Source organism: Mycobacteriales bacterium (genome assembly GCA_035995165.1).
GTDB lineage: Bacteria > Actinomycetota > Actinomycetes > Mycobacteriales > CADCTP01 > CADCTP01.
This window is the reverse complement of the sequence record DASYKU010000008.1, coordinates 55,722-109,895: the sequence shown is the minus strand read 5'-3', so window position 1 is coordinate 109,895 and position 54,174 is coordinate 55,722. Positions and strand designations below refer to the sequence as shown.

Here is a 54,174-nt window from a genome sequence, read left to right as displayed (position 1 = left end):
GGCCGGCGCCGGCGTGGTGGTGCCGGCCGCCGTCGTCCCCGGCGCGTTGGTCCCCGGCGAGATCGTCCCGGGTGCGGTGGTCCCCGGCGCCGTGGTCCCGGGCGCGGTGGTCCCGGGCGCGGTGGTCCCGGGGGCGGTCGTGCCCGGCGCCGTGGTCCCGGGCGCGGTGGTCCCGGGTGCGGTGGTCCCGGGTGCGGTGGTGCCGGGCGCGGTGGTGCCGGGCCCGGTGGTGCCGGGCGCGGACGATCCGGAGTTCGTGGAGCCGGACCCGGAGTTGGTGGAGCCCGGGCCGGAGTTGCCCGACGGCGTCCGGCCGACGTCCGGCGGCGGCGACCCGTCCGGCATCGCGTCGCCGGCCGGGGTGAGCCCGTTGCCGGGCACGCCGGCCGGCACCGCGGGCAGCGCCGCGTCGGCCGGCCCGCTGGCGACCCGGACCGCCCCGGCGAACCCGCTCAGCCAGAGCGGCGTCACCTCGACGAACTCGCCCGGCTGCGGCGCCTGCACGATCTTGCCGTTGCCGAGGTACATCGCGACGTGGTGCACGGTCGAGAGGTCCGCCGGGTTGTACGCCCAGAACAGCAGGTCGCCGGGCAGCAGATTGGCCAGGTCGACGGGCGTCCCGACCCGGGCCTGCTCCCGCGAGGTGCGCGGCAGCGCGACCCCGGCCATCGCGTACGACCGCTGGACCAGGCCCGAGCAGTCGTACGTGTCCGGACCGGTCGCGCCCCACACGTACGGCTTCCCGACCTGCGCCAACGCGTACGTGATCGCGACGCTGACGGCCTGTGGTGCGGACAGCGGCGACGTCCCGCCGAGGACCTGCACCGTGCCGCCGGTCCCGCCGCCGGACGGCGGGAGGGTCGCGGTGCTCGGGGCCGGCACCGCCGACGGACCGGTCGCCTGAGCCTTCTCCCGGGCCTGCAGGATCTCCAGCGACCGGTGCTGCTGGACCGGGTTCTGCAGGGTCCGGCCGGGCTGGAGCAGGCCGGTCCCGACCGGGGCGACCGCCTGCTCGACCGCGGCCGGCGCGGCCAGCCCGAACCGGTTCGGCCCGGCGGCGGCGACCAGCGACCCGGCGATGAGCACGCCGACGGCACCGCGCCGGCAGACCGCGCACCAGCCCGGGAACGAGTAGCTGAGCCGCACTGGTTCCCCTTCCGGTTCGGGTCGTGCCCCCGATCCTGCATGACGTTCGTGGTTATGGCACGGGTTCCATCGGTAACGGGTTCGAAAGAACTACTCCTTACGGTTCCCTCAGCGCGTCCTGAATTTTTGCGGCGAGCGTTCCGTGCCGGGTCAGCATCTCGTCCAAACCGGGATGAACCGGGGTGCCGTCGAGGACCACCGGCCGGCCGGCGACGACCGTGTGCCGGGCCGCGAGCGGACCGCAGCGCAGCCACGCCTCGACCGGGTCGGTGAGCGCGCCGGCGAACGGCACCCCGGTCAGCGGCCACACCACCAGGTCGCCACAGGCGCCGGGGGCCAGCTCGCCGATCTCGCCGGCCCGGCCCAGCACCGCGGCGCCGCCCCGGGTGGCGATCTCCAGCGCGTCCCGGGCCGTCATCGCGGCCGGCCCGTGCCGCAGCTTGCCCAGCAGCATCGCCGTGCGGGCCTCCAGCCAGAGCGAGGCCGAGTCGGCCGAGGCCGAGCCGTCGCAGCCGAGCCCGACCGGCGCACCGGCCGCGCGCAGCTCGGCCACCGGCGCCAGCCCGGCGGAGAGGATCATGTTGCTGCTCGGGCAGTGCGCGACCCCGGTGCCCCAGCGGCCGAGCCGGGCGATCTCCTCCGGGTTCGGCCAGACGCAGTGCGCGACCCAGCTGCGGTCGGTGCCCCAGCCGACCTCCTCGAAGTGGTCGACCGGCCGCCGCCCGAACGTGGCCAGGCAGAACTCGTCCTCGTCCTTGTCCTCGGCCAGGTGGGTGTGCAGCCGGACGTCCAGCTTCTCGGCGAGCTCGGCGGTCGCGGTCATCAGCCGCGGCGTCACCGAGAACGGCGAGCACGGCGCCAGCGCGACCCGCACCATCGCGGTCGGCGACCGGTCGTGGTGGGCCTGCACCAGGCGCTGCGAGTCGGCCAGGATCTCCTCGTCGGTCTGCACGACCGAGTCCGGCGGCAGCCCGCCGTCCTTCTCCGACAGCGACATCGAGCCCCGGGTCGGGTGGAACCGGACCCCGAGCTCGACCGCGGCCGCGATCTCGGCCGAGATGAGGTCGCCGCCGCCGCGCGGGAAGACGTACAGGTGGTCGGTCGAGGTGGTGCAGCCGCCCTGGGCCAGCTCGGTCAGCCCTACGTAGGCCGAGACGTACGCGGCCTCCTCGTCCAGCCGTGTCCACAGTGGATAGAGGGTGGTGAGCCAGTCGAACAGGCTGCCGCGCAGCGCCGGGGCGTACGCGCGGGTGAGGTTTTGGTAGAGGTGGTGGTGGGTGTTGACCAGGCCGGGGGTGACCAGGCAGCCGTCCGCCCGCAGGGTGCGGGCCGCGGCCGGGGCCGGGTCGGCCGGCCCGCCCAGCGCGCTCACCACCCCGCCGGTGACGGCGACCCAGCCGCCGGCGATCTCGCGGCGGTCGGCGTCCATCGTCGCGACCAGGTCCGCGCCGGTCACCAGCAGGTCAGCAGGCTCGTCCATGCCCGCATTCTGGTGCAGCCGCCCCGGCACCATGTCACGGCTCGGGGTCGGGTGGGTCCCCGGCGCAGCCGACGCAGGTACGTTGGGAGGTCATCTGTCCGCCGGGGAGGAGGTCGGGACCGCGTGTTGCTCGCCGCCCCGCGTTTCGCGCTGCCGGAGACGGTGGCCGAGGCCGTCGCGGCGCTGGCCGAGCGGCCCGGCGCGGTGCTCGTCGCCGGCGGCACCGAGGTGCTGCCCGACCTGCTCTGGCGGCGCCGGTCCGCGGCCGGCTTCGTCTCGCTCCGCCGCATCCCCGGGCTGCGTACGGTCGTACCCGGTCTCACGCTCGGATCCGGCGTGACTGCCGCACGGTTGCAACGCCCGGACGTCGCGGCCGCCGCCCCCGCGCTGGCCCGCTCGGCCGCCAGCCTGGGGACGCCGCAGGTGCGGGCGGAGGCGACGCTCGGGGGCAACGTGGTCAGCGCGCTGCCGTACCGGAACCTGCTGCCGGTGCTGCTCGCGCTGGACGCCACGCTGGTGCTGGCCTCCGCCGCGGGCGAGCGGGAGGTGCCGTTCGACGGCTTCGTGCTCGCGCCCGGGCAGGCCGCGCTGCGGCCGGGGGAGGTGCTCACCGCGGTCCGGGTACCGGTCCGGACAGGTTTCCAGGACTACGTGAAGGTCGGCCGCCGCAACGCCCAGTACGTCGCGACCGTGAGCGCGGCGGTGGTGGTGGACACCGCTGAGCGCCGGGTCCGGTTCGGCTTCGGCAACGCGGCCGCGACCCCGTTGCGGCTGGACGAGGCCGACCGGGCGGCGACCGCCGCGGTCGACTGGTCGACCGGCGCGGTCACCCTCGACGGTGCGGAGGCCGTGGCCGAGCTGGTCCGGCGCGGGGTCGACCCGCCCGAGGACGACGCGGCCACCGCGGCGTACCGGCGGCACGCGCTCGGCGTGCTGGCCCGGCGGCTGCTGCTGCGCGCGGGTGGTGCCGATGACCGATGACGAGTGGGTCAGCTACGAGCTGACCGTGGACGGCAAGCCGCACCAGGTGACCGCGCGCTGGGACGAGTCCCTGCTGACCGTGCTGCGGGAGCGCCTCGGCGTACGCGGGCCGAAGCTCGGCTGCGCGCACGGCCGGTGCGGCGCCTGCACGGTCACGCTCGCGCTGGACGGCGAGTCGGCGCTGACCTGCTCGTGCCTGCTGCCCGCCGCCGCGGCCGCCGGCGCCGACGTCTCGACCGTCGCGTCGCTCGCGGCCGGCGACGGCGCGCTCTCGGACGTGCAGGACGCGTTCCTCGAGGCCGGCGCGGTCCAATGTGGATACTGCACGGCCGGGATGGTGCAGTCCGCCACCGGCCTGCTGGAGCGCAACCCGGACCCGACCCGGGACGACGTGGTGGCCGCGCTGTACGGCAACCTCTGCCGGTGCACCGGCTACGGCCGGATCGTCGAGGCGGTGCTGGCGACCGCGGCCCGGCGGCGGAACCGATGAGTCCACAGGGGACGGTCGGCGCCGGGGCCCGCCGGCCGGACGGCGCGGCCAAGGTCACCGGCACCTTCGAGTACGCCAACGACCTGGCTCGGCCGGGAATGCTGCACGGCGTCACCCTGCGCTCGCCGCACCCGCACGCGCGGATCCTTCGCATCGACACCACCGCCGCCGCAGCGATGCCGGGCGTGCGCGCGGTCCTCACCGCCGACGACATCCCGGGCGAGGTCCACTTCGGACTGACCCTGCGGGACGAGCCCGCCCTGGCCGACGGCGTGGTCCGGTACGCGGGCGAGCCGGTCGCCGTGGTCGCCGCCGACGATCCCGTGCTGGCCGCCCGGGCTGCGGCCGCGATCGTGGTCGACTACGCGCCGCTGCCCGCGGTCACCGACCCGCAGGAGGCGCTGACCGCGCCGCCGCTGCACCCGGAGGGCAACGTCTACCGGCACGTCGACTACGCCGCCGGCGATCCCGCGATGCCCGGGGCGGTCGTCAGCGTCGAGGGGACGTACCGGCTGGGCATGCAGGACCCGGCGTTCCTCGCCCCCGAGGCCGGGCTGGCCTGGCCGAGCCCGGACGGCGGGGTCGAGCTGGACGTGGCGACCCAGTGGCTGCACTCGGACCGCAACCAGATCGGCTGGGTCACCGGGCTGCCGCCGGAGAAGGTCCGGCTGCGGCTGTCCGGGGTCGGCGGCGCGTTCGGCGGCCGCGAGGACATGACGCTGCAGGCGCACGCCTGCCTGCTGGCCCTGCACACCGGCCGTCCGGTCAAGATCGAGTACTCCCGGGAGGAGTCGTTCCTGGCCCACCGCCAGCGCCACCCCGGCACGATCTGGCTGCGGCACCACGCCACCGCCGACGGCACCCTGGTCGGGCTGGAGGCGCGCGTCCTGCTCGACGGCGGGGCGTACGCGTCGACCTCGCCGGTGGTGGTGACGAACACGGCCACCCTGCTGCAGGGGCCGTACCGGGTGCCGAACGCGGTGATCGACGCCTGGTCGGTGCGGACCAACAACCCGTCCTGCGGGGCGATGCGCGGGTTCGGGGTGCCGCAGGCGGCGTTCGCGCACGAGGCCCAGATGGACGCGCTGGCCGGCGCGCTTGGCCTGGACCGGGTCGAGCTGCGGCTGCGCAACGCGCTGCGGCAGGGCGACGTCACCACGTACGGGCAGGTGCTCGACCAGCCGACGCCGGTGCGCGAGGTGATCGAGGGCTGCCGCGACCTGCCGCTGCCACCGTCCACTGTGGAGGTTCCCGGGGGCGCCGGCCGGGCGTCGGGGCCGCGGCACGTCCGCCGCGGCGTCGGCTGGGGCGTGATCGCCAAGAACCTCGCCTTCTCCGAGGGGTTCGTCGACGAGTCCACCGCGACCTGCGAGCTGCGCGACGGCGTGGTCAGCCTGCAGTGCGCCTGCGCCGAGGTCGGCCAGGGCTTCGTCACGATCGCCGAGCAGATCGCCCGCTCCGTCCTCGGCGCGACCGCGGTGACCGTCGAGCAGGCCGACACCGGGATCGCGTCGGCCGGGTCGACCTCGGCCAGCCGGCAGACGATGGCCTCCGGTACGGCCGTGCACCAGGCCTGCGCGGCCGTCCGGGACCGGCTGCTGGACCGGGTCGCCCGCCGGCGGGGCCTGCCCCGCGCCGCGCTCGCGATCGCCGCGGGCATGGTCACCTGCGCCGGCGAGCCGGTCGTCCCGGTCGCGGCGGCCGCACCGGGCCGGACGATCCGGGCCACCGAGCACTTCGTGCACCCCGCGACCGTCGCCCTGGGCGAGCCCGGGCCCATCTACGTCGCCTTCGGGTACGCGGCGCAGCGCGCCGTCGTCGACGTCGACGTCGAGCTCGGCCTGGTCAAGGTCGTCCAGGTCGCCTCCTGCCAGGACGTCGGCACCGTCATCAACCCGGTCCAGCTGCTCGGCCAGGTCGAGGGCGGCATCGTCCAGGGGCTCGGCTTCGCGCTGATGGAGCAGGTGATCGTCCGGGACGGGCACATCCGCAACCCCGACCTGCAGGACTACCTCATCCCGACGATCGCCGACGCCCCGCAGGTGGTGTCCGCCTACGTCGAGGTGCCGCAGCCGGGGATGCCGTACGGCTGGAAGGGGGCGGGGGAGCTGCCGCTCTGCGCGGCCCTGCCGGCCATCGCGGCCGCGGTCCGGGACGCCACCGGGCTGCCCCTCCCGTCCGCCCCGATCCGCCCCGACGACATCGCCCTCGCCCTCGGCGCCGCCCCCATCGTCCGCTGGACCACCCCGCCGCCGCCCCCGGTCGCGGACTCCCCGTACCCGGACCCGTCCGGACGGGGCGACGGAACCTGGGAGAGATCCGGCGCCGACGGCCACGAGCCCGCCCCCGGCTAGATCTCAGCCGCGCCGCCCCGGCTCAGGCAGGGCCGTCGAGGAGGGGGAGGAGGGCGGGCGGCACCGTCTCGGCGCCGACAGTGGGCCGGGCGGCCAGCGCGTCCGGCGGGAGGCCGGCGCCGGCCAGGACCGCCGCGGCCTGCGACTCGGGCAGGGTGTCGAACCAGGTGCGGCCGAGGCGGGAGCGGCCCGCCGGCGTGAGCCGGCCCCACAGCCGGAGCCGCGCCATCCCGCCGTCCGGGTACACGTCCAGCCGAGCCTCGCGGACGGCCGGCCCGGGCGGCAGCGGGAACCGGTGCCGGGTGTCCGGCAGCAGCGCCGTGCGCGACATCAGCTCGACCGGGCTGCCGTCCGCCCCGAGCCCGGTCAGCCGGGCCCAGCCCGGCGCGTTGTGCAGGAAGTACGACGTGTCCAGCTCGGCCCGCTCGACGACACCCTCGCCGGCCAGCCGGACCGACACCCAGTCGTTGCCGGGACCGCGCCGCCGCGCGGTCTCCCAGCCCTCACCCATCGACCGGGCCACGCCGGGCGAGATCAGCTGCACCGGTCTGGAGTAGAACTCGTTGCTGCAGCCCGCGATCGTGGCCCCGTTGTCGAGCGCGGCCAGGTCGAGCGGCCCGGCGCCGAGCAGCCGCGGGTCCGGCACCGGCGTCCCGTGCACCCGCAGCCGTGCCACCCCGCCGTCCGGGTGGATCCGCAGCCGCACGTGGGTGACGCGCCGTCCGGAGGGCACCGCGAGGGAGTTGCGCGCGTCACCGTCCACTCGCGACTCGGCCAGCAGCGGCTGCCAGTCCATCGTGGACAGTTCGCCGGCGGCCGGGTATCCCTCGACCCCGAGGCCGTCCAGCGACGCCGCCGCCGGGTAGTTGCCGGTGAAGAAGCTGGTGTCCACGACGATCCCGGACACGATCCCGGGCACGCCGAGCCGCACGATCACCCAGTCCGTGCCGGGGGAGCGGCGCCGGCGGGTCTCCCAGCCGTCGTACACCTTGCCCTGGTGACCGAAGTCGTCGTGCCGGGCCGGCGGGTGCGGCAGGATCAGGTTCTCGGCGTCGGCGAAGGCGGCGTCGTTGCGGGCCACGACCGCGCCGCCGAGCGCCCGCGACGCCAGGTCGGGGAGCGCGAGGAAGCCGGTCACAGCAGCCGCCCGAGCGGCAGGTCGCCGGCGGGCAGGCCGCGCAGCCAGGTCGATCGCACCACGCCCCGCAGCCTACGACCCGCGTACGCGCTGACCGGGTTGCGGTGCCGCAACGCCGCCACGTCGACGGTGAACTCCTCGTCCGGCGCGAACGCGACCAGGTCGGCGTCGTACCCGGCGGCGATCGTGCCCTTCCCGGCCAGGCCGGCGAGGCGGGCGGGTCCGGCGGCCATCCACCGCACGACGTCCACCAGCGGGACGCCCCGGGCCGCGGCCGCGGTCCACACCACCGGCAGCGAGAGCTGCAGCGAGGAGATCCCACCCCAGGCCGCGCCGAAGTCGCCGCTGTCGAACCGCTTCAGCTCCGGCGTACAGGGGGAGTGGTCGGAGACGACGCAGGTCAGGGTGCCGTCGGCGAGCCCGGCCCAGAGCGCGTCCCGGTTGGCGGCGTCCCGCACCGGCGGGCAGCACTTGAACTGGGTCGCCCCGGCCGGCACGTCCTCGGCCGCGAGCGCGAGGTAGTGCGGGCAGGTCTCGGCGGTGATCCGGACGCCCTCGGCGACCGCCGCGCGCAGCAGCGGCAGCACCGCGGCCGCGGACACGTGCACGACGTGCACCCGGGCGCCGGTCTCCCGGGCCGCCTCGATGAGCCCGGCCACCGCGCGGGTCTCGGCCTCGGGCGGGCGGGAGGCGAGGAAGGCCGCGTACGCGCGGTCGTGCGGGGCCGGCCGGATCGCCGCCTCGTCCTCGCAGTGCGCGATGAGCAGCCCGTCGAAGGTCGCCAGCTCGGTCAGCGCCGCCCGCAGGTGCGCCGGATCCAGCGGCGGGAACTCGGGTACGCCCGAGTCGAGCAGGAAGCACTTCACCCCGTAGGCACCGGCGTCGTGCAGGGCCCGCAGGTCGCCGGCGTTGCCGGGGATCGCGCCGCCCCAGAAGCCGACGTCGACCCGGATCTGCGGCTGGGCGGCGGCCCGTTTGACCGCCAGCGCCGCGGCGTCCACCGTCGGCGGGATGCTGTTCAGCGGCATGTCGAGGATCGTGGTGACGCCGCCGGCCGCGGCCGCCGCGGTGGCGGTCGCGAACCCCTCCCACTCGGTCCGCCCGGGCTCGTTCACGTGCACGTGCGTGTCGACCAGCCCCGGCAACAGCACCGTGTCGTCGTCGAGCACGACGGTCCCGGTGGCGTCGAGGGACGAGTCCCAGTCGGCGACCACGGCGACCCGTCCACCCGCGACGCCGACCCGGGCGGGTACGAGCGCGTCGCCGATCACCGCCCGGCGCGCGGCGACGACGAGGTCGAGGCTCACGCCACCACCGCCGCGGGCAGCAGCCCGTCCAGACCGGCCAGCGCGACCGGCAGCTCGGCGCCCCAGGCCGTCGCGGTCCAGCCGCCGTCGAGCGGCAACCGGACCGTGTCCGTCCCGACCGCGGGGTCCACAGTGGACCCGTCCAGCACCAGCTCGGCCGCGTACGCCCGGGGCGTGAACGGCGCCGCCCAGCCCGCCCCGCCCGGACCCAGCTCCTGGCTCGTGTGCAGCAGCGGCCGGCCGTCCCGCTCGACCCGGACCGTGCCGGTCCAGCGCCCCGGTCCCGCACCGGCCCGGCCGAGCACGACCCGCTCGGTCAGCCGCAGCCGGCCCTCCGGTCCGAGCCGCGCGGTCGTCGTCGCGACGTGGGTCGCGCGGGCCGTCACGACGGTCGGCGCCAGCGCCAGGTCCAGCGCACCGGCCACGTCGAGCGCGACGGTCGTCCCCGACGGGGCGCCGGCCGCCGCCGGCAGCACCACCGCTGCCGCCGCGCTGCGCACCAGCAGCCGCGCGCCCGCCTCGACCGTGATCGTCAGGGTGACCGAGTCCCCGCCGAGCGGGCCGGCCGCCGTGCCGACCAGGTGGACCGAGCCGGGACCCGTCGCCCGGACCGCCAGCGCGCCGGACGCCCGCAGCACCGGCAGCACGGTCCGCCCGCCGGGATCTGCCCGGGCGACGATCTCGACCTCGGTCCTCACACCCCTACTCGTACCAGCGAGCGCACCCAGTCGGCCACCGGCCCGGCCGTCGGGTCGTCCCGCAAGTGCGAGCCGACCTGGATCGGCCGGTCGCCGGCGTTGTGCACCCCGAGCTCGATCCGCGCCGCTCCCTCGCGGGTGCTGATCGTCCCGTCCGCCGGGGTCACCTCGCCGGGTATCACGGGATCGGGTGGTGGACGGTCACGAGCTTGGTCCCGTCCGGGAAGGTCGCCTCCACCTGCACCTCCGCCAGCATCTCCGGCACCCCGTCCATGACGTCGTAGTGGCCGAGCACCGTGCGCCCCGACTGCATCAGCTCGGCGACGGACACGCCGTCGCGGGCGCCCTCAAGCAGGTGGTCGGTGATCACCGCGACCGACTCGGGGTTAGTTCAGCTCGAGCCCGCGACCCTGCCGGCGCCGGGCCAGCTCCGCCGCGTACGACAGCAGCAGGCGCTCCTGCTCGTGCGGGGTCAGCTGCATCCGCGGCACTCTGACGACGCCCTGTTACCACCAGATCACCTGAGGCGGTCGAGCGTGGCGCGGTCCAGGCCGACCTCGGCGGCGTCGACCGCCCCGCAGTCCAGGGCCCGGGTGATCACCGCGGCCAGCGCCCGCGCGGTCGCCGGCTCGTCCAGCACGCCGCCCTCGGCCCCGGCCAGGTACGTGGACAGCCGCTCCCGCGCCGCCGGCAGCGCGTCCCGGAAGAACGTGTACGTGGCCAGGTAGCGGGTCGGCAGCTGCGCCGGGTGCAGGTCCCAGCCCTGGTAGAGCCCGGTCCGCAGCGCCCGGGTGACCAGCCCCGCGTGCCGGCGCCAGGCCGCGTCCCGGCCCGGTCCGACCGGCAGCAGGTTCGAGGAGCCGTCGACCGCGCGGGCGCCGGTGCCGGCCACCGCGACCTGCATGACGGCCTTGGCGTGGTCGGCGACCGGGTGGTCCGAGGCCTGGTACGCCGCCGCGACCCCGAGCGCGGCGGAGTAGTCGTACGTGCCGTAGTGCAGGCCGCGGCACCGGCCCGCGGCCGCGTGCACCATCGCCGCCGCGGTCGCCGCACCGTCCGGGCCGAGGACCGCCTGCGGCGTCTCGACCTGCAGCTCCAGCGCCAGCGTGACCCCGTGCTCGTCCTCCAGCGCGGCCAGCAGCCCGACCATCGCGCGGACCTGGTCGACGTCGGTGACCTTGGGCAGCGTGACGAGGACCTCGTGCCCCGCGAGCCGGGACAGGAACAGGTCCAGCGTCCGCACCCCGCGGCGCCGGGTGGCCGGCTCCAGCGACTTGGCCCGGATCCCCACGTACGGCGGCGCGACCCCGGCGGCCAGGTCGGCGCCGACCGCCTCGGCCGCGGCGAGCACGTCCCGGTCCTCGTCGTCGCCGCGGTAGCCGTCCTCGGCGTCGACCCGCAGGTCCTCGACCGGCTCGCGCTCCAGCTTGGCGACGACCCGGGGGAGCACGGCCGCCGGCAGCCCGGTGATCGCGGCCAGGTCGGCGCCGTCCAGCGCCGCCAGGGCCGCGGAGCCCCACCGGGCGGCCAGCCCGGGCCGGACGCGGTCGGCCGGGACGTAGACCGTGTGCACCGGCTGCCGGCCCCGCGGCTCACCCGGGTACCGCGCCGCCCGGGCGGCGTCGGACGCGGCCAGCCGCCGATCCAGGTCGGCGAGCACGGCGTCCGGCAACACCCGATCATCGTCGCACCCCGGCTCGCCGGCCCGATCGACCCGGCCGGCAGGGTCGAGTTGCGCAGCGGGCCCGGCCCGGGTCGCCCCGCGCGGGGGACCGGTAGCGTGGCGCGGGTGTCGTGGACGCTGGCCGAGTTCAACGCGCTGCCCGGCGCGGCGGCCGAGCGTGAGCTGGCGGCGGCCAACGCGGCGCCGCGGTTCGCCCGCGAGGTCGCCGCCGGACGCCCCTACCCGAGCCTGTCCGTACTGGCCGACACCGCGACCGACGTCGCTGCCGGCCTGGGCTGGGACGAGGTCGGGCAGGCCCTGGCCGCGCATCCGCGCATCGGGGAGCGCGCGGCCGGCGACTCGGCCGAGGCCGCCTCGTCCCGGCGCGAGCAGGCGGCGATGAGCGACGCCGACGACGCCGTCCGGGTCGCGCTGGCCGAGGGCAACCGCGCGTACGAGGAGAGGTTCGGGCACGCGTTCCTGATCCGGGCCGCGGGCCGGACGCCGGCCGAGATGCTGGCCGCCCTGCGGCGCCGGCTGGAGCTGGACCCGGCGGCGGAACGGGCCGAGACGACCGCGCAACTCACGCAGATCACCCGGTTGCGGGTGGAGAGGCTGGTGACCGGGTGAGCATGTCCACCCACGTCCTGGACGGGACGACGGGCCGTCCGGCCGGCGGTGTCGCGGTGCGACTGTCCGGTTTGGACGGTACGCCGCTGGCCGACGGGCACACCGATCCCGACGGCCGCTGCGCCCTGGCCCCGTACGACCTGGACCCCGGCACGTACGAGCTGACGTTCGACTCCGGCGGCTACTTCCAGGAGCGCACGTTCTACCCGTCGGTGACGGTCACGTTCACCATCCGCGACGGCGGCGCCCACCACCACATCCCGTTGCTGCTCTCGCCGTACTCCTACACGACCTACCGGGGGGCCTAGATGGGGATCGTGCTCGGGCCCAACCAGTACGGCAAGGCCGAGGTGCGGGTCGTCGCGATCGACCGGACGACCCCCCGCCACGGCATCAAGGACCTCAACGTCTCGACCACCCTGCGCGGCGACTTCGCCGCGGCCCACCTGGACGGCGACAACGGGCACGTGCTCGCCACCGACACCCAGAAGAACACGGTCTTCGCCTTCGCCCGCGACGGGATCGGCGAGATCGAGGACTTCGGGCTGCGGCTGGCCCGGCACTTCGCCGGGGCGTACCGGTGGATCACCGGCGCCCGGATCGAGGTCGAGGAGTACGGCTGGGACCGGATCCCGGTCGGCGGCCGCGAGCACGACCACGCGTTCACCCGGGCCGGCGGCGAGGTCCGCACCGCGGTGGTGACCGTCGACAGTGGACAGGAATACGTCCTCAGTGGACTGTCCGGTCTGGTCGTGCTGAAGACGACCGACTCCGCGTTCGCCGGGTTCCCGCGGGACCGCTACACCACGCTGGCCGAGACCGACGACCGGATCCTGGCCACCGCGGTCAGCGCCCGCTGGCGGCACACCGGCACCGTCGACTGGGCCGGCAGCTTCGCCGGCATCCGGGCCGACCTGGTCGAGACGTTCGCGACCGAACCGAGCGAGGCCCTGCAGCAGACGCTCTACCAGATGGGTTCGGCCGTCCTCAGTGGACGGCCGGAGCTGGCCGAGATCCGGCTGTCGATGCCGAACAAGCACCACTTCCTGCAGGACCTGAGCCCGTTCGGGCTGGACAACCCGAAGGTCGTCTACCACGCCGACGACCGGCCGTACGGGCTGATCCAGGCCGTCGTCCAGCGCGACGACGCGCCCCCGGCCGGCACCGCCTGGGAGGGCACCCCCCAGTACGGCTAGAGCTGCGCGAGCAGCTCGGCCAGCCGGTCCATCGCCCCGGCCGCACCGCCGTCGCCACCGAAGGCGCCCGCCGCGGAGGCCGGGAACACCGAGCTGTCGGTGAACCGGGTCCGGCCGTCGCCGAGGTCGGTGAAGGCCAGCGTCTCCAGCAGCACCACCCCGGGGAACCCGCCGTATTCGAAGGTCTGCACGATCCGGTCCTCGGCGACGGAGTGGTAGACCCCGTGGAAGGCGTTGGTGCCGCCGTCGGCGCTGGTGTTGACGAACCGCCAGCTGCCGCCGGCCCGCGGCTCCAGCGCCTCGACGACGAGCTGCTCGTCCTTCGGCGCCCACCAGCGGGCCACCAGCTCCGGGTCGGTGAAGGCCCGGAACACCTGCGCCCGCGGGGCGTCGAAGGTCCGGTCGAAGCTGAACTCCTGGTTGGTCATCCCTGCTCCTTGGTCTCGGCGAGCAGCTGCGCGAGCCGGTCGTAGCGTTCCTCGGTGCGGCGGCGGTGCGCGGCGATCCAGTCGGCGGTCTCGGCCAGCGGCTCGGGCGCCAGCCGGCACGGCCGTCGCTGGGCGTCGCGGCCGCGGGTGATCAGGCCCGCCCGCTCCAGCACCTTCAGGTGCTTGGACACCGCCTGCAGGCTGATCGGGAACGGCTCGGCCAGCTCGTTCACCGTCGCATCGCCCACGGCGAGCCGGGTGATGATCGCCCGCCGCACCGGGTCGGCCAGCGCCGCGAACGTGGTGTCCAGGTCGCTCATGCTCAACCTCTCGGTTGATAAACCGTCGGGTTGACTATGGCGGCGACGCGGGACGGCGTCAAGCGGAGAGGCCGGTCAGAGCCAGTGCCGGCGGCGGAACTGGAGGTAGAGCCCGACGCAGGCGACCAGGATCACGCCGAGCACGACGAAGTAGCCGTAGTGGGTGTGCAGCTCCGGCATGTTGTCGAAGTTCATCCCGTAGATGCCGGCGATCGCGGTCGGCACCAGCGCGATCGCAGCCCAGGCGCTGATCTTGCGGACGTCCTCGTTCTGCCGTGCCGCGGCCTGGTTCTGCTGCACCGCGACCCGGGCCAGGTCGGCCTGCAGCACACCGGTGAGCAGGTTGTCGTAGCCGTCGATGCGGTCGCCGACCCGCAGCAGGTGGTCGTGCACGTCCCGGAAGTACTCGACCGTCTTCGGGTCGACGCCCGGGACGGCTCCGGCGGCCAGCTCCTCCACCGCCGGCGCCAGCGGCTGCACGGCGCTGCGGAACTGCAGCACCTCGCGCTTGAGCTTGTAGATCCGCTCGCTGTGGTTGCTCTGGTCGCCGCCGAAGACCTGCACCTCGATGTCGCTGACGTCGACGTCGATCTCGCCGGCGACGCTCTCGTAGCCGTCCACGACGATGTCGAGCAGCCGGTAGAGCACCGCGGACGGGCCCCGCCCGAGCAGGTCGGAGTCGTCGTCGAGGTCCTTGCGAACCCGGCTGACCACGTCGTTGTCGCCGTGCCGGACGGTCACCACGAACGTCTCGCCCAGGAATACCGCGACCTCGTCGACCTCCACGATCTCGACGTGGTCGACGTAGCGGACCGGCTTGACCACGACGAACAGCACGTCGCCGTACCGTTCCAGCTTGGGGCGCTGGTGCGCCTTGACCGCGTCCTCGACCGCCAGCGGCGGCAGGTCGAACTCGGTGGCGACCGCGGCGATCTGCTGCACCGTCGGCTCGACCAGGCCGAGCCAGACGAACCCGTCCCGGACCGTACGGGCCGCGCGCCGGGCGTCCGGGACCGTGAGCCGGCCGCCGCGCCGCTTGCCGCCGTCGTAGACCGCGCAGTCCGCGACCGTCCCGTCCAGCTCGACCGGGCCGAGGTGGTCCGGCTCGCCCGGCCGCCGCGCGGCCGGCGTCCGCGGCTCCAGGACGTCGAGCGGCCCGCCGGTCAGCCCGCGTTCGACCGCGCGCGCCAGCCAGCGCCGAGCGGTCTCGCGTCCAGGCAGCACGGCACCCTCCTGCGGTCAGGATGTCACGCGGCCAGTAGGTTGCCGGGCGTGGACGGCAGCACCTCGCACCGCTCCCGCCGGACGTCGTCGGGTCCCGGGCGGCTGCTCGTGCTCGTGTACGGGATCTTCGCGCTGTCGGCCACCGCGCGCGCGGCGGTCCAGATCGCGACGAAGTTCTCGGATGCGCCGCTGGCGTACGTGCTGTCGGCGTTCGCGGCCGTCATCTATCTCTGCGCCACGGTCGGGCTCGCGCGCTCCGGCCCGGCCGGCCGCCGGCTGGCCACGGTCGCCGTCAGCGTAGAGCTGATCGGCGTGCTGGTGGTCGGCTCGATCAGCCTGGCCCAGCCGGACGACTTCCCGGACGCCACGGTCTGGTCCGGGTACGGCGAGGGCTACGGGTTCGTGCCGCTGGTGCTGCCGATCCTGGGCCTGCTCTGGCTGCGCCACACCCGGGAGCGGGCGTGATCGACGGGCTGGCGTACCCGGTCATGGCGGTCTCGGTGCTGGTCGGGCTCGGCACCATCGGCTTCGCGCTGGCCGACCGCCGCCCGCTGACCCTGCTCGCGTACGGGCTGGTGCTGGTCGAGATGGCCGCCGTGATCCAGGTCCTGGTGGCGATCGTGCAGGCGATCCGCGGCGAGCGGCCGCACGAGGTCGCGACCTTCGTCGGGTACGCACTCACCTCTCTACTGGTGCCGCCGCTCGGCGCGCTCTGGGCGCTGTCGGAGAAGACGAAGTGGGGGACCGGTGCGGCCGGCGTCGCCTCGCTCGTGCTCGCCGTACTGACCCTGCGAATGAAGCAGGTGTGGGGATAGTCGCTTCCGGGGGATGGGAGGCTCAGCCCATGGCGGCGGTGACGGTACGGGGACGAGCGGCCGAGGACGTCGAGCCGGACCGCGTCCGGCTCACGCTCGCGGTGCAGGCCGAGGCGGCCACGGGCGCGGAGGCGCTGGGGCTGGTGGCGGAGCGGTCCGCCGCCACCGACGCCGCTCTGGACGCGGCCGGTGACCTGGTGCTGCGGCGCCGGCCGGCCGCGGTGTCGTTGAGCCCGGTCTGGTCGGAGTCACGGGTGATCACCGCGCAGAGCGCCAGACGGGTGATGACGGTCGAGGCGACGGCGGCCGGGTCGTTCGGGGACCTGCTCGCCCGGCTGGCCGCCGTACCGGGATCGGCGGTGGAGAGCACCGAGTGGATCGTCGACCCGGACAACCCGGTGCACGGCCGGCTGCGCGGCCTGGCCGTGGCCGACGCCCGGCAGCGGGCGGTCGACTACGCGCAGGCCGCTGAGCTGCGGCTCGGCTCGCTGGAGTGGATCACCGAGCCGGAGGTCCGGCCCGGTGACACCGGCTGGTACACGCAGGCGAAGGCGGTCGCGCTCGGTTTCGCCGGCGATTCCGGGCCGACCCTGGAGCTGCGTCCGGAACCGGTCACGGTCACGACCGCGATCGACGTCCGGTTCGCGCTGCTCGCCTGACAATCCGGCGTGCCGTTCACATAGCGGCACGTCGTGAGCGCGAAACATCGGTGTCGTGGCGCGTTTCCTTCCTTTCTCACGCGCAGCGCACACGGTCAATCAAAAGATGGGCGCGCGCGGGGGCGTCATGACCCTTATGGTGGACCCCGCCGGGGAGCCGGGAAGGTCGAGAAGCGTGCCTGGGCGCCCCCCAGACAGGCCTCTTTCACGGGGGGTGACATGACAGCCGAAGCGCCGTCCGCGGTGTCCGCCGAGGAGTCGCCGCAGTCCGTCGTGGATGTGGCGCCGCGTCAGCGACCCCTGCCGGATCCACCTGAGGGGTCCACAGAGGGCGATGGCGCCCGTCCCGACGCCTCCGACGACGGCGCTGCCGCCGCCACCGAGACGGGTGAGCTGATCCAGGGCCGGTTCGGTCCACCGGAGCGGCCCTCGGGCGAGGTCGTCCACGGCCGGTTCGGTACGGCCGAGACGGCCGACGTCCCGGGCGAGGTCGAGGCGGACGCCGATCAGGCCGATCCATCCGATCCATCCGATCAGGCCGGACCGGACGACTCCGTCGTCGAGGTCGCCGATTCCGTCGAGGTCGCCGATTCCGTCGATTCCGTTTCCGTCGTTTCCGTCGAGGTCGCCGAGCCTTCGGTCGAGGTGGTCGAGGACACCGCAGTCGCGGCCCCGGTCGCCGAGCCCGGCATCGACACGACCGACGAGGTCATCGCGGTCATCGCGGTCGACGCGCCGATGGCGGACGAGGTCGTGGCCGAGCAGGTGGCCGAGCAGCTCGGCACCGTCGTCGGCGACGACGTCGAGGCTGACCCGGCCGAGTTCGCCGCCGCCGCCGTGCTCGACGTCCTGCGCGCCTCCGGCTGGGCCGACGCCGGCGAGGCGGCGGAGCTGCGGGCCGAGGCGACCCGGATGCGGGAGCTGCTGTCCGAGGTCATCCGCGACCACCGCGCCCGCGAGGCGTCCGCGGCCGGCTTCGAGAACCAGCAGCTCTACTGGCTGGTGCCGCTCCTGCGGGCCGCCCACGGGGTCGCGTTCGGCAGCCTCGGGGCGAAGGTCGCGCTGCGGACCGCGGTCCAGGAGGTGCCGACGGAGGTGCTCGCCCAGGCCGGGCTGCGCATCGACTACGGCGTCGAGCCCGACTACCAGGAAGACCGCCAGGACCCGCGCTAGACGCGGTTCGCGGGCAGGTTCTGCAGTCGGACCTGCCCGCGGGCGACGATCCGCTCGTTCTCGTCCCGGATCTCCACCAGCCAGAGCTGCTGCAGGCGGCCGCGGTGGATCGGCGTCCCGGTCGCGGTGAGACGGCCGTCCCGGACCGCCCGCAGGAAGTCGGTCTGGTTGCTCACGCCGACGACCTGACCGCGCTCGTACCAGGTCGCGGCGGCGACGCTGGCGACCGTCTCGATCACCGAGCAGTGCACCCCGCCGTGCACGATCCCGTACGGCTGGTGGTGCGCGGGCCGCACGTCCCAGGCCGCGACGACCTTGTCCCCGCTGACCTCGAGCAGCTCCAGCCCCAGCCAGTTGACGAAGGCACCGGCATCCGGGGGCAGGTCCGTGTCCGTGTCCGTCACGGCGGAAAGCCTAGGTCAACGCGGTACGCAGACCGTCAGCGCGTTCGGCACGATCGCCGCCTTGGCCTTGCGGGCCTCGCCCCGGGCGCCGCCGTCCAGCTCGATCGGCAGCGGCCGGTCCAGCCGGATCGAGACCTTGGTGCCGCGGGTCATCCGCACGTACCGCGAGTCCTCGGAGCGGCCGAGCGTGATGCGGCCGAGCGTCCGGGCCCACTGCAGCACGCCCGAGGCGGTGGTGACGCCGACCTCGAGCAGCCCGTCGGACGGGTCGGCGTCGTCGAAGGCCGGCACGCCGCCGACGATCCGCCCGACGTTGCCGAGCAGCAGGCAGCTGGCCGGGCCCTCGTACCAGACCGTGCCGTCGACCTTCACCCGCGCCTGGACCAGCGGGCCACGGATGCCGCTGAGCCCGGACCGGACGTACGCCAGCCGGCCGAAGCGGGCCTTGGCCCGCCGGTCCGCGCCGCCGACCAGCTCGGCGTCGAAGCCGAGCCCGGCCATCACCGCGAAGTGCTCGCCGTCGAGGATGCCGAGATCGAGCGCGCGGCGCCGGCCGTGCAGCGCGATCTGCAGGGACTCGGCCAGCTTGTGCGGGATGCCGAGGTTGGTGGCGAGCAGGTTCGCGGTGCCGGCCGGCAGCAGGCCGACCGGGACGCCCGAGCCGGCCAGCGCGTCGGCGGAGCGCTGGACCATCCCGTCGCCGCCCCAGACCAGCACCAGCTCGGCCCCGTCGGCCAGCGCCTTGCGGGCCTGTTTCGGCGCCTTCTTGGACTTGGCCACCTCGTACCAGAGCGGGTCCTGGACGCCGGCCTCGTCCAGCGCCTCCCGCAGCGCGTCCAGACCAGCGCCGTGCATCCTCTTCTTGCGGTGTGCGAGCACCGCGACGCGTTCGGCCACGCCTGACGGATTACCCGATCCCGCTGTCGATCACGCCCCGGCGCTGGTCCGGTCGCCGCGGTCACCCTCCGGCCGGCTGCTGCTCCCGTCCCGGAGGGGCGTCCGACGGACGTGGTCGACACCACCACCCGCCCGAGCCTGCTCACCGACGTCTGCTCGCGCAGCGTCGCGATCGGGACGCTCGAGGGCATCGACGGATCCCGGCCTTACTGCACGGCCGGCGGGGTGGGGGCGGTGCTCGCCGTGTTCCCGGCCGTCGGCGCTCCGATCACGCGGGTGGTCAGCGTGAACGAGCCCTGCGCCACGACCCCCACCCCGTTCCTGGCCCAGTACGACGGGGTGAAGGTCGAGTGCCGGCCCGCGGACACCGACATCGCGACCGGCCGGATCGTGCCGATCCGGGGTGATGCCCCGGCGGACCCGGTGGTGCCGCCGGACGCGGTGACGGCCAGCGGCAGCGGGCTCGACCCGGTCATCAGCCCGGCGTACGCGGCGCTGCAGGTGCCCCGGATCGCCCATGAGCGGAATCTCGGCCTCGACCGGGTCCGGCAGCTGGTGCACGACAACACGACCGGCCGTCAGCTCGGCTTCCTCGGTGAGCCCGGGGTGAACGTGCTGACGCTCAACCTGGCGCTGGACCGCATCGCGCCCGTGGCACCCTGACGTCATGGGGGAGCGCGGTGAGCTGCGGATCTATCTCGGCGCGGCTCCTGGCGTCGGCAAGACGTACGCGATGCTGGGTGAGGCGCACCGGCGGCTGCAGCGCGGCACCGACGTGGTGGTCGGGCTGGTCGAGACCCACGGCCGGGCCCGTACCGCGGAGCTGCTCGACGGGCTCGAGGTGTTGCCGCGGGTCACGGTCGACTACCGCGGCGCCGCCTTCGAGGAGCTCGACGCCGACGCCGTGCTGGCCCGCCGGCCGCAGGTCGCGGTCGTGGACGAGCTCGCCCACACCAACGTCCCCGGCGGCCGGCACGGCAAGCGCTGGCAGGACGTCGAGGACCTGGTCGCGGCCGGGATCGACGTGCTGACCACGGTGAACGTGCAGCACCTCGAGTCGCTCAACGACGTGGTCGAGACGATCACCGGGGTGCCGCAGCGGGAGACCGTGCCGGACGAGGTGGTCCGGGCGGCCGACCAGGTGGAGCTGGTCGACCTGACGCCGGAGGCGCTGCGGCGCCGGATGGCCCACGGCAACGTGTACGCGGCCGACAAGGTGGACGCCGCGCTCGGCAACTACTTCCGGGTGGGCAACCTGACCGCCCTCCGGGAGCTGGCGCTGCTCTGGCTGGCCGGGACGGTCGAGGAACAGCTCGACCGCTACCGGACCGACCACGGCATCACCTCGACCTGGGAGACCCGGGAGCGCGTCGTCGTCGCGCTCACCGGCGGACCGGAAGGAGACACGCTCGTGCGCCGGGCGGCCCGGATCGCGGCCCGGAACACCGGTGCCGACCTGCTCGCCGTGCACGTCACCCGTTCCGACGGGCTGACCGGCGCGGACCCCGCGACCCTCGCCCGGCAGCGGGTGCTGGTGGAGAGCCTCGGCGGGACGTACCACCAGATCGTCGGCGACGACGTGCCGCGGGCGATGCTGGACTTCGCCCGGGCCGAGAACGCGACGCAGCTCGTGCTCGGGGCGTCCCGGCGGGGCCGGCTGGCGCAGCTGTTCTCGCCCGGGATCGGCGTGACGGTCACCGCGCAGTCCGGCTCGATCGACGTGCACATGGTCACCCACGAGCAGGTCGGGCGCGGGCGGGGCCGGCTGCCGCGGCTCTCGGCCGGGTTGACCCTGCGCCGGCGGCTGGCCGGCCTGGTCACGGCGGTGGTCGCGCTGCCGCTGCTGACGCTGGTGCTCTCGAGCCTCCGGGACGCGCTGAACCTGACCAGCGACGTGCTGGTGTTCCTGGTCGCGGTGATCGGGGCCGCGCTGGTCGGCGGGCTCTGGCCGGCGGTGGCCGCGGCGGTCGCCGCCTCGCTGCTGCTGAACTGGTTCTTCACCCAGCCGACCGGCCGGTTCGCGATCGCGGAGCGGAACAACGCGCTCGCGCTGGTCGTGTTCCTCGCGGTCGCGGTGATGGTGAGCTGGGTGGTCGACCTGGCGGCGCGGCGCAGCAGCCAGGCCGCCCGGGCCACCGCCGAGGCCGAGACGCTGTCCACGCTGGCCGGGGACGTGCTGCGCGGCGAGACCGCGCTCACCGCCCTGCTCGACCGGGTCCGCGAGAGCTTCGGCATGGCCTCCGCCACCCTCCTCGAACGCGGCCCGGCCCCGGCGTCGGACACCGCCCCGAGTACGCCACCGGCTCCGGACCGCACCCCGGAGGATGCCGGGTGGCCGGGCGACCCGAAGACACCGCCGGCCGGGCCGGTGGTGCCGGAGCGGGCCCCGGCGGCGGACGCCCGGCCGGGTGGGGTGGAGCGGCACGGGTGGCACGTGGTCGCCAGCTCCGGTCCGGACCCGTGCGTGCGGCCCGAGAACGGCGACGTGGACGTGCCGGTCGGCGACGACCTCGCGCTGGTGCTGCGGGGACGCCCGCTGGCGGCGGAGGACCGCCGGGTGCTGGCCGCGTTCGGGGCCCAGGCCGCGGTCGCGCTGCGGCAGCGCCGGCTGGCGCAGGCGGTGGCCGAGGCCGAGCCGCTGGCCGAGGTCGACCGGACCCGGACCGCGCTGCTGGCCGCCGTCAGCCACGACCTGCGTTCCCCGCTGGCCTCGGCCAAGGCCTCGGTCTCGGCGCTGCGCAGCGACGGGGTGCCGTGGAGCGAACCCGAGCGCGCCGAGCTGCTGGCCACCGCGGACGAGTCGCTGGACCGGCTGACCCGGCTGGTGGAGAACCTGCTCGACCTGTCCCGGCTGCAGGCCGGGGCGCTCGCGGTCTTCCCGCAGCGCGTCGGGTTGGAGGACGTGCTGCCGGCGGTGCTGCGGGAGCTGGGACCGGACGGGGCCGGGATCGAGATGACGCTGGAGATGGAGCTGCCGGAGGTGATGGCGGACCCGGGCCTGCTGGAGCGGATCCTCGTCAACGTCGCGGCCAACGCGGTCCGGCACTCGCCGGCGAACGACCCGCCGCGGATCACCGGCAGTGCGCACCGGGACCGGGTCGAGGTCCGGGTGATCGACTTCGGCCGGGGCGTGCCGGAGTCGGACTGGGACCGGATCTTCGTGCCGTTCCAGCGGCTCGGTGACCGGGACAACACCGCCGGCGTCGGGCTCGGGCTGGCGCTGTCCCGGGGGCTGGCCGACGCGATGGACGGCCTGCTCTACCCCGACCACACCCCGGGCGGCGGCCTGACGATGGTGCTCTCGCTGCCGGCCGCTCCGATGACGCGGCTGCGGCGGTGAGCCGGGTGCTGGTCGTCGAGGACGACCCCCAGCTGCTGCGGGCGATGCGCATCACGCTGCACGCCCGCGGTCACGACGTGCTCACCGCGGCCACCGGGCGCAAGGCGCTGTCGGAGGCGGCCGCGGCCCGGCCCGACCTGATCGTGCTCGACCTCGGCCTGCCCGACCTGGACGGCGTGGAGGTCATCCAGGGGCTGCGCGGCTGGACCAGCGTGCCGATCATCGTGCTGTCCGGACGTACGTCCGGCGGGGACAAGGTCGCCGCGCTCGACGCCGGGGCGGACGACTACGTGACCAAGCCGTTCGGGATCGAGGAGCTGCTGGCCCGGATCCGGGCGGTCAGCCGGCGGGCGATCGCGCCGGACGGCGGGGTGCCCGCGGTCGACGTCGGGCCGTGGCGGGTCGACCTGGCCGACCGCCGCGTCACCGGCGACGGCGGCGAGGTCAAGCTCACCCCGACCGAGTGGAGGCTGCTGGAGGTGTTCGTCCGGCACCCGGGCAAGCTCATCGGGCAGCGGCAGCTGCTGACCGAGGTGTGGGGGCCGGCCAGCACCGGGGACACGTCGTCGCTGCGCCTCTACCTCAACCGGCTGCGGCGCAAGCTGGAGCCGGACCCCAGCCGCCCCCGGCACCTGCTCACCGAACCCGGTCTCGGCTACCGCTTCGAACCCTGACGCTCACGGCGCGTACGAGCCGGGGGTCCAGGCGCGGGTGCTGACGCTGAGGGCGTTCCAGGCGTTGATCGCGACGATCAGCGAGACCAGCGCGCCGATCTCGTCCGGGGAGAACTGCTCGGCCACGGCCGCGTAGTCCTCGTCCGGCACGTGCGTCTCGGTCAGCCGCGTGACCGACTCGGTGAAGGCGAGCGCGGCCCGCTCCCGGCCGGTGAAGTACGGCGTCTCCCGCCAGGCGGCCAGCCCGTACAGGCGCTGCTCGGTCTCGCCGCCGGCGCGGGCGTCCTTGCTGTGCATGTCGATGCAGTACGCGCAGCCGTTGAGCTGCGAGGCCCGCACCCGCACCAGCTCCCGCAGCCCCGGCTCGATCCCGACCCGGTCCAGTTCCTTGGTCGCGGCGTTGTCGAGGTGCGACATCGCCCGGGAGAACGCCGGCGCGGCGCTGTCGAGGTCGAGGCGGACGGGGATCTCGGTCATCGTGGTCATGACTCCACCCTGCGCGCCGAGCGGCCCGCGCGTAAGGTCCAGTTCCGTGCCGGGATCATGGGCCACTTCAGGCGTCGACCTGCATCTCGACCTGGCCGGGACGCGCGGCCGGGCCGGGCTGGAGCAGGCCCTGCGCGAGGCCGTCCGGACCGGGCGGTTGCGGCCCGGCATCCGGCTGCCGTCCTCCCGCACGCTGGCCGCGGACCTGCGGGTGGCCCGCAACACGGTCGCCGAGACGTACGGGCAGCTGGTCGCGGAGGGCTGGCTGGTGGCCCGGCAGGGTTCCGGCACCCGGGTCGCCGACCGGATCGCCGTTCCCGAGCCGAGCTCGGTCCCGGCCGATCCGCGGCACGCCGCGCGGTACACGCTGCGGCCGGGCTCGCCCGACCTCAGCTCGTTCCCCCGGACGGCCTGGCTCAGCGCGGCCCGGCGGGCGCTGGCGACCGCCCCGGCCGAGGCGCTGGGCTACTCCGACCCGCGCGGCCGGCCGGAGCTGCGCCGGATGCTGGCCGGGTACCTGGCCCGGGCCCGCGGCGTGCACGCCGATCCCGAGCGGATCGTGGTCTGCGCCGGGTTCACCCAGGGCCTCGGCCTGGTCTGCGCGGCGCTGCGGGAGGCCGGGGCGCGCTCGCTGGCCACCGAGGCGTACTGCCAGCCCGGCACCCGCGCCATCGCCGCCGCGCACGGGCTCCGGCTGGGCGCACTTTCGGTGGACGGCCGCGGCGCCCGGCTCGGGGTGGGCGCTGATGCGCTGTTGCTGACTCCGGCGCACCAGTTTCCGCTGGGCAGTGTGCTCGCGGCCGAGCGCCGGGGCGCCGCGGTGGGCACCGGCGCCTGGATCATCGAGGACGACTACGACGGCGAGTTCCGCTACGACCGGCATCCGGTCGGGGCCCTGCAGGGGCTCGCCCCCGACCGCGTCGTCTACGCCGGGACCGCGAGCAAGACGCTCGCGCCCGGGCTCCGGCTGGCCTGGCTGGTGCTGCCGGCCGCGCTCGTCGACGCCGTGGTCGCGGCGAAGGAGCGCGCCGACCGCAACAGCGGCGCGCTGGAGCAGTTGACGATGGCCGAGTTCGTCGCGAGTGGACGGTACGACCGGCACGTCCGCAGCCGGCGGCTGGCGTACCGGCGGCGGCGGGACCGGCTGGTGGCCGCGCTGGCCGAGCACGTGCCGCAGGCCCGGGTCACCGGGGTCGCGGCCGGGCTGCACGCGCTCGTCCACCTGCCGCCGGGCCGGTCCGAGGCCCAGGTGGTGGCGGCGGCCGCGCGCCGCGGTCTCGCCCTGGAACCCCTGGGCGCGTACGCCACCGGGTCGGGCGACCACCCGCCCGCGCTGATCGTCGGCTACGGCACCCCGCCGGAGTCCGCCTTCGCCCCGCGGTCAACCTGCTCTGCGCGGTCCTCACGTAGGCGGCTTGCGCCGGATCGTGTATTCGAGCACGAGGAACGGGAAGCCGAACACGGAGAACGCGTGCTCGGCCCGCAGCTCGCCGCCGGCGGTGAAGACCTCGAGCCGCTCGGCGAAGCCCGGCACCGCCAGCGCGGTCAGCTCCCGGGTCCCGGGCTCGACGTACGCGAGGTAGTGGCCGGGGTGCGGCAGGTCGCTGGTGCTGGTGAGGGTCAGCCCGCCGTCGGGCCGGTTGCGCGGCAGCAGGGTCGCGGTGAAGTCGCCCTGCGGGACCGGGAAGCCGACGCTGACGTACCCGCGCCCCTCGTGCCGGTACGTCGTGTAGATCCCGACGTAGATCGGCTCGTCGGTGTCGGCGGTGGACCGGATCCAGCCCCGGACCGTGATCGCGCCGGCCGGGTCGGAGATCGTGTCGATCCGGCTGCGGACGCCGCGCAGCGTCTCCCGCTGGTTGGCCGGCACGTTGGCCTGCCCGAGCGGGCGGGCGACGAACGTCCGGTAGAGCAGGTAGCCGGGGCGGACCCAGAGCCGCCAGCGCGGCACGATGTCCAGCGCGAACCGGGTGGTGTGCTCGTAGAACTCGCGCACCAGCGGGTCGGTGCGGGCGGCCTCGAAGTCCGGGCCGGCGAGCTGGTCGAGGTCGGCGACGATCCCGACGTCCGGGTGATCGGCCCGGTACGTGCCGCCGAGGACAGCGGCCAGGTCGCGGACGTAGCCGGTGCCGACGTACCGGGTCCGGGCCTCCAGCGGGACCACGAACGGCAGTTGCTCGGCCGGGACGCTCTCGGCCAGCAGGCGGACCTGCGGGTCCCGGAACACCACCGCCGACACCACCCGGAACACCACGATCCCCGCCGCCGCGGCCAGCGCCCCGGCCCCGGCGTCCCGCGCCGACCGGCCGCCGCCCGGCGGCAATGCCGCGCCGCCCGTCGTCCCTGTCAGTGCGGCGATCCCGCGGCCCGGAGGGACCGGCCCGCGGCGGAGGGCCGAGCGGCGGGAGACGAGGGTGCCGACGGCGGCGCCGACGAGGGGGCCGAGGGCGACCTTCTGGGGGCGGATGCCGAGCAGCCCGGCGAGCGTTCCGGCCCCGGTCGCGATCGCCCGCGGACCCGCACCCGCCTGCGCCGCCGCCCAACCCAAAGGCGCCGCCAGCGCCCCGCCGGCCGCGATCCGCGACCACAGCGGCGGGATCTCGCCCGGCTTCTGCCGGGCGCGCGCCGCGGCCTCGACCGCCGCCAGCACCGCGGCCCCGGCCACGGCGCCGCGCCCGGGCGAACGCCCGGACCTCAGCGCCGCCCCGGCCGCGGCCCCGAGGACGGCGGCCGTGCCGATCTGCGAGACCCGATCCGCGACCACCCGCAGACCGTACCGAGTCGCGGGAAACGGACCCTGAACTAGCCCAGCGGCGCCCGGACGGAAGGAACCCGCCCAGGTGGGACGGCTAGTGGCGGCGATCTCCTAGGTGTGCCGCGCACTTACCGCCCTGCCAGCACCGGAGTAGACCGGGCCCAGGGCTAGCCGTGCGTCGGCGTGCGGCGTCCTGGTCAAGGAGCTGGCCATGAGCGCTGCCGCACCTGAACCGACCCCGGCGGAGGCCCTCATCCACGTGCTGTGGATCAACGCCGGGCTCAGCTGCGACGGCGACTCCGTCGCGCTGACCGCCGCGACCGGCCCGCAGGGTGCCGCCCGGCTCGTCCGCCCGCGTCGCTCCATCCCGCCCATCGGACTGGGCCCGTCCATCGGACTGGGCCCGTCCATCGGACTGGGGCCGTCCGCCGGACTGGGGCCGTCCGCCGGGCTGGGCCCGGCCACCTCGGCCTCCGGGTCCGGACCCGGCGTCGGTTCGGCCCGCCTCGGCCGGGGCTTCCGCGCCGACGCCGACCGCGATCGGCTCGGCCGCGAGTTCGTCCTCGGCCGCCTCGGCGGCGGGCGCGCCGAGGGAACGGAGGAGGAGCAGGAGCGCGCCGATGGCCGCGACCGCGCCGAGCGCGGACGGCAGCACGTCGGTCGCGCCGGCGCCGGACCGGGTCAGCGCCGCCCCGGCGCCGACCACCCCGAACAGCCCGACCCCGATCACGCCGAGCACCGGCCGGCGCCGCGCCACGATGCCGACCACGATCGCGAACAGGGCGAGCGTGGCGACGATGCCGGCGACGAGGACGTGCTTGTCGTTCGCGCCGAACTCCCGGATCGCGAACTCCTTGAGCGCCCGCGGCGTGCGGTCCACCGCCGCGCCGCCGACCGCGATGACCGGCGCCGACTGCGGGCGGACCGCGGCCGCGAGCAGCTCGCCGACCCCGATCGCCGTACCGGCCGCGAGCAGGCCGACCAGCCCCCCGACAGCGGAGAAGGCCAGCCGGGTACGCACGGGTCGGGTCACTGCCAGGGTTCGGCGCCCGGTCCCGCCCGGTTCACCCGTACGGCGGCCGACCGGGGGAGATCCGGTGGGTCGCCGTACGGGGCGCAGGTCAGCTGGTCAGCTTGTAGACGGTCGTCCCGGCGACGGTGGTGGCGGTGTAGTTCGCCTGCACCCAGGCCCGGATCTGACTCGCCGCGCCGCTTCCGCCGCCCGGCCCGCCGCCGAGGCCGCCGCCCCCGCCGACGAAGTAGGAGATCTGCCGGGCCGCGACGTACTGCTGGAACTGGGCCAGGGTCGGCGCCGGGTCGCTGCCGGTGAACCCGCCGATCGCGATGACCGACTTCCCGCTGGACAGCTGCAGGCTCGCGGCCGAGTTGGCGCCGACGGTCGCGGCCGCCCACCTCGTCGTCGTCGACTGCAGCAGGGTGGTCAATGCCGAGGCCGACGAGGACCCGCCGCCCTGGCCGCCGCCGAACCCGCCGCCGGCCGAGGCCGGTCCCACCGACGGGATCGAGCCGGTGTGCGGCGTCGCCGCCGTCGTCACCGCGTACGCGGCCGGACCGGCCAGCCCGGCGACCAGCCCCGCGGCCAGCAGACCGGTGGCCAGCACCCGGGCGGAGGCGACCAGGAGCCCGACCGCGGCGACCGCGGTCAGCAGCGCGATCCCGTACCGCAGCTCCGGGTGCCAGGAGGCGTTGCGGCCGAGCAGCACGACCGCCCAGAAGCCGGCCGCCGCGACGGTGACCGCGAGCAGCACCCGGCCCTCGAACGACGCCCGCCGGGCCCAGAACTCGCGCCCGCCGACCGCGACGAGCGCGGCCAGCGCCGGCGCCAGCGCGACCGTGTAGTACGGGTGCACGGTCCCGGTCATGTACGAGAACGTCAGCCCGGTCACCAGCGCCCAGCCGCCCCAGAGCAGCAGCGCCGCCCGGGTCCGGTCCGTGCGCAGCCGCCGCCGGGTCACCCAGAGTCCGCCGGCCAGGGCCACCAGCGCCGCCGGCAGCAGCCAGGACACCTCGTTGCCCATCTCGGAGGAGAACAGCCGGGACAGCCCGGCCGGGCCGCCGAAGGACGAGCCGGCCTGGCCGCCGCCCGGACCGCCGCCGCCCCCGCCGTTGCCGTCGCCGCCGAAGATCCGGCCGAGCCCGTTGTAGCCGAGCACGAGGTTGAGCACGGTCCCGTCCGTCGACCCGCCGATGTACGGCGCCGACGGCCAGAGCGCGACCGCGAGCACCCACCAGCCGGCCGAGACGACGATCGCCCCGCCCGCGGCCAGCACCTGCCAGACCCGCCGCCACAGCGGCACCGGCGCGGCCACCAGGTAGACCAGCGCGAACGCCGGCAGCACCAGGAACGCCTGCAGCATCTTGGTCAGGAACGCGAACCCGAGCGCGGTGCCGGCCAGCAGGATCCAGGCCGTACGCCCCGCCTCGATCGCCCGCACCATGCAGTAGCCGCCGGCCACCAGCAGCAGGGTCAGCAGCGCGTCCGGGTTGTCGAAGCGGAACATCAGCGCCGCGGCCGGGGTCAGCGCCAGCCCCGCACCGGCGACCAGGCCGGCGGCCGGCCCGGACCAGCGCCGGACCGCGCCGTGCAGCAGGCCGACGGCGGCGATGCCGCAGAGCGCCTGCGGGACCAGCAGGCTCCAGGACGACATCCCGAAGATCCGGGCCGACAGGCCGGAGAGCCAGAGCGCGGCCGGCGGCTTGTCGACCGTGATCACGCTGCCCGGGTCGAGCGCGCCGAAGAACCAGGCCTTCCAGCTCTGCGAGCCGGCCTGGGTGGCGGCCGCGTAGAACTCGTTGGCCCAACCCGAGGCGGAGAGGTTCCAGAGGTAGAGCACCCCGGTCCCGACGAGCAGCGCGAGCAGGGCGGCGCGGGCCCAGACCGGGTCGCCGCCGAGCAGCCGGGACCGGCGGCGCGCGACCGGGGCGGCGGGTGCGGGCGCTCCAGGGGGCGCCGAGAGCGTCGCGGTCACCGAGCACCCCCGACGATCCCGGAGCGGCCCGAGCCCGCGACCGGAGCGGCGGAGCCGCCCGCGACCCGGGCCGAGCCGTCGGCCACCGGGATGCCGGCCGCACCGGCCGGCCCCGCCACCGCGGCCGGCCTGCTCCGGAACACCCACGCCCGCAGCAGCAGGAACCGCAGCACGGTCGCGGCCAGGTTCGCCCCGACCAGCACACCCAGCTCGACCGCGAGCGGCGGAGCGGTGGACGCCGCGTGCAGCAGCGCCAGCGACCCGCTGGTCAGCGCCAGCCCGAGCCCGAACACGACCAGCCCTTGCAGCTGGTGCCGCCCGGCCCCGGCCCGCCCGCTCAGCCCGAACGTCAGCCGCCGGTTCGCGGCCGTGTTCGCGACCGCGGTCAGCAGCAGCGCGACCAGATTGGCCGGCTGCGCCCCCGTGAACGACCGGAACAGCAGGAACAGGACCAGGTACGCCAGCGTGCTCGCCACCCCGATCCCGGCGAAGCGGACCAGCTGCCGGGTCAGCCCGGCCGGCACCCCGGGCGTACCCGGGTCGAGCGGGGCGCGGCCCAGCTGCTCGCGTAGCGCCGCGACCGGCAGCCGTCCGTTGGTCAGTGCTCGGGACACCCGTACCACTCCTCGCAGGTCCGCCATGGCCGTCGCGACGATGTCGACCCGGCTGTCCGGGTCGTCGACCCAGTCGACCGGGACCTCGTGGATCCGCAGCCCGGACCGCTCGGCCAGCACCAGCAGCTCGGTGTCGAAGAACCAGCCGTCGTCCTCGACCAGCGGCAGCAGCCCGTGCGCGATGTCGGCCCGGATCGCCTTGAACCCGCACTGGGCGTCGGAGAACCGCGCCGCCAGCGTGCCGCGCAGGATCAGGTTGTAGCAGCGGGAGATCACTTCCCGCTTGGCCCCGCGGACGACCCGCGAGCCGCGGTGCAGCCGGGTCCCGATCGCGAGGTCGGAGTGCCCGGACAGCAGCGGCGCCACCAGCGGCGCCAGCGCGGCCAGGTCGGTCGAGAGGTCCACGTCCATGTACGCCAGCACCGGCGCGTCCGAGGCCGACCAGACCGCCCGCAGCGCCCGGCCCCGGCCCTTCTCGGCCAGGTGCACGACGGCGACCTGCGGCAGCTCCGCGGCCAGCCGGTGGGCGAGGGCCAGGGTGCCGTCGGTGGAGGCGTTGTCCGCCACCGTGATCCGGAACCGGTACGGGAACTCCGCCGACAGGTACGCGTGCAGCCGGCGCAGGCACGACTCGAGGCCGGTTTCCTCGTTGTGGACCGGCACCACCACGTCCAGCGCGGGCACCGGGGTCGGCGGGACGGCCCGGGCGTCCACCGGCAGAGGCGCCTCGGGCGGCGCGGTCGTCGTCATGACGGCAACGATCAGCGCGATCCCTGTAGCCGTTCGGTGAGCTTGCTGTGCCCGGACTGTGGGGCTAGCGAAGCCTCGTGAGCTCCACGTTCACGCCCAGCGACTGGGCCGCGGGGCCGGAGTAGATGCCGGCCAGCGGACGGACGTCGGCGTAGTCGCGGCCGCGGGCGACGAGCACGTGCCGCTCGGCCACCTCGGACAGGTTCGAGGGGTCCAGCGGGATCCAGGTCCCGGCCCAGAACTCGACCCAGGCGTGGCTCTCGGCCGAGACCGGTTCGTCCAGCGTCGCCTCCTGGCCCGGGTAGAGGTAGCCGGAGACGTACCGGGCCGGCAGCCCGGCCGAGCGCAGCAGCGCCAGCGCCAGGTGCGAGAAGTCCTGGCAGACACCCTGGCCGAGGGCGCGGGCCTCGGCCGAGGTGGTGCCGACCGAGGTCACGCCGCGGATGTAGTCCAGCGTCTCGTTGACCCAGTGCACGGCCGCGCGGCCGGTCCCGGCCGGCGTCCCGGCCGCCCGCAGCGTCCGGGCCACGGCGTCGACCTCGTCCTCGGCCAGCACGTACGCCGACGGGGCGAGCAGCTCGGCGTACCGGTCCCGCACCTCGGGGGAGGACAGCGTGTCCCAGCCGACCTCGGGCGGGGTCACCGGCGGCGCGGTCTCCACCACCGAGGTCGCGGTCACCACCAGCTCGGTGTGCGGCACGTGCACGTCGAAGGCGTGCACCTGGGTGCCCCAGTAGTCGACGTAGCGCAGCGGGCGGGCGTCCGGCCGGATGTCCAGCCGGCTGGTCAGCAGGTGCTGCCCGCCGGCCGTGGCCGGCGTCATCCGCACCTCGTTGTACGACGCCCGCGCCGGCGCCCCGTACTGATACCCGGTCCGGTGCCGCACAGCCAGCCGCCAGCTCATCTCCCGCTCCTCGGACAGACCCGGCCTCGTCCCTCGGCCGGCTCAGCCCCCGTCGCTCCCCGCTCGCGCTGCGAGCCCCCGCGCTCGCTCATGTGGTCACCCACTCGCTCTCCTCGGTGGTCCAGCCGACCACCGCCGAGCTGCCGAAGTACCGCCGGGCGACCGACTCGCTGACGTCGGAGACGCCGCGCTGGATCGACTGCAGCCGCTGCGGCAGCCCGTCGACGATCGCCTCGGGGGAGAGGAACTCCAGGTCCGTCCGGACCCGGCCGATCAGCCGTCGGGCCTCCGGCGTCTGCCCGAACCGCCCGTTCCACTCCGCGGCCGGCTCCAGCCGGGCCAGCGCCTCCTCGCCGACGGACAGCGCGTGCAGCACCGAGCGCGGGAACAGCCGGTCCAGCAGCAGGAACTCCAGCACCAGCCGCGGCTCCAGCGCCCGCTGGTACGTGCGCAGGTAGGCCTCGTGGGCCGAGCACGCCCGCAGCGTGGTGATCCAGTGCTCGTCGCCGCGGCCCGGGGTGCCGACCGCGGCGGCCAGCAGCCGGGCGGTCATGTCGGCCCGCTCCAGCGACCGGCCCAGCGCGAGGAAGTCGTAGCCGGCGTCCCGGCTGATCGTCGAGGCGACGTACCCGGAGTACATGGCCGCGCGCTGCCGGACGTAGGAGAAGAACGGCGCCGGGCCGAACTGGCGGGCCGCCGACACCCGCCGCGGCAGCTCCAGGTGGGTGGCGTTCAGGCACTCCCAGATCTCGCCCGAGACCGCCTCCCGTACGCCCCGCGCGTTCTCCCGGGCCGCCGAGAGCGAGCCCGCGATCGAGGACGGGTTGGCCCCGTCGTACGCGAGCAGGTCCAGTACGCCGCGCATCGTCGGCGGGGCCTCGTCGTGCAGGCCCATCACGGTCGCGACGACCCGGCAGGTGCCGGCCTCGTCGACGTTCGGGTCGACGATGATCTGGTGGAAGTGCACGTCGAGCAGGCGGGCGGTGTCCTCGGCCCGTTCGGCGTACCGGCCGATCCAGAACAGGGCCTCGGCCGCGCGGCTCAGCACCGGGACCCCCGCGACTGCTGCTGTTGCTGGGCCTGCTCGGTCGGCGGCCCCGGGTCGGGCGCGTCGGCCTGCAGGGTGCCGGGCAGCAGCTCCAGCGGCCCGTCCATCGGCAGCGGCCGGGGCCGGGAGGTGAGCACCCAGGTGTCCTTGGACCCGCCGCCCTGCGAGGAGTTGACCACCAGGCTGCCCTCTCGCAGCGCCACCCGGGTCAGCCCGCCGGGCAGCACCCGGACCCGCTCGCCGTCGTTGGTCGCGAACGGCCGCAGGTCCACGTGCCGGGGCCTGAGCGTGTCCCCGTCCTGGGACGGCACCGTGGACAGCAGCACCACCTCCTGGGCCACGTACGCCCGGGGCAGCTCGGTGACCTTGCCGATCACCTCGGTCAGCTCCTCGTCGGTGGCCTGCGGCCCGATCACGATGCCGTGCCCGCCGGACCCGTCGACCGGCTTGAACACCAGCTGGTCGGCCCGGGCCAGGCAGTCGGCCCGGACGTCCGGGTCGTCCAGCCGGAACGTCGGCACGTTCGGCAGCAGCGGCTCCTCGCCCAGGTAGTACCGGATCAGCGCCGGGACGTAGGTGTAGGTCAGCTTGTCGTCGGCGACCCCGTTGCCGATCGCGTTGGCCAGCGTGACGTTGCCGGCCCGGGCCGCGTTGACCAGCCCCGGGCAGCCGATCATCGAGTCGCCGCGGAACTGCAGCGGGTCCAGGAAGTCGTCGTCGATGCGCCGGTAGACGACGTCGACGCGGCGCTGCCCGCTCGTCGTACGCATGTAGAGCACGTTGTCCCGGCAGACCAGGTCCCGGCCCTCGACCAGCTCGATGCCCATCTTGCGGGCCAGGAACGCGTGCTCGAAGTACGCCGAGTTGTGCACACCCGGCGTCATCAGCACCACGGTCGGGTCGTCGACCCCGCGCGGCGCGGTCGCCCGCAGCGAGTCCAGCATCGTCGCCACGTAGTTGGCCACCGGCTGGACCTGCTGCTCCAGGAACAGGCCGGGGAAGACGCGGGTGAGCGCCTCCCGGTTCTCCACCACGTACGAGATCCCGGACGGCACCCGCAGGTTGTCCTCCAGGACCCGCATCACGCCGTCGGAGCCGCGGACCAGGTCGATGCCGGCCAGGTGCACCCGGACGCCGGAGGCCGGCCGGATGCCGGCGGCGGCCCGGGTGAAGTTGCTGCTGGTCACGACCAGCGAGTGCGGCACGATGCCGTCGGCGAGGACCCTGCGGTCGCCGTACACGTCGGCCAGGAAGGCCTCCAGGGCGCGGACCCGCTGGGCCACCCCGGCCTCGATGTGCTCCCACTCCTGCTCCGGGATCAGCCGGGGGATCAGGTCGAGCGGGAAGACCCACTCCTGACCGGAGGAGGAGAACGTGATGCCCTGTTCCAGGAAGCTGCGGGCCCGGGCCGCGCCGCGCTCGCTCAGGTCGGCCGCGGACAGCAGCTGGAGCGCCTCGTAGAGCGACTTGGTGTGCGCGTACGGCACGCCCTCCGCGTCGACCATCTCGTCGAACGCAGGGCTGCGATACCCGGCCAGGAGCCCCTCCACGACCACTGTCTACCCCGATTCTGTTACGGGAGCTTTGCGTAACGTTCCAGAAATGAGCCCCCGCCAGATCGCCACCACCACGAACGTCGACCTGAACGCCCTGCTGGAGTTCGTCCGGCCGCGCCACCACATGATCCTGGTGACGCACCGTCGCGACGGGGCGCCGCAGCTGTCCCCGGTCACCGGCGGGGTGCTGCCGGACGGCCGGATCGTCATCTCCAGCTACCCGGACCGGGCCAAGACGGTCAATCTGCGCCGCGAGCCGGCCGCCAGCGTGCTCGTCCTGTCCGACGACTTCGGCGGGCCCTGGGTGCAGGTGGACGGCCGGGCCGAGGTGCTGGACGGGGAGGCGGCGGTCGAGCCGCTGGTCGAGTACTTCCGCTGCATCTCCGGCGAGCACCCGGACTGGGACGAGTACCGCGCGGCCATGCGGACGCAGGGCAAGTCCCTGCTCCGGGTCACCCCGGAGCGCTGGGGGCCGGTCGCGACGGGTGGGTTCCCGGCCCGTCTCGCCTGATGTGTCCGGACAGGTACTAGAACCATCGTCCAGTGGCCCCCCGCCGGGCATTCCGTTGAAACTTCAGACACACACCGCACTACTTGGACTCCACCCCCTCAGGGAGTTGTTGTGAACAAGAAAGCCCGCCTGGGCCTCGGCTCGGCGATCGTCGCCGCCGCCATGGGCGTGATGTTGCTGCCGGCCGTGTCCGCCTCTGCCACCGAGGGCTTCTCCTGCCCCGACGGCACCGACACCATCGACGTCCCGTACGCGTTCAGCGCCGACAACGTGCCGGAGCTTGCCGGCACCGTCTGCGTCCAGACCGGTACGACCGCGTTCGAGCAGGTCAACGTCACCGACGGGTGGCGCGCCGAGGTGAAGTCCTCCGGCAGCAACGACCGGACCGAGGTGCGGTTCTCCAACGCCGACACCCGCGACCGGGTCGAGCTGCGCTACGAGGCCGGCAAGACCGAGATCAAGAACTGAGCGGGGGACTGACCATGAAGAAGAACCTGCGCTGGGTGGCCGGCTCCTGCCTGGCCGCCGGCCTCGCGGCCTCGGTGCTGCTGCCGGCGACCTCCGCCTCCGCCACTCCCGGCTTCCTCTGCCCGGCCGGCACGGACACGATCGACGTCCCGTACGGCTTCTCCGCCGACAACACGGCCCTCCTGGCCGGAACCGTCTGCGTCGAGGGCGGCACCACCCTTCTGAACTCGTACGACGTGAACAAGCCCTGGAAGGCGACGGTCAAGTCGCAGGGCGCCAGCTCGAAGGGCTTGGACATCCGGTTCAAGAACCCGAAGACCGGCGCCAAGGTCTCGCTCCTCTACAAGAAGGGCAAGACCGTCATCAAGTAGCCCCGACTCTCCCTCGGGTCGTCCGCCCCTCCGTCCCACATCCGGAGGGGCGGACGTGTGTTTCGAGCAGGTTGCGTAACGTTCCAGTAATCCGTCTGCGGGAGTGTGGAGCGATGGAATCCCGTCGCCAGGTACGGGTCGGCTGCGAGTTCGTCTACACCGCGGCGATCGACACACCGGCCGTCTTCCAGGTCATGCCGTACGACGCCGGGCCGGCGATGGTGCGGACCGCGAGCTGGGAGAGCGCCCCGGAGGTCGTCCGGCACGGCTACGCCGACCTCTACGGCAACCCCTGCCAGCGGCTCACGCTCCCGGCCGGGGTCTGCACGCTCCGCTTCGACGCGCTGGTCACGGTCCCGGACGCGACCGAGGAGGTCACCTGGGACGCCCGGGAGACCCCGGTCGTCGACCTGCCGGACGAGGCGCTGCTCTACACGATGCCCAGCCGGTACGTGCTGCCCGAGGTGCTCGGCGACGAGGCCTGGGACACCTTCGGCTCGATGCAGCCGGGCTACAGCCGGGTCCAGGCGGTGATCAACCACGTCAACGCCAACCTGACCTTCGAGATGGGCACCAGCACCCCGCTCACCACCGCGGCCGACGTGTGGGCGGCCAAGCGCGGGGTCTGCCGCGACTTCGCGCACGTCGCGCTGAGCTTCCTGCGCGCGCTGAACATCCCGGCCCGCTACGTCTTCGGCTACCTGCCCGACATGGACGTGCCGCCGGCGGCCGAGCCGATGGACTTCGCCGCCTGGATCGAGGTCTACCTGGACGGCACCTGGTACACCTTCGACCCCCGCAACAACGCCGCCCGCAAGGGCCGGGTCCTCATCGGCCGCGGCCGGGACGCGCTCGACGTGGCGATGGTGACCACGTTCGGCGGGCCGATGCTGGAGCGGATGGTGGTCTGGGCCGACGAGGCGCCCGACGGCATGGTGGGGGACCCGGCCGATCCGGACGGTTCCGCCGAGTCGGTCGCCGTCGCCGACCCCGGCGTGATCCCGTGACCGACTGGCTCGGCCAGCCCCTGCTCGACCTGGACGGCCTCGACCTCGATGGCGCCCGCTCGGTCAGCTACCTGCTGCACCAGGTCTTCCGCTACGAGTACGACGGGCCGGCGTACGACGTCCGGCAGCGGCTGGTCGCGCTGCCCCGGCCGCGGCACGGCAGCCTGCACCGGCGGTCCCGGCACGTCTCGGTCGCCGACCCGGGCGGCATCCAGCACCGCCCGTCCGTCCGGGCCGACGACGATGGCAACGAGATCGTCTCGGTCGAGCTGCCGGTGGTGCCGTCGGCGGTCGAGTTCACGCTGGCGGCGCTGGTCGAACGGACCGGGCCGGCGGCCGACCCGCTGCTGCCGGCCGACGCGCTGACCACGCCCCGGCACCTGGTCCCGACCCGGCTGACCAGCCCGTCGCCGGAGCTCCGGGACCTGGCCGGCGAGCTGCGGGCGGCGTACCCGGCCGACGCCGAGCTGGCCGAGGCGCTGTCGCTGCGGCTGCGGGCCGAGTTCAGCTTCGCCTTCGACGCGACATCGGTCTTCACCACCGCGGCCGAGGCGTACGCGATCCGCCGTGGGGTCTGTCAGGACTACGCGCACGTGATGCTCACGGTCTGCCGGCTGGCCGGCATCCCGGCCCGGTACGTCTCCGGCCACCTGCTGGGCGAGCAGGGCGGCAGCCACGCCTGGGTCGAGGTGTTCGTCCGCGACGGGACGGGGGCGCGGGCGCTGGCGTTCGACCCGACCAACGGCTGCCGGGCCGGCAGCCGGCACCTGCCGGTCGCGGTCGGCCCGGACTACGCCGCCGTCGCGCCGACCTCGGGCGTGTACTCGGGAGCCGCCACCGGAACGCTGACCTGGACCAAGCGGGCCGGCGTCACCGCCGTCGGCGCCGACCTGCTGCCCGCCACCTGAGGCCCCTACCGGGCCGCGGCCTCCGCGGCGTCGCGGGCGGCGATGGCCGCCCCGCGCGCGCCGGCCATGTCCCGGTCCGGGACCAGCTCCAGCGTCGCCACCTTCTCCTGCTCGTCCCGCAGCTGGGTGTTCTCCCGGACCTTGTCCAGGAACCAGGACCGGAAGTGCGGCGCCGCCTCGACCACGCCGCCGCCGAGGAAGTACGCGTGCGGGTCGGTGAAGTTGGCCGCGATCGTGAACAGCCGCCCGAGCGCGGCGGCCTGCTGCTCGAACACGGCCAGCGCCAGCTCGTCCCCGTCCTCGGCCAGCCCGCGCACCTTCATCGCCGCCGCCCGGATCGGCCGCACCTGGGCCAGCGGGTGGTCCGGGTAGCGACCCAACCAGTACGGCAGCAGGTTGTTCACGATCCCGGTCAGCGAGGCGACGCTCTCGGCGTCGCCGACGAAGCCGCAGTTGCAGACCGGCAGCGGCTGGTCCTCCCGCAGCAGCCCGTGCATCGGGATCTGTACGTGCCCGAGCTCGCCGGCCATGCCGGCCGCGCCCTGCACGACCCGGCCGCTCTCGACCACCCCGCCGCCGAGGCCGGTGCCGACGATCGCGGCCACCGACGAGCGCCGCTCGGCCTCCACCCCGAAGTGCAGGTGGTGCGCGTAGAGCGCGGCCGCGTTGGCGTCGTTGGTGTAGACCACCGGCAGCCCGAGCTCGGTCGCCAGCGCGCCGCGGATGTCGAAGCCGCGCCACTCGGGCTGGTTGAAGTTCGTCGAGCCCTTGGACGAGATCACCCCGTCCGCGCTGGCCGGCCCGGGCGTGTCCAGCCCGACCGCCACCACCGCGCCCGGGGTCAGCGCGGTCTGCGCCAGCACCCCCTCGAACGACGTGCGCAGCGCGCCCAGTGTCGCCTGTGGACCTTCGAGCACCCGGCTCGGCGTCTCGCACAGGTCGTCGACGAGGAACCGGCCGAAGCCGTCGAGGACGGTCGCGTTGGTGGAGGTGCCGCCGATGTCCAGACCTACCACGACACCCGGGCTGACTGAGGACGCTGCGGACATGACCACCTCGCTGCCGTCGACCCGGTCGCCCGGTGGGACGGCCTGCTCGCAGTCTGGCAGGCCGCGGTCGTCCGTCCCAGCCCTGGCCCCGGCCGACGAGAGAGTCCGCCCGACCGCGGAGGGTCGAACGGACCAATTCGCTCTGCATCGCCCAACGGGCCTTGTGCTACGCCGTTCGGCTCTCTACTGTTCGGCGAACGGCGTGGTCACTCACTCGTGCACGACTGACCAGCAGTTCCCGCAGTCGTTCGGGTGCGGGTGGACGTGAATGGTGGAGGCCGACGCTCCGGACGAGGTGGCCATCTGGATCGCCACAGCGGCGCCCAGGGCGACGGCTGCGGCGATCACGGCGCGCACGAGCTTCACTTGTTCTCCTGGAGAGGGCAGGACCGACACGGGACTGCGAAGCGGGCTCAGTGTGCCATGCGCTGTCCGTTTCCGGTCACCCGAAGAACTCCACGTTTTCCCTTGTCCGGCACCGGGCGGTGCCCGGACGGGCCGACTTCGGGCACTGAATGTCCGGTACCGGACACGGGCCCGACCGCCTGCTGCCCGTCCGTCCGGTTCCCGGCCCCGCCGGACGGCAAAGAGTGGTCACTCGGGCGTGCTGCCCTTGCCTCGGCCGGGCCTCATGGCGGACCGTTATCTCGGCTCGGGGTGTCACCCGCCACTGCTCCCGTCCCGGTCGGGATGCGGAGGCGAGGTGCCCGGGTCGCCGGTGAAGGCCTGCGGGCCCTCCACCGGCCCGTGGCCGGGCACGGCCGGGCGTGTCCCCGCCCGGCCGGCCCGGACCTCGGTCACTGCCTCCGCCCCGGGGCACGTCTGCGACCCTGCTCGGGCCGCGTTGTCCGCATCCGCCCGGCCGGTTAGGGTCTGTCGCGTACCTCGAGCGGAAAGCGGCAGTCGGTGGCGTTGGAGATCCTCGGCGTGGACGGTCTGTCGGAGTCCGTCTACCGAGCCATGCTCGCCAACCCCGATGCCGATCTCGACGCCCTCGCGGTGACCCTGGAGGTCTCCGGCGCCGACGTGCGCCAGGCGCTGAACCGGTTGGTCTCCCTCTCGCTGGTGGCCGAGCGTGCGCCCGGGCGGATCTACGTGCCGATCAACCCCGACGTCGCGCTGGATGCGCTGCTGTCGCTGGAGCAGGCCGAGATCACCCGCCGCGAGCACCAGCTGCTGGAGGCCCGGGCCGAGCTGTCCCGGCTGGTCCGCGGCACCGAGACCCACCCGTCCGCGGAGCGCGAGGTCCGCCGGATCGACGACCACGCCCAGGTCCTCGACGTGCTGCACGAGCTGTTCGCGCGCTGCTACCAGGAGGCGCTCAACGTCGTGCCGGGGGAGCCGCTGGCGGCCGAGCTGCTGGCCGATGCCGCCGACTACGACCTGGCCGTGCTCAAGCGCGGAGTCCGGTTCCGGACCCTCTACACCCGCCGTCAGTTGGCCGACGTGCCGATGCGCGACTACATGCGGATGATGCGCGATCACGGCGCCGACGTCCGGATCGCCGACACGCTGCCGCACCGGCTGGTCATCTTCGACCGCACCGTGTCCTTCCTGCCGGTCGACCCGAGGCGTCCGGTCGCCGGCGCGCTCGTCGTGCGGGAGCCGGCCATCACCGCGAACCTGGTGATGCTGTTCGAGTCGCTCTGGGCCGGCGCCCAGGACATGGACGAGGCCCTCAAGGCCGGCGCCCCGGCCGCCTCCGAGCTCGACCGCTCCGTGCTGATGCTCATGAGCAGCGGCGTGAAGGACGAGGCCGCGGCCCGGCAGCTGGGCATCTCCGACCGGACGTACCGGCGGCACGTGGCCGACATCCTCATCCGCCTGGAGGCGTCCAGCCGGTTCCAGGCCGGAGTGGAGGCGGTCCGCCGCGGGTGGTTGTGACACCCACCCACGGCGGACCGATCGGGATCAGGTCGCGGTGCCGCGCAGCAGCGGCAGGTAGGCCAGCGCATAGCCGGACCGGTTCGGGTGGTACGAGTCGGTGATCGGCAGCGTCGTGCCGTTCAGCCAGGCCGAGCCGCTGCAGACCTCGTGCCCGGCGTAGGCCGCCCGTGCGTCCAGGTACGTGCCACCGGCTGCGGCCGCCCGCTGGGCCGTGACCGAGGCCAGCGTGTCGGCGACCGCGTTGATCCGGGTCCGCCGGGCGTTGCTGATCTCCAGGAAGCAGCTGCCCGTCGCGTACAGGTGCGGGTAGCCCAGGACGACCAGGCGTGCGTTCGGAGCCCGGGTCCTGATGTCGCGGTAGGTCGCGTCCAGCCGGCCCGGCAGCACCGTCCGGATGAACGCCGCCGCCGCGTCCAGGGCGGTGAAGCAGGCCGAGTCGGTGCCGAGGCGGCAGGCCAGCACGGTGGCGACGAACCCGGCGTCGTTGCCGCCGATCGTGATCGTGACCAGGTCGGTGCCGGTGTCGAGGCCGGCGAGCTGGGAACCGCGTACGTCGCTCGTGGTCGCGCCCGAGCAGGCCGCGAACGTGAAGCTGGCCGTGCCCTGCTGGGCCGCCCAGAGCGCCGGGTACGACAGCGACGAGCGCTGGCAGGAGGCGTTCAGGTCGTAGTCGTTGGTGCCGGTCCCGGCCGAGTACGAGTCGCCGAGGGCGACGTAGTCGGTGCTCGGGGCGGCGAACGCGCCGGCCGGGCCGGCCATGGCCGGGACGGCGGCCAGCCCGATGCCGAGGGCGAGCGCGGTGAGGGTGCGGGCGAACGGACGCACGGGGACCTCCCGGTGGCGCGGGTGTAGCGCCTGAGGTCGGGGTGCCGCTCTCCGCCGGGGCGGTCATCTCGTCAGGTGTCCGAACCATAGCTAGGCCTACTGCTCGGTTGAAATACTCCGTACGGGCGTATGTGGCGAAGGTCTCGGATGGAGGCGGGACCGCGCTGCGTTGCCGGGCGCCGTGGGGACAGTTGCGCGGCGGGCCTGGTTGATGTGGGGACTGGGAGTCTTCGCGTACACGGTGGCGGTGTTCCACCGGGCGTCGCTCGGGGTCTCCGGCCTCGACGCGCAGCAGCGCTTCGGCACGACCGCGGCCGTGCTCTCCCTCTTCGGCGTCGTCCAGCTCGGCGTGTACGCGATCATGCAGGTGCCCGTCGGCATGGTGCTGGACCGGATCGGCTCGCGCCGCATGATCGTCGCGGGCGCCCTGTTCATGGCCGCCGGCCAGCTGCTCATGGCTCGGGCCGGCAGCGTGCACACCGGCATCGCCGCCCGCGTGCTCGTCGGCGCCGGGGACGCGATGACGTTCATCAGCGTGCTGCGACTGATCCCGGCCTGGTTCCCGGCCCGGCGGGCGCCGCTGATCACCCAGCTGACCGGGCTGATCGGGCAGGCCGGCCAGATCGCCGCCGCCTTCCCGCTGGTCGCCGGGCTGCACGCGTACGGCTGGACGCCCACGTTCGCGACCGCCGCCGGGATCGGCGTCGTCGCCGCGGTGCTCGTTGCCGCCGGTCTGCGCAACGCGCCGCCCGGGGTGACGATGGTCGCGCCGACCGGGCGCCGGCAGGCGCTGCGGGAGTCCTGGCAGGAGCCCGGCACCCGGCTCGGGCTCTGGACCCACTTCGTCACCCAGTTCTCCGGCAATACGTTCGCGCTGTTCTGGGGTTACCCGTTCCTCGTCGAGTCGCAGGGGCTCTCACCCACGACGGCGAGCGCGCTGCTGACCGTCCTGGTGATCGCCGGCCTGATCATCGGGCCGGCGCTGGGAGCGCTGGCGGCGCGCTGGCCGATGCGGCGCTCGGCCCTGGTGCTCGGCATCGTGCTGTCCAGCGCGGTCGCCTGGACGGTCGTGCTGGCCTGGTCCGGGCCGGTGCCGATCGGCGTGCTCGTCGTGCTGGTGCTGGTGCTGGCCTCGAACGGACCCGGCTCGATCATGGGCTTCGACTTCGCCCGCACCGAGAACCCGCCGGCCCGGCTCGGCAGCGCGAGCGGCATCGTCAACGTGGGCGGGTTCGTCGCCTCCCTGCTGCTGATCCTCGCGGTCGGGGTGCTGCTCGACGTCTCCGGGTCCTACCGGGTCGCGATGTGCGCGCAGTACGCGTTCTGGATCGTGGGCCTGGTCATGGTGCTGGTGACGCGGCGGCAGGTCCGCCGGCGGAACGGGATCGTCGTGGACGCGCTGCCCCGCGCCGTGGTCCGCCGCCTCGCCGCCGCGCGTGGCTAGGCTCCCGGTGTGTCTTCTCCAGGCCTCGACCGCACGCGGGCGCTGTGTCTCGCACTGCCCGAGGTGACCGAGAAGCTCAGCCACGGTGAGCCGACCTGGTTCGTCCGGAAGGTGTTCGTGTCCTTCGCCGACCGGCACCACGACGACCGCGTCGCGTTCTGGTGTGCGGCGCCGCCCGGCGCCCAGCAGGCCCGGGTCGGCGCCGATCCCGAGCACTACTTCGTCCCGCCGTACGTCGGCGGCCGGGGCTGGCTCGGCGTCTACCTCGACGTACCGGTCGACTGGGAGGAGGTCGCGGACGTGATCACCGACGCCTACCGCCAGATCGCGCCCCGCCGCCTGACGGCCCAACTCGATCCCTGACCCGCCGCCCTCCGCCGCGGCTGGCCCGCGCCGCGGGGCCGGGGCCACCTCGGCTCGGCGGCCGAGCGCTCTGCGGGAGGCTGTCCCGGCTCGGCGGCCGAGCGCTCCGCGGGAGGCCGTCCCGGCTCGAGGGCCGAGCGCTCCGCGGGAGCCGTCGGCTCAGCGGCCGAGCGGTCCGCGGGCGAGCACGCTGCTCGGCGTGGTCGGCGACGATCCCGCGGTCTCCTCGCTCACCGCGAGCACCGGGTAGTCCTCCGGCGACCGGGTCAGCTGGATCGGGTACGAGTGCAGCCCCTTCGAGGTGACCACGAACGTGCCCACGACCTGCGGCATGCCGCCGTCCCCGGCCGGCACCCCCCAGACGTAGTACGAGGTCCCGCGGCCGGTGTTGGGCGTGAGCCCGTCGGTCACCACCGCCGCGTTCCCCGGCTTGGCCACGATCGTCGCGAGGGTGGGCTGCCCGTCCGGCGCGGTCAGCGCCGCCACCCGCTCGGCCGCCGCCGCGGGCGCGCTCACCGGCGCCGGCCGGGTGATCTCCCACGTCGTCGCCGCCGATCCGCCGATCAGCGCGGCCGCCGCGAGCACCGTCGCCAACCGGCGCCGCCGCGAGACCGCCTTGACACTGCGATGCTCGCCGCGTCCGGACCTGCCGCGCGGACGTTCCTGACCCGGCCGCCGTGTCCCAGCTGACCGAGCACCCTCATCGACCGGCCCCGAGGGCCCGCCCGACCGGTCCGGGTCGGCGTTGCGGCCCGTCGGCAGGGTGTCCGGGCGGCTGCTCCGCGGACCGAACCCTCCGCTCGACGGCGCGCTCTCGGGCGAGACCGTCGGCCGCGGCGGCTGTGCAGTGGCCGCAGCCAGCAGCCGGCTGCGCAACTGCGGCGGGGGAGCGATGTCCGGCACCCCGTATGCGAGCTCCGCCGCGACCTCGAGGGTCGTCACCACGGTCCGCGCGCAGACCTCGCACCCGGGCCGGTGGGCTTCGAAGATCTCCTGGTCGGCCGGCTCCAGCGCGTCGATCGCCCACGCGACCGCCAGCGCCTCGTACTCGTCGTGACTCCTCGGCAGGGCTGGCGCACTCACCGCAAGCCTCCCTTGGTGTCGTCGGTGACCGCGAGCCCGGTGATGTCGGACAGGTCGTCCAGGGCTGCGCGCAGGTTGTGCATCGCCCGGTGCATCCGGGTCTTGACGGTGCCGATCGGCGTGCTGGTGAGCGACGCGATCTCGCGCTGGGTGTAGCCGCCGTAGTAGGCCAGCGTCATCGCCTCCCGCTGCGTCTCGGGGAGCTCGCGCAGCGCGTTGCGGACCCGTTCGCCGCGCAGCCGCTCCTCGACCGCCTCCTCAGGCCGGTTGGCCGGCGGATCGGACGCGTCCAGGCCTTCGACCGCATGCAGCGCGAGCGCCCGGCGCCGTACCGCCTCTTCCCGGCGGACGGCGTCGACGGCCTTGTGATGAACGGCGGCGAGCAGCCAACTGGCGAACCCGCCCCGTCCGGCCTCGAACCGCTTCGGCTGCCGCCACACCGCGAGGAACACCTCCTGCACCACCTCTTCGGCAAAGGTGGGGTCTCCTGTCACCCGGCGGGCGAGCGAGTACGCCGGCCGCGAGTAGCGGTCGTAGAGCTCCTCGAGCGCGCGAGCCTCGCCGACGGCCACCCGTTCGACGAGTGCTGCGCACCAGGCATCCTCGTCGGAACGGGACGGTCGCGGCGATGTATCGGCCACCATCCTCACGCACCGCATTCGTGCACGGCCCTGGAACGGTTCCGTCGCCTCCGATGGTCGAGCCGGTCGGGCATGCCGCGAACGATCAGTCCGTCCCGGAGCGACCCATGGTGTCCGGTCGGCGAGCCGCTCAGAGCTGTGTCGCTCGTCGCACCGCCTGGACATCAGCCGGATCGAGCAGTCCGAGGCCCGCCGCGTGTTCGGCGATCTGCACGCTGTCCTCGACCATGAGCATCGGGACCCCCGCCGCGGCGACCCGGCGGATCAGCCCGCTGACCTCGATCGCCCGGGCCGCCGGCATCCCGGCCGTGCGCCGAACGTAGACGGCGCGCACTCGGTCCGGTGACTCCTGCGCCACCGTCGCGTAGATCTCCGGATCCTGCTCCCCGGTGTCGCCGATCAGCACGACGCCGAGCCCGGGATGTTGCTCCAACAGTGCCCGGATCATCGTCAGCTTGTGCTGCTCCGGACTGAGCCGGAACAGGTTCGTCCGGCTCGGGCCCCAGTCGGTGAGCAGGAGCGGACCGGCCGGGAACCCGCGTAGGACGAGGAACCGGGTGAGCAGCTCGTACAGGTTCCAGGGGCTGGTCGAGAGGTAGAACACCGGCCGCGCCGGTCCGCCGCGCGCAGCCGTGAGCGCCCGGTACAGCTCGGCGGCGCCGGTGAGCGGGGTCCGGTCGCTGACGCTGGTCAGCAACGTCAGCCGCAGCATCTCCAGCCCGCGGGTGATGCCGGTCTCGATCACCGTGTCGTCGAGGTCGCTGATCACCGCGACCCGGGACCCGGGATCGACGACGTACACGGGCACCGGCACCGCCGCCTCGGCCCCGCGCCAGGCCGCGGTCACGCTCAGCTCGTGCCAGCCCGGCGCCAGCCCGCCGACGTCGACCGGCACGTCCAGGTACCCCTGCCGGTCGCACCGCCCGCGCACCGTCCCGCCCGGCCCCCCAACCCAGACCACGCACCGCGGCAGCTCGATCGTCAGGAACGGCGCGAGCGATGCCCGCAGCGTCCCCCACGCCCGCCGCCCCCGTACCACCCCACCCCGGACCTCGACCAGCCGTCGCCCCACCGCCCGACGTCTGCCGCCGTCGGCCTCAACAACGCCATCGGCCTCCACCCGCGCCGAGGCCCCACCGGCACCCTCGTCATGGCCGACGCGCGCGGGCTCCGCCGAGCCCGAGGCGCCGCCGGCACCCGCGTCACGACCTACGCGTGCCGGCTCCGCCGGGGCCGAAGCGCTGGCGGAACCCGTGTCATGACCTCCGCCCGTGGGCCCGGCCGAACCGGTATCGCTGGTCCCGGCTCCCGCCGAGGGGCGAGCAGCGGCCGCGTCGTTGCCTGCGCTCGCCGGCTTCGCCGGGTTGCCTGCACTCGCCGGCTTCGCCGGGTTGGCGTAGCCGGCCGCGCTCACCGTGCCCGCCGCTCGCGGCTCATCCCCGGCACGCGCCGGACCGACCGCGGGCAGGACGTCGTTGCCGGCGTCAACCGCGTCCACGGCGATCGCAGTACGGACCAGTTCGGCCGCGGCGGACGGCACCGTCGGGCCGAGTACGACCCGGCCCCGCGCGTGCACCCGCTGCGGCGTACCCGACCCGATGAACGGCAACACGGTGACGTCCCGCCGACCGAGCAGCCCCGCCAGCGCGACCACGCCCGCGTGCAGCACATCCTCGACCGCAAGGACGACCCGCAGCGAGGCGGAACTCAGCCGGCGCCGGTCCACGCTCAGCCGCGCGCCGGCTCGACGGTGCCCGCGTCGCCGGTCCGGTCCCGGTGCACGATCATCCGCTGAAACTACCGGGGGCCCACGCCACCCCACGTCGCCGCGCCGAGCCTTCCTCAGGCCCCCGGCCGCCGGTTTCCCTCGGCCTCCATCGCGACGCTCTCGTCCAGCCGGATCACGTGCATCACGGCGTTGATGAGCGCGAGGTGCGTGAACGCCTGCGGGAAGTTGCCGAGATGACGCCCGGTGCGCGGATCCAGCTCCTCGGCGTAGAGGAGCAACGGGCTCGCGTACCCGAGCAGCTTCTCGCACAGCGTCCGCGCGCGATCGTGCTCGCCTATCTCGGCCAGCGCCGAGACCAGCCAGAACGAGCAGATCGTGAACGTGCCCTCCTCGCCACTGAAGCCGTCGTCGATCTCCTTGGTGCGGTACCGCAGCACCAGGCCCTGGTCGGTCAGCTCGTCCGCGATCGCGAGCACGGTCGCGTGCACCCGCGGATCGTCCGGCGGCAGGAACCGCAGCAGCGGCACCAGCAGCATCGACGCGTCGAGGGCGTCGGTGTCGTAGTGCTGGGTGATCACCCCTCGCTCGTCCACCGCGTTGGCCAGCACATCAGCGCGGATCTCGTCAGCGGTCGCCTGCCACCGCCGGGCCAGATCCCAATCCTCACGCAACCGGGCGAGCCGAGTGCCCCGGTCGACCGCGACCCAGCACATGACCTTCGAGGAGGTGAAGTGCTGCGGCTCGCCCCGGATCTCCCAGATACCGCTGTCAGGCTCCTGCCAGTGCCGGATCGCGTTCTCCACCTGCCGGCGCAGCATCGGCCAGACCCGGTCGTCTAGCCGGTCGCGGGAGCGCGTGTGGAGGTAGACCGAGTCGAGCACCGCGCCCCAGACGTCGTTCTGCCGTTGCCTGTACGCCTCGTTGCCGATCCGCACCGGTCGGGCACCCTCGTACCCCTGCAGGTGCGGCAGCTGCTTCTCGGGCAGGTCCCGCCGGCCGTCGATGCCGTAGACGATCTGCAGGTCACCGTCGCGCTCGGCCACGTCGGTGATGAAGTGGTAGAAGTCCGTGGCCTCCCAATCGAAGCCCAGCGTGTAGAGCCCCCACAGCGCGAACGTCGAGTCCCGGATCCAGCTGTACCGGTAGTCGTAGTTGCGCTCACCGCCCGGCGTCTCCGGCAGGGAGGTCGTCGCGGCGGCGGCGATCGCTCCGGTCGGGGCATAGCTGAGGCCCTTGAGTGTCAGCGCGCTGCGGGCCAGGTGGGACTTCCACGGATGATCCGGGATCCGTCCGCCCGCCAGCCAGTGCTGCCAGTGGTGCGCGGTCCAGTTCAGCCGCTTGTACGCCGCCTTGTACGTCTTCGGCGGCTTGGAGGCACCCCACGACAGCACGCAGAACCGGGTCTCGCCCTCCTTGAGCAGCGTTCGCGCCACCGCGCGCGGCCCCTCGAATCCCAGCCGGAGGTCGGTGGTCAGCGTGAGCGGCAGGTCGCCGTCGTCCTCGGCCGTCGCCACCGCCTGGTGGTAGCCGGCGTCGGTGTGCTGCCAGCTCGCCCGCCGCAGTCCGTACCCGAACGCCGGCTCGCACTCCATCAGCAACTGCACTTCGCCGTTCACGCACCGCACGGTGCGTACCAGCATCTGGGCAGCGGCGTAGTCCGTCGGCGGCCGGTCATATTTCGACTGTTCCGGATCCCTGTCCCGCCACGGGCCCATGATCAGCGCGTCGCGGATGATCAGCCAGCCCTCGCCGACGTTCCAGCTCGTCTCCAGTACGAGCGTTCCCGGCAGGTAGCGCCGGTCGTGCGGGACCTCGGCCTCGGCCGCCCCCATGCGGAAGTAGCCCGCACCGCGGTCGAGCAGCGCGCCGAAGATGCTCGGCGAGTCCATCCGCGGCGCGCACATCCACTCGACTCCGCCGTTGGGCGCCACCAACGCGGTGGTCTCGCAGTCGGAGAGAAACCCGTAGTCGCCGATGGGCGGAAACGGCGAAGACACGGACGGAGCTGCCGGCGTCGCCGCCGGGAAGTCCTCGAGACCCGGTGCGGCCGTCTCGACCTTGGCCGCCAGGTCGTCAGAAGGCGGGCTGTTGGTCACCGGTGAATGATCCACGGCTACCCCCGCCCTCATGCATTCTGAGTGAACACCGAGGTGGAACCCGGCGAGTTGACGCGCTGTCCGGACCCCGACCGCCTTTCTTCTCGACGTGCCGGCGCCGCGGGTTCCGACATCGAGTCGATCCGATTTACTCACGGTCGTCCGAGGGACGACCACTCCGCTCATGCCCTCCCGTGCCACGGCACGACCGCGCCGAGCCCAGAGCAGGACGCCCACACCGATCATCGGACGAACGGCTACTGCGCGCAAACGCACCGTGGTGCCCCAACGGCCTCGGTGAGCCGCCGGATTTTGGCTCTGAGTCACGACCGACCACGTAAAGCGATCTTCGCTGAACCGAACGAGATCGACAGCGCGAATGAATGATGTGGTCATGGCAACGGGCAACGGCGAACGGGATGTCGACAGCGAACTCGCTGCAGCGGTCCACCAGGTCCTGACGACCCTCACCGACCTCCGCAGCGAGGTCCGGGCGCACGAGCTGAGCGACCGGATCGCGCTGGTCCGCTGGCTGCGCCAGGAGCTCACAGCTGTCGAGACATTGCTGACCGGCGTGTACGGACGGCGGGCGGGGGAGGCGCACGGTCCGGACGGCGCCGTCGGCTGACATCCCGGCCGTGCCGCCGGAGCCTCTTCGCGGGCCGACGCGGAACTGTCGGTACCGCGGCGAATGATGGGCTCGTGCGGTGCGTCGTGGTGCCCGAAGAGGACGGCGGAGCCGGCTGGTTGCGGCTCGTCGACGAGACCGGGCAGCCCGCCGGAGACGCCGAACGGGTCGACGACCTCGCCTCGGCCATCGCCACTCGGGAGCGGACCGAGAGCGTGCGATGGGTCCTTCCGTCCGGCGAGCTGCTCTATCCCGCGCTGCTCCACGGCGGCGCGGTCATCGCCCGCTCGACCGACCTCGCGCTGACCGAGGGTCTGTTGCTCGCGTTCGACGGTCATTGGGGGGAATCCCGCGCGCTCGCCGCGTCCTGGGCACGAGTCGCGGGTCTGCCGGTCCCGGACGATCCGGCTCCGCCCAGTCGGCAGGCCCAGCAGTCCCTCTTCGCGGCTGCGGCGGCCGGGCTGCCGGGAGGAGCCAGCGCCATCGACGCCGCCGTGGCCGTGCACGCCGACCAGCTGCGGCGGATGTCCGCGCTGCCCGCTCCGGAGCGGATGCGGTTGCTGGTCGCGGCCGAGTCCGCGTGCGCTCTCGTCGCCGTGGAGATGACTCGGTCGGGTGTGCCGTGGCACGCCGACGTCCACGACGGCGTGCTGACCGAGCTTCTCGGTCCGAGGCCGCCGGCGGGACTCCCGCCGCGGCGCCTGACCGAACTCGCCGACCGCATCACCCGGGCCTTCGACGGCCGGCGGGTGAATCCCGACTCGCCCGCCGACGTCGTCCAAGCATTCACCCACGCCGGGATGCCGATCAGTTCCGCCAGGTCCGGGGTGCTCAAGCACCTGGATCATCCGGCTGTCGCACCGCTGCTCGAGTACAAGGAGCTGGCACGACTGCACGCCGCCAACGGGTGGTCCTGGTTGGACACCTGGGTCCGGGACGGCCGCTTCCGGCCGGATTGGATAGTGGGCGGTGTTGTCTCCGGGCGGTGGGCCAGCCGGGGTGGTGGCGCACTCCAGATCCCGCATGCCCTCCGCCGCGCCGTGAACGCCGACTCCGGCCACGTCCTCGTCGTCGCTGACGCGGCCCAACTGGAACCGCGCATCCTCGCGGCGCTCGCCGGCGACGAGCGGATGGCTCAGGCCGCGACGGCCACCGACCTGTATGCGGCGCTTGCCGCCGACTCCTTCGACGGCGATCGTTCCCGGGCGAAGGTCGCGATGCTCGGCACGCTCTACGGCGCGACGAGCGGGGACGCCGCGCCGGTCCTCGGGGTGCTCCGCCGCCGATTCCCCACCGCCGTTGCCTACGTCGAAGCTGCGGCCCGCGACGGCGAGATCGGGCGCCTGGTCCGCTCGCGACTGGGTCGCACGTCGCCCCTTCCCTCCGCGGGTTGGCGAGACGCGCAGGAGCGCGCGTCGCTGCCGGGTGCCGGCGTCGTCGAACAGAGCCGAGCCCGACAGACCGCGCGTGACCGCGGGCGCTTCACCCGCAACTTCGTCGTGCAGGCCAGCGCGGCCGACTGGACGGCCGTGATGCTCGCTGCGTTGCGGCGTCGGCTGCTGGAGAGTGCCGCGCCCGGTGCTGAGATCGTCTTCTTCCTGCATGACGAGGTGGTGCTTCACTGCCCGGCGGAAGTTGCCGCGGAGGCCACGCAGGCGGTGGTGGAGGCGGCGGAAGAAGCGACTCGCCTGATATTCGGGTCGACGCCGGTCAGATTCCCGTTCGAAGGCAAGGTCGTCGGGTGCTACGCCGACGCGAAATAGCCATCGCACCGTCCACTGTGGACCGGCATTGGTCCGTCGTGCGGTGAGCCGCCGCAGCAGCGGCCGGAAGATGGACATGCGACAGTCGTACGGCAGCGAAGCGGGTCCGGCAAATGGCTGTCCACAGGGGACTCGACCGTCCACAGATCGCGGATCGCGGATACCGGAACCCTCGGTGATCGAGGCACCGTGCCGCCATGACCGCACCACGAAGCCCCGAGCAACGCGCCCGTTTCGTGCGTTCCGCCGCCTCGGATCTGGACATCGCTCCGGAGCTGGCTGAGCGGTTGTTGTTCCTGTCCGAGTCGGCCCGCGAGTTCGCCGAGGCCGGCGTCATCGGCGACCGCACCGTGCGGACCCTGCTCGATCACCTCCAGGACGACGAGCTGTGTCAACACGTCTGGTGGGTCGCCGCGGCCGAAGGCGAGCCGCTGTGGCGACTGCTGCTGCGGTCGGCACTGCCGCCGAAGGATGTCGGCCCGGCAGTCCTGCTCGGCATCGCCCTCGCTCGTCGTGGCGTCGCGGACGAGGCCATGGACGTGCTTCGCGAGGTCGTACGGCCGGGCGAGTTCCGCCGGTCCGCCATCGAGCTGCTCGCCGACCTCGCCGAGGACGCCGGTCAGCCATCTCTGGCCTGGACTCAGGTGGAGCGATTCGGCCTGGCCGACCCGGACCGCCAGTGGGGCGCCTTGAGGTGCGTTCTGGGCTGTTCGCAGCGTCGCCAGTGCGAGCGGGCCCGGCTCGCGGGCGTCATGCACGCGCGTTGGCTGCGGGAGCGTCTGTCCCGGTGGTCTCGCCAGCCCTGGTCCGGTGGCGCGCCGGGGTCGGTGAGCTCGCCGCCGACGCAGGAGCGCGCCGTGGTCGAACCGTGGCGTACGGCGATCGCCGACTACGTCAGCGTGCGGAGGGCGGTGCTGCCGCCCGGCGAACGGCAGCTGCTGGAGCAGTGGGCCGAGGCGAAGCGGAAGCGGGTGATCGTCATGGAGACATCGCTCTGGGAGGGAGTCGTCCTCGACGACGCCGGTGACTGCAGCGTAGTCGGCTGGGAGAGCAACGCCTCGTCGTATGTGCCGATCGGGTCCGAGCTGCGGTGCTGGGTGCTGCCGACGCTCGTTCCCGCCGAGCATCTTGCGGTGCGGTGGATGGTGCCGACTCCATGGTGACCGCAGTCCCGGCCGACCCGAGAAGTCTCGATCCTGGTCGGGTCGACGCGGACCGATCGAACGGTTGTCCACAGCTGTCGCGGCCGTCCACAGATCACGGTCTCGACCTGGTTGCAGCACCGGTCTCACGCAACTGTCGCTGCATGGAGACATCGCGCACGTTCGCGGCCAACCGGTGTCCGGCCGCCGGTGATCCTTCCCGACTGAGCCTGGCGGTACCGGTCGGCCGGCGTGTGCGGTTGCGGCGGGCGCTCGAGCGGGCCGAGATGACGTTCGCAGCACGCATCGCCGAGGACGGCGGCATCGTGCCGTGGCGACGGCTGACCGAGGTGCGGTTCCTGGCGGCGCGGGAGACCTTCGCCCGCCGAGATCGCCTTTCCCGCACGGATACGGCGGCGTTGGTGCTGGCATTGACCGACGAGCCGACGCGGGACCGGTGCTGGGTGCAGGTCGAGGCGAATCGTGACCCGGCCTGGATCGGGTTCTGGCTCTACCTGGCCCGGCGGTCACTGCCGCCGTACCGGGCCGAGCCGCTGTTCCTGCTCGCGTGGACCGCGTTCCGGCTCCGGGACGCAGAGCTCGCCCGCGCCGCAGTCGACGACACCCTTATCGAGGAGCCTCGGCACACCGCCGCGTCGATGCTCCAGCAGCTGGTCCAGAGTGACACCGACCCATCCCTGCTGCCCTCGCTCTCCGACCGGTACGCGAGCCGTCAGAGCGGGCCATGAACCCCTGGACGTGCCTGCTGAGCCGGCTCACCCGACCGCTGGCGGCCTGGCTCAGAGAACTCGGCAGGTCGATCTGTGCGCGGTCAGAGCGGGCGGGCGCCCGGCCGTACCGGCGCCGGAAGCTCGGTGGCGCCGCTCAGCGCGGTGTCGACAGCCGCGGCGCACGCCCGCCCCTCGGCGATCGCCCAGACGACCAGGCTGGCTCCTCGGGTTGCGTCTCCGCAGGCGAAGACACCCGGAGCGGAGGTCTCCCAGGTTCCGCGCACCCGCATCGAGCCACGCTCGGGATCGACCTCGACGTCGAGGCGATCCAGCAGGGACCCGCGCTCGGTGCCGACGAAGCCGGCGGCGATCAGCAGCAGGTCGCAGGGGATCTCGGTCCGGCTCTCCGGGACCGCACGGAAGACCCGGCGTCCGTCCACGCGCACGATCTGGACTTCTTCGACCACCACGGCCCGGATGTGGCCGGCCTCGTCGCCGACGACCTCGACGGCCTCCCGCGCCCACGACTCGACGACGCCCTCCTCGTGTGCGGGCGACGTCCGGTGGATCTTGGGCCACTGCGGCCACGGGTTCGCTGTGATGTCCCGGGCCTCCGGCGGCCGCGGGTTGTGGTCGAGCTGGGTGACGCTGACCGCACCCTGACGGTTGGCGGTGCCGAGGCAGTCGGCGGCGGTGTCGCCGCCGCCGATGATCACGACGTGCTTGCCGGCCGCATCGATGGGCGGCGCCCCGAGCTCACCGGTGCGGACCCGGTTCGCCAGCGGCAGGTAGTCCATCGCCTGATGGACGCCGTCCAGGTCCCGCCCGGCGACATCGAGCTCACGCGGCTGCAGCGCGCCGGTGGCGAGCACGACGGCGTCCACACCGGCCCGGAGCTCGACCGGGTCCAGCCCGCCTTCGCCGCCGATGTCGACGCCGGCCCGGAGCTCGGTGCCTTCGGCGCTCAGCTGGGCCAGCCGCTTGTCGATGAGGTCCTTGGGCATCTTGAAGTCCGGGATGCCGTAGCGGAGCAGACCGCCGAGGCGGTCGGACCGCTCGTAGACGGTCACGTCGTGGCCGGCGCGGGTCAGTTGCTGGGCGCAGGCCAGCCCGGCGGGCCCGGACCCGATAACTGCGACCCGTTTGCCGGTCCGCTCGGCGGGGCCACGCGACTCGACCCAGCCCTCGTCCCAGGCGCGGTCGACGATCGCGAGCTCCACCTGCTTGATCGCAACCGGGTCGGCGTTGATCGAGAGCACGCACGACGCCTCACACGGGGCCGGGCACAACCAGCCGGTGAACTCAGGAAAGTTGTTCGTGGCGTGGAGTCGCTCGCTCGCGCTGTGCCAGTCGGCGTCGGCGACCAGTTCGTTCCACTCCGGGATCAGGTTGCCGAGCGGGCAGCCGG

At 74.2% G+C, this 54,174-nt stretch carries 51 protein-coding genes and 4 pseudogenes (1 of these 55 cut by a window edge); 27 read left to right on the top strand and 28 right to left on the bottom strand.

The window, feature by feature from the left end; genetic code table 11:
- Together VGP36_02010 and VGP36_02005 are read right to left on the bottom strand one after the other, a co-directional pair.
- Positions 1–1,146: NlpC/P60 family protein (locus VGP36_02010; GenBank protein HEV7653496.1), on the bottom strand; the 1,146-nt coding region annotated here is incomplete at its 3' end.
- 97 nt (positions 1,147–1,243) lie between these two features.
- Positions 1,244–2,626 carry an 8-oxoguanine deaminase gene (locus VGP36_02005; protein ID HEV7653495.1) on the bottom strand — a complete coding sequence of 461 codons (1,383 nt, stop codon included), beginning with the start codon at positions 2,624–2,626 and terminating at the stop codon, positions 1,244–1,246.
- Positions 2,627–2,749: 123 nt separating this feature from the next.
- On the opposite strand from VGP36_02005, the gene VGP36_02000 reads away from it, so the two are divergent.
- Genes VGP36_02000 through pucD form a run of 3 tightly spaced genes read left to right on the top strand, consistent with a single transcriptional unit; the run spans position 2,750 to position 6,451 of the window.
- A complete protein-coding gene (locus VGP36_02000) occupies positions 2,750–3,607 on the top strand; it encodes an FAD binding domain-containing protein (protein ID HEV7653494.1) in 858 nt (285 codons plus the stop codon).
- Complete coding sequence (locus VGP36_01995) at positions 3,597–4,097, top strand: (2Fe-2S)-binding protein (GenBank protein HEV7653493.1); 501 nt, start codon at positions 3,597–3,599, stop codon at positions 4,095–4,097. The genes VGP36_02000 and VGP36_01995 overlap by 11 nt, the downstream gene beginning before the upstream one ends.
- A complete protein-coding gene (pucD, locus tag VGP36_01990) occupies positions 4,094–6,451 on the top strand; it encodes a xanthine dehydrogenase subunit D (GenBank protein ID HEV7653492.1) in 2,358 nt (785 codons plus the stop codon). The genes VGP36_01995 and pucD overlap by 4 nt, the downstream gene beginning before the upstream one ends.
- Before the next feature lie 22 nt (positions 6,452–6,473).
- On the opposite strand, the gene alc is transcribed toward pucD, so the two are convergent.
- The 6 genes and pseudogenes from alc to VGP36_01960 all read right to left on the bottom strand — a co-directional run bounded on the left by alc (position 6,474) and on the right by VGP36_01960 (position 11,269).
- Positions 6,474–7,589: an allantoicase gene (alc, locus tag VGP36_01985; GenBank protein HEV7653491.1), complete on the bottom strand. Its 1,116-nt coding sequence runs from the start codon at positions 7,587–7,589 to the stop codon at positions 6,474–6,476.
- Positions 7,586–8,896 carry an allantoinase AllB gene (allB, locus tag VGP36_01980; GenBank protein HEV7653490.1) on the bottom strand — a complete coding sequence of 437 codons (1,311 nt, stop codon included), beginning with the start codon at positions 8,894–8,896 and terminating at the stop codon, positions 7,586–7,588. Before allB ends, alc begins: the two co-directional genes overlap by 4 nt.
- Positions 8,893–9,594, bottom strand: a complete 702-nt coding sequence (locus tag VGP36_01975; GenBank protein ID HEV7653489.1) for an urease accessory protein UreD — start codon at positions 9,592–9,594, stop codon at positions 8,893–8,895. Before VGP36_01975 ends, allB begins: the two co-directional genes overlap by 4 nt.
- Positions 9,591–9,761 (bottom strand): urease subunit beta, encoded by a 171-nt coding sequence (locus VGP36_01970; protein ID HEV7653488.1) that lies wholly within the window; start codon positions 9,759–9,761, stop codon positions 9,591–9,593. The genes VGP36_01975 and VGP36_01970 overlap by 4 nt, the downstream gene beginning before the upstream one ends.
- An 11-nt stretch (positions 9,762–9,772) precedes the next feature.
- Positions 9,773–10,076: pseudogene (locus VGP36_01965) on the bottom strand (urease subunit gamma).
- Between the two features lie 35 nt (positions 10,077–10,111).
- Entirely contained in the window at positions 10,112–11,269 is a 1,158-nt protein-coding gene (locus VGP36_01960; GenBank protein ID HEV7653487.1) for an aldolase, read from the bottom strand.
- 114 nt (positions 11,270–11,383) lie between these two features.
- On the opposite strand from VGP36_01960, the gene uraD reads away from it, so the two are divergent.
- Genes uraD through pucL form a run of 3 tightly spaced genes read left to right on the top strand, consistent with a single transcriptional unit; the run spans position 11,384 to position 13,083 of the window.
- Positions 11,384–11,887, top strand: a complete 504-nt coding sequence (uraD, locus tag VGP36_01955; GenBank protein ID HEV7653486.1) for a 2-oxo-4-hydroxy-4-carboxy-5-ureidoimidazoline decarboxylase — start codon at positions 11,384–11,386, stop codon at positions 11,885–11,887.
- Complete coding sequence (uraH, locus tag VGP36_01950) at positions 11,884–12,195, top strand: hydroxyisourate hydrolase (GenBank protein ID HEV7653485.1); 312 nt, start codon at positions 11,884–11,886, stop codon at positions 12,193–12,195. Before uraD ends, uraH begins: the two co-directional genes overlap by 4 nt.
- Positions 12,196–13,083 (top strand): urate oxidase, encoded by an 888-nt coding sequence (gene pucL, locus VGP36_01945; GenBank protein ID HEV7653484.1) that lies wholly within the window; start codon positions 12,196–12,198, stop codon positions 13,081–13,083.
- On the opposite strand, the gene VGP36_01940 is transcribed toward pucL, so the two are convergent.
- The 3 genes from VGP36_01940 to VGP36_01930 form a co-directional block, all read right to left on the bottom strand.
- Positions 13,080–13,511: an SRPBCC domain-containing protein gene (locus VGP36_01940; protein ID HEV7653483.1), complete on the bottom strand. Its 432-nt coding sequence runs from the start codon at positions 13,509–13,511 to the stop codon at positions 13,080–13,082. The two genes, pucL and VGP36_01940, sit on opposite strands and share 4 nt — an antisense overlap.
- Entirely contained in the window at positions 13,508–13,831 is a 324-nt protein-coding gene (locus VGP36_01935) for a metalloregulator ArsR/SmtB family transcription factor (GenBank protein ID HEV7653482.1), read from the bottom strand. The genes VGP36_01940 and VGP36_01935 overlap by 4 nt, the downstream gene beginning before the upstream one ends.
- A gap of 75 nt (positions 13,832–13,906) precedes the next feature.
- Positions 13,907–15,055: a magnesium and cobalt transport protein CorA gene (locus tag VGP36_01930; GenBank protein ID HEV7653481.1), complete on the bottom strand. Its 1,149-nt coding sequence runs from the start codon at positions 15,053–15,055 to the stop codon at positions 13,907–13,909.
- A gap of 48 nt (positions 15,056–15,103) precedes the next feature.
- Here VGP36_01930 and VGP36_01925 point away from each other — a divergent pair, with 48 nt between their 5' ends.
- From VGP36_01925 to VGP36_01910, 4 genes are all read left to right on the top strand, one after another.
- Positions 15,104–15,520, top strand: coding sequence for a hypothetical protein (locus VGP36_01925; GenBank protein HEV7653480.1), 417 nt, complete (start codon positions 15,104–15,106; stop codon positions 15,518–15,520).
- Entirely contained in the window at positions 15,517–15,870 is a 354-nt protein-coding gene (locus tag VGP36_01920) for a hypothetical protein (protein HEV7653479.1), read from the top strand. The genes VGP36_01925 and VGP36_01920 overlap by 4 nt, the downstream gene beginning before the upstream one ends.
- A 29-nt stretch (positions 15,871–15,899) precedes the next feature.
- Complete coding sequence (locus VGP36_01915) at positions 15,900–16,529, top strand: SIMPL domain-containing protein (protein HEV7653478.1); 630 nt, start codon at positions 15,900–15,902, stop codon at positions 16,527–16,529.
- Positions 16,530–16,748: 219 nt separating this feature from the next.
- Entirely contained in the window at positions 16,749–17,702 is a 954-nt protein-coding gene (locus tag VGP36_01910) for a hypothetical protein (GenBank protein HEV7653477.1), read from the top strand.
- On the opposite strand, the gene VGP36_01905 is transcribed toward VGP36_01910, so the two are convergent.
- Together VGP36_01905 and VGP36_01900 are read right to left on the bottom strand one after the other, a co-directional pair.
- Positions 17,699–18,106 (bottom strand): PaaI family thioesterase, encoded by a 408-nt coding sequence (locus tag VGP36_01905; protein HEV7653476.1) that lies wholly within the window; start codon positions 18,104–18,106, stop codon positions 17,699–17,701. The two genes, VGP36_01910 and VGP36_01905, sit on opposite strands and share 4 nt — an antisense overlap.
- A gap of 15 nt (positions 18,107–18,121) precedes the next feature.
- The gene (locus VGP36_01900) at positions 18,122–19,003 is read right to left on the bottom strand and encodes a diacylglycerol kinase family protein (protein ID HEV7653475.1); all 882 of its coding nucleotides are present in this window, start codon (positions 19,001–19,003) and stop codon (positions 18,122–18,124) included.
- 111 nt (positions 19,004–19,114) lie between these two features.
- Here VGP36_01900 and VGP36_01895 point away from each other — a divergent pair.
- The 3 genes and pseudogenes from VGP36_01895 (at position 19,115) to VGP36_01885 (ending at position 23,017) form a co-directional block, all read left to right on the top strand.
- A pseudogene (locus VGP36_01895) lies at positions 19,115–19,666 on the top strand (potassium-transporting ATPase subunit C).
- Positions 19,667–19,670: 4 nt separating this feature from the next.
- Positions 19,671–22,343, top strand: coding sequence for a DUF4118 domain-containing protein (locus VGP36_01890; protein ID HEV7653474.1), 2,673 nt, complete (start codon positions 19,671–19,673; stop codon positions 22,341–22,343).
- Positions 22,340–23,017, top strand: a complete 678-nt coding sequence (locus VGP36_01885; protein HEV7653473.1) for a response regulator — start codon at positions 22,340–22,342, stop codon at positions 23,015–23,017. Before VGP36_01890 ends, VGP36_01885 begins: the two co-directional genes overlap by 4 nt.
- A 3-nt stretch (positions 23,018–23,020) precedes the next feature.
- Here VGP36_01885 and VGP36_01880 read toward each other — a convergent pair whose 3' ends face one another.
- Entirely contained in the window at positions 23,021–23,503 is a 483-nt protein-coding gene (locus VGP36_01880; GenBank protein ID HEV7653472.1) for a carboxymuconolactone decarboxylase family protein, read from the bottom strand.
- Here VGP36_01880 and VGP36_01875 point away from each other — a divergent pair.
- A pseudogene (locus VGP36_01875) lies at positions 23,502–24,677 on the top strand (PLP-dependent aminotransferase family protein). The gene VGP36_01880 and the pseudogene VGP36_01875 sit on opposite strands and share 2 nt — an antisense overlap.
- A gap of 228 nt (positions 24,678–24,905) precedes the next feature.
- Here the strand turns inward: VGP36_01875 and VGP36_01870 are convergent.
- On the bottom strand, positions 24,906–26,267 hold the full coding sequence (locus VGP36_01870) for a hypothetical protein (GenBank protein HEV7653471.1): 1,362 nt from the start codon (positions 26,265–26,267) through the stop codon (positions 24,906–24,908).
- 202 nt (positions 26,268–26,469) lie between these two features.
- Here VGP36_01870 and VGP36_01865 point away from each other — a divergent pair.
- A pseudogene (locus tag VGP36_01865) lies at positions 26,470–26,586 on the top strand (hydrogenase expression protein HypE).
- 793 nt (positions 26,587–27,379) lie between these two features.
- Here the strand turns inward: VGP36_01865 and VGP36_01860 are convergent.
- The 5 genes from VGP36_01860 to VGP36_01840 all read right to left on the bottom strand — a co-directional run bounded on the left by VGP36_01860 (position 27,380) and on the right by VGP36_01840 (position 34,069).
- Entirely contained in the window at positions 27,380–29,248 is a 1,869-nt protein-coding gene (locus tag VGP36_01860) for a glycosyltransferase family 39 protein (protein HEV7653470.1), read from the bottom strand.
- Complete coding sequence (locus tag VGP36_01855; GenBank protein HEV7653469.1) at positions 29,245–30,612, bottom strand: bifunctional glycosyltransferase family 2/GtrA family protein; 1,368 nt, start codon at positions 30,610–30,612, stop codon at positions 29,245–29,247. Before VGP36_01855 ends, VGP36_01860 begins: the two co-directional genes overlap by 4 nt.
- A gap of 64 nt (positions 30,613–30,676) precedes the next feature.
- Positions 30,677–31,516 carry a transglutaminase family protein gene (locus VGP36_01850; protein ID HEV7653468.1) on the bottom strand — a complete coding sequence of 280 codons (840 nt, stop codon included), beginning with the start codon at positions 31,514–31,516 and terminating at the stop codon, positions 30,677–30,679.
- Between the two features lie 88 nt (positions 31,517–31,604).
- Entirely contained in the window at positions 31,605–32,564 is a 960-nt protein-coding gene (locus VGP36_01845; GenBank protein ID HEV7653467.1) for an alpha-E domain-containing protein, read from the bottom strand.
- On the bottom strand, positions 32,558–34,069 hold the full coding sequence (locus VGP36_01840) for a circularly permuted type 2 ATP-grasp protein (protein ID HEV7653466.1): 1,512 nt from the start codon (positions 34,067–34,069) through the stop codon (positions 32,558–32,560). The genes VGP36_01845 and VGP36_01840 overlap by 7 nt, the downstream gene beginning before the upstream one ends.
- 97 nt (positions 34,070–34,166) lie before the next feature.
- On the opposite strand from VGP36_01840, the gene VGP36_01835 reads away from it, so the two are divergent.
- The 5 genes from VGP36_01835 to VGP36_01815 all read left to right on the top strand — a co-directional run bounded on the left by VGP36_01835 (position 34,167) and on the right by VGP36_01815 (position 37,385).
- Positions 34,167–34,631, top strand: coding sequence for a PPOX class F420-dependent oxidoreductase (locus tag VGP36_01835; protein HEV7653465.1), 465 nt, complete (start codon positions 34,167–34,169; stop codon positions 34,629–34,631).
- A gap of 111 nt (positions 34,632–34,742) precedes the next feature.
- Positions 34,743–35,099 (top strand): hypothetical protein, encoded by a 357-nt coding sequence (locus tag VGP36_01830; protein HEV7653464.1) that lies wholly within the window; start codon positions 34,743–34,745, stop codon positions 35,097–35,099.
- 14 nt (positions 35,100–35,113) lie between these two features.
- A complete protein-coding gene (locus VGP36_01825) occupies positions 35,114–35,470 on the top strand; it encodes a hypothetical protein (GenBank protein HEV7653463.1) in 357 nt (118 codons plus the stop codon).
- A 113-nt stretch (positions 35,471–35,583) separates the two neighbouring features.
- On the top strand, positions 35,584–36,477 hold the full coding sequence (locus tag VGP36_01820) for a transglutaminase family protein (protein HEV7653462.1): 894 nt from the start codon (positions 35,584–35,586) through the stop codon (positions 36,475–36,477).
- A complete protein-coding gene (locus VGP36_01815; protein HEV7653461.1) occupies positions 36,474–37,385 on the top strand; it encodes a transglutaminase family protein in 912 nt (303 codons plus the stop codon). The genes VGP36_01820 and VGP36_01815 overlap by 4 nt, the downstream gene beginning before the upstream one ends.
- A 5-nt stretch (positions 37,386–37,390) precedes the next feature.
- Here the strand turns inward: VGP36_01815 and VGP36_01810 are convergent, their stop codons facing one another.
- Positions 37,391–38,434, bottom strand: coding sequence for an ROK family protein (locus VGP36_01810; protein ID HEV7653460.1), 1,044 nt, complete (start codon positions 38,432–38,434; stop codon positions 37,391–37,393).
- Positions 38,435–38,644: 210 nt separating this feature from the next.
- A complete protein-coding gene (locus VGP36_01805) occupies positions 38,645–38,800 on the bottom strand; it encodes a hypothetical protein (protein HEV7653459.1) in 156 nt (51 codons plus the stop codon).
- Positions 38,801–39,340: 540 nt separating this feature from the next.
- On the opposite strand from VGP36_01805, the gene VGP36_01800 reads away from it, so the two are divergent.
- Entirely contained in the window at positions 39,341–40,318 is a 978-nt protein-coding gene (locus tag VGP36_01800; protein ID HEV7653458.1) for a hypothetical protein, read from the top strand.
- A gap of 27 nt (positions 40,319–40,345) precedes the next feature.
- On the opposite strand, the gene VGP36_01795 is transcribed toward VGP36_01800, so the two are convergent.
- On the bottom strand, positions 40,346–41,146 hold the full coding sequence (locus VGP36_01795; GenBank protein ID HEV7653457.1) for an SGNH/GDSL hydrolase family protein: 801 nt from the start codon (positions 41,144–41,146) through the stop codon (positions 40,346–40,348).
- Positions 41,147–41,327: 181 nt separating this feature from the next.
- Here VGP36_01795 and VGP36_01790 point away from each other — a divergent pair, with 181 nt between their 5' ends.
- On the top strand, positions 41,328–42,590 hold the full coding sequence (locus VGP36_01790) for an MFS transporter (GenBank protein ID HEV7653456.1): 1,263 nt from the start codon (positions 41,328–41,330) through the stop codon (positions 42,588–42,590).
- 9 nt (positions 42,591–42,599) lie between these two features.
- A complete protein-coding gene (locus tag VGP36_01785) occupies positions 42,600–42,953 on the top strand; it encodes an MmcQ/YjbR family DNA-binding protein (protein HEV7653455.1) in 354 nt (117 codons plus the stop codon).
- Between the two features lie 159 nt (positions 42,954–43,112).
- Here the strand turns inward: VGP36_01785 and VGP36_01780 are convergent, their stop codons facing one another.
- The 4 genes from VGP36_01780 to VGP36_01765 form a co-directional block, all read right to left on the bottom strand.
- Positions 43,113–44,036, bottom strand: a complete 924-nt coding sequence (locus VGP36_01780; GenBank protein ID HEV7653454.1) for an anti-sigma factor — start codon at positions 44,034–44,036, stop codon at positions 43,113–43,115.
- Complete coding sequence (locus VGP36_01775) at positions 44,033–44,608, bottom strand: sigma-70 family RNA polymerase sigma factor (protein HEV7653453.1); 576 nt, start codon at positions 44,606–44,608, stop codon at positions 44,033–44,035. The genes VGP36_01780 and VGP36_01775 overlap by 4 nt, the downstream gene beginning before the upstream one ends.
- Before the next feature lie 199 nt (positions 44,609–44,807).
- Positions 44,808–45,749 (bottom strand): phosphatase domain-containing protein, encoded by a 942-nt coding sequence (locus VGP36_01770; GenBank protein ID HEV7653452.1) that lies wholly within the window; start codon positions 45,747–45,749, stop codon positions 44,808–44,810.
- Positions 45,750–46,519: 770 nt separating this feature from the next.
- Positions 46,520–48,535 carry a glycoside hydrolase family 15 protein gene (locus tag VGP36_01765; GenBank protein HEV7653451.1) on the bottom strand — a complete coding sequence of 672 codons (2,016 nt, stop codon included), beginning with the start codon at positions 48,533–48,535 and terminating at the stop codon, positions 46,520–46,522.
- Between the two features lie 361 nt (positions 48,536–48,896).
- On the opposite strand from VGP36_01765, the gene VGP36_01760 reads away from it, so the two are divergent.
- The 4 genes from VGP36_01760 to VGP36_01745 all read left to right on the top strand — a co-directional run bounded on the left by VGP36_01760 (position 48,897) and on the right by VGP36_01745 (position 52,784).
- Positions 48,897–49,130 (top strand): hypothetical protein, encoded by a 234-nt coding sequence (locus VGP36_01760; protein HEV7653450.1) that lies wholly within the window; start codon positions 48,897–48,899, stop codon positions 49,128–49,130.
- A gap of 89 nt (positions 49,131–49,219) precedes the next feature.
- The gene (locus tag VGP36_01755; GenBank protein HEV7653449.1) at positions 49,220–50,893 is read left to right on the top strand and encodes a bifunctional 3'-5' exonuclease/DNA polymerase; all 1,674 of its coding nucleotides are present in this window, start codon (positions 49,220–49,222) and stop codon (positions 50,891–50,893) included.
- Positions 50,894–51,090: 197 nt separating this feature from the next.
- A complete protein-coding gene (locus VGP36_01750) occupies positions 51,091–52,056 on the top strand; it encodes a hypothetical protein (GenBank protein ID HEV7653448.1) in 966 nt (321 codons plus the stop codon).
- Positions 52,057–52,295: 239 nt separating this feature from the next.
- Entirely contained in the window at positions 52,296–52,784 is a 489-nt protein-coding gene (locus tag VGP36_01745; GenBank protein ID HEV7653447.1) for a DUF4192 family protein, read from the top strand.
- 83 nt (positions 52,785–52,867) lie between these two features.
- On the opposite strand, the gene VGP36_01740 is transcribed toward VGP36_01745, so the two are convergent.
- Positions 52,868–54,174 carry the 3' portion of a glutamate synthase subunit beta gene (locus VGP36_01740; protein ID HEV7653446.1) on the bottom strand. The gene runs 169 nt beyond the window's last position, so only the last 1,307 of its 1,476 coding nucleotides appear in the window; its start codon lies beyond the right edge, outside the window; its stop codon occupies positions 52,868–52,870.

Coding starts and splice junctions, on each gene's coding strand:
- VGP36_02005 (HEV7653495.1), bottom strand. CDS start 2,626: ATGGACGAGCCTGCTGACCTGCTGGTGACCGGCGCGGACCTGGTCGCG.
- VGP36_01995 (HEV7653493.1), top strand. CDS start 3,597: ATGACCGATGACGAGTGGGTCAGCTACGAGCTGACCGTGGACGGCAAG.
- pucD (HEV7653492.1), top strand. CDS start 4,094: ATGAGTCCACAGGGGACGGTCGGCGCCGGGGCCCGCCGGCCGGACGGC.
- pucL (HEV7653484.1), top strand. CDS start 12,196: ATGGGGATCGTGCTCGGGCCCAACCAGTACGGCAAGGCCGAGGTGCGG.
- VGP36_01940 (HEV7653483.1), bottom strand. CDS start 13,511: ATGACCAACCAGGAGTTCAGCTTCGACCGGACCTTCGACGCCCCGCGG.
- VGP36_01935 (HEV7653482.1), bottom strand. CDS start 13,831: ATGAGCGACCTGGACACCACGTTCGCGGCGCTGGCCGACCCGGTGCGG.
- VGP36_01915 (HEV7653478.1), top strand. CDS start 15,900: ATGGCGGCGGTGACGGTACGGGGACGAGCGGCCGAGGACGTCGAGCCG.
- VGP36_01910 (HEV7653477.1), top strand. CDS start 16,749: ATGACAGCCGAAGCGCCGTCCGCGGTGTCCGCCGAGGAGTCGCCGCAG.
- VGP36_01890 (HEV7653474.1), top strand. CDS start 19,671: ATGGGGGAGCGCGGTGAGCTGCGGATCTATCTCGGCGCGGCTCCTGGC.
- VGP36_01880 (HEV7653472.1), bottom strand. CDS start 23,503: ATGACCACGATGACCGAGATCCCCGTCCGCCTCGACCTCGACAGCGCC.
- VGP36_01855 (HEV7653469.1), bottom strand. CDS start 30,612: ATGACGACGACCGCGCCGCCCGAGGCGCCTCTGCCGGTGGACGCCCGG.
- VGP36_01850 (HEV7653468.1), bottom strand. CDS start 31,516: ATGAGCTGGCGGCTGGCTGTGCGGCACCGGACCGGGTATCAGTACGGG.
- VGP36_01840 (HEV7653466.1), bottom strand. CDS start 34,069: ATGGTCGACGCGGAGGGCGTGCCGTACGCGCACACCAAGTCGCTCTAC.
- VGP36_01835 (HEV7653465.1), top strand. CDS start 34,167: ATGAGCCCCCGCCAGATCGCCACCACCACGAACGTCGACCTGAACGCC.
- VGP36_01825 (HEV7653463.1), top strand. CDS start 35,114: ATGAAGAAGAACCTGCGCTGGGTGGCCGGCTCCTGCCTGGCCGCCGGC.
- VGP36_01820 (HEV7653462.1), top strand. CDS start 35,584: ATGGAATCCCGTCGCCAGGTACGGGTCGGCTGCGAGTTCGTCTACACC.
- VGP36_01810 (HEV7653460.1), bottom strand. CDS start 38,434: ATGTCCGCAGCGTCCTCAGTCAGCCCGGGTGTCGTGGTAGGTCTGGAC.
- VGP36_01765 (HEV7653451.1), bottom strand. CDS start 48,535: ATGAGGGCGGGGGTAGCCGTGGATCATTCACCGGTGACCAACAGCCCG.
- VGP36_01760 (HEV7653450.1), top strand. CDS start 48,897: ATGGCAACGGGCAACGGCGAACGGGATGTCGACAGCGAACTCGCTGCA.
- VGP36_01750 (HEV7653448.1), top strand. CDS start 51,091: ATGACCGCACCACGAAGCCCCGAGCAACGCGCCCGTTTCGTGCGTTCC.